The sequence below is a fragment of the Nocardioides caldifontis genome (assembly GCF_008087345.1).
Classification (GTDB): Bacteria; Actinomycetota; Actinomycetes; order Propionibacteriales; family Nocardioidaceae; genus Marmoricola_A; species Marmoricola_A caldifontis.
In genome coordinates, this window is record NZ_VHIB01000011.1 from 55,930 (window position 1) to 111,711 (window position 55,782).

At 72.0% G+C, this 55,782-nt stretch carries 56 protein-coding genes, 3 rRNA genes and 1 riboswitch (2 of these 60 cut by a window edge); of the genes, 11 read left to right on the forward strand and 48 right to left on the reverse strand.

All coding sequences use genetic code 11. The annotated features are described in order from the left end of the window. The 27 genes from FIP57_RS17445 to FIP57_RS17575 form a co-directional block, all read right to left on the reverse strand. Positions 1 to 636 carry the 5' end (the start) of a CTP synthase gene (locus tag FIP57_RS17445; protein ID WP_148574827.1) on the reverse strand. 1,074 nt of this gene lie to the left of the window's left edge, so 636 of the gene's 1,710 nt are visible here — the first part of the coding sequence; its start codon is at positions 634 to 636; its stop codon lies beyond the left edge, outside the window. A gap of 112 nt (positions 637 to 748) precedes the next feature. Further along, on the reverse strand, positions 749 to 1,681 hold the full coding sequence (locus tag FIP57_RS17450) for a copper transporter (RefSeq protein WP_162529852.1): 933 nt from the start codon (positions 1,679 to 1,681) through the stop codon (positions 749 to 751). After that, entirely contained in the window at positions 1,678 to 2,898 is a 1,221-nt protein-coding gene (gene steA / locus FIP57_RS17455) for a putative cytokinetic ring protein SteA (protein WP_148574829.1), read from the reverse strand. Before steA ends, FIP57_RS17450 begins: the two co-directional genes overlap by 4 nt. A 136-nt stretch (positions 2,899 to 3,034) precedes the next feature. Further along, positions 3,035 to 4,756 (reverse strand): DNA repair protein RecN, encoded by a 1,722-nt coding sequence (recN, locus tag FIP57_RS17460; protein ID WP_148574830.1) that lies wholly within the window; start codon positions 4,754 to 4,756, stop codon positions 3,035 to 3,037. 2 nt (positions 4,757 to 4,758) lie between these two features. Further along, entirely contained in the window at positions 4,759 to 5,742 is a 984-nt protein-coding gene (locus tag FIP57_RS17465) for an NAD kinase (RefSeq protein ID WP_203231327.1), read from the reverse strand. Continuing rightward, positions 5,739 to 6,578, reverse strand: coding sequence for a TlyA family RNA methyltransferase (locus tag FIP57_RS17470; RefSeq protein ID WP_148574831.1), 840 nt, complete (start codon positions 6,576 to 6,578; stop codon positions 5,739 to 5,741). Before FIP57_RS17470 ends, FIP57_RS17465 begins: the two co-directional genes overlap by 4 nt. Positions 6,579 to 6,584: 6 nt before the next feature. Further along, the gene (locus FIP57_RS17475; protein WP_203231328.1) at positions 6,585 to 6,806 is read right to left on the reverse strand and encodes a hypothetical protein; all 222 of its coding nucleotides are present in this window, start codon (positions 6,804 to 6,806) and stop codon (positions 6,585 to 6,587) included. A 64-nt stretch (positions 6,807 to 6,870) separates the two neighbouring features. Further along, positions 6,871 to 7,953 (reverse strand): HAD-IIA family hydrolase, encoded by a 1,083-nt coding sequence (locus FIP57_RS17480; protein ID WP_238993561.1) that lies wholly within the window; start codon positions 7,951 to 7,953, stop codon positions 6,871 to 6,873. Between the two features lie 54 nt (positions 7,954 to 8,007). Then, positions 8,008 to 8,403, reverse strand: coding sequence for a single-stranded DNA-binding protein (locus tag FIP57_RS17485; protein ID WP_148574832.1), 396 nt, complete (start codon positions 8,401 to 8,403; stop codon positions 8,008 to 8,010). Between the two features lie 111 nt (positions 8,404 to 8,514). Continuing rightward, complete coding sequence (locus FIP57_RS17490; RefSeq protein WP_148574833.1) at positions 8,515 to 9,429, reverse strand: tetratricopeptide repeat protein; 915 nt, start codon at positions 9,427 to 9,429, stop codon at positions 8,515 to 8,517. Between the two features lie 77 nt (positions 9,430 to 9,506). Further along, positions 9,507 to 9,623 (reverse strand): 5S ribosomal RNA (gene rrf, locus FIP57_RS17495). 86 nt (positions 9,624 to 9,709) lie between these two features. Further along, positions 9,710 to 12,811, reverse strand: a 23S ribosomal RNA gene (locus tag FIP57_RS17500). Between the two features lie 340 nt (positions 12,812 to 13,151). Then, positions 13,152 to 14,672, reverse strand: a 16S ribosomal RNA gene (locus tag FIP57_RS17505). The 16S, 23S and 5S rRNA genes sit together here, the layout of an rRNA operon. A gap of 511 nt (positions 14,673 to 15,183) precedes the next feature. Further along, a complete protein-coding gene (locus tag FIP57_RS17510) occupies positions 15,184 to 16,251 on the reverse strand; it encodes an alpha-hydroxy acid oxidase (protein WP_238993562.1) in 1,068 nt (355 codons plus the stop codon). A gap of 1 nt (position 16,252) precedes the next feature. Then, entirely contained in the window at positions 16,253 to 17,518 is a 1,266-nt protein-coding gene (gene tyrS, locus FIP57_RS17515; RefSeq protein ID WP_148574834.1) for a tyrosine--tRNA ligase, read from the reverse strand. Positions 17,519 to 17,574: 56 nt separating this feature from the next. Next, on the reverse strand, positions 17,575 to 18,192 hold the full coding sequence (locus tag FIP57_RS17520; protein ID WP_148574835.1) for a DNA-3-methyladenine glycosylase: 618 nt from the start codon (positions 18,190 to 18,192) through the stop codon (positions 17,575 to 17,577). Continuing rightward, positions 18,176 to 19,606, reverse strand: a complete 1,431-nt coding sequence (argH, locus tag FIP57_RS17525) for an argininosuccinate lyase (RefSeq protein ID WP_148574836.1) — start codon at positions 19,604 to 19,606, stop codon at positions 18,176 to 18,178. Before argH ends, FIP57_RS17520 begins: the two co-directional genes overlap by 17 nt. After that, entirely contained in the window at positions 19,606 to 21,039 is a 1,434-nt protein-coding gene (gene argG, locus FIP57_RS17530) for an argininosuccinate synthase (protein WP_148574837.1), read from the reverse strand. Before argG ends, argH begins: the two co-directional genes overlap by 1 nt. 45 nt (positions 21,040 to 21,084) lie before the next feature. After that, the gene (locus tag FIP57_RS17535) at positions 21,085 to 21,594 is read right to left on the reverse strand and encodes an arginine repressor (RefSeq protein WP_148574838.1); all 510 of its coding nucleotides are present in this window, start codon (positions 21,592 to 21,594) and stop codon (positions 21,085 to 21,087) included. A 7-nt stretch (positions 21,595 to 21,601) separates the two neighbouring features. Continuing rightward, positions 21,602 to 22,546 carry an ornithine carbamoyltransferase gene (argF, locus tag FIP57_RS17540; RefSeq protein WP_148574839.1) on the reverse strand — a complete coding sequence of 315 codons (945 nt, stop codon included), beginning with the start codon at positions 22,544 to 22,546 and terminating at the stop codon, positions 21,602 to 21,604. Then, complete coding sequence (locus FIP57_RS17545) at positions 22,543 to 23,682, reverse strand: acetylornithine transaminase (protein ID WP_203231339.1); 1,140 nt, start codon at positions 23,680 to 23,682, stop codon at positions 22,543 to 22,545. Before FIP57_RS17545 ends, argF begins: the two co-directional genes overlap by 4 nt. Positions 23,683 to 23,714: 32 nt before the next feature. Then, positions 23,715 to 24,590: an acetylglutamate kinase gene (argB, locus tag FIP57_RS17550; RefSeq protein ID WP_148574995.1), complete on the reverse strand. Its 876-nt coding sequence runs from the start codon at positions 24,588 to 24,590 to the stop codon at positions 23,715 to 23,717. 140 nt (positions 24,591 to 24,730) lie between these two features. Continuing rightward, the gene (gene argJ, locus FIP57_RS17555; RefSeq protein WP_148574841.1) at positions 24,731 to 25,882 is read right to left on the reverse strand and encodes a bifunctional glutamate N-acetyltransferase/amino-acid acetyltransferase ArgJ; all 1,152 of its coding nucleotides are present in this window, start codon (positions 25,880 to 25,882) and stop codon (positions 24,731 to 24,733) included. After that, on the reverse strand, positions 25,879 to 26,289 hold the full coding sequence (locus tag FIP57_RS17560) for an ACT domain-containing protein (RefSeq protein WP_162529853.1): 411 nt from the start codon (positions 26,287 to 26,289) through the stop codon (positions 25,879 to 25,881). Before FIP57_RS17560 ends, argJ begins: the two co-directional genes overlap by 4 nt. Then, positions 26,286 to 27,317, reverse strand: coding sequence for an N-acetyl-gamma-glutamyl-phosphate reductase (argC, locus tag FIP57_RS17565; protein WP_148574843.1), 1,032 nt, complete (start codon positions 27,315 to 27,317; stop codon positions 26,286 to 26,288). The genes FIP57_RS17560 and argC overlap by 4 nt, the downstream gene beginning before the upstream one ends. A gap of 43 nt (positions 27,318 to 27,360) precedes the next feature. Continuing rightward, positions 27,361 to 28,263: an alpha/beta hydrolase gene (locus FIP57_RS17570; RefSeq protein ID WP_148574844.1), complete on the reverse strand. Its 903-nt coding sequence runs from the start codon at positions 28,261 to 28,263 to the stop codon at positions 27,361 to 27,363. After that, entirely contained in the window at positions 28,260 to 28,625 is a 366-nt protein-coding gene (locus FIP57_RS17575) for a hypothetical protein (RefSeq protein WP_148574845.1), read from the reverse strand. The genes FIP57_RS17570 and FIP57_RS17575 overlap by 4 nt, the downstream gene beginning before the upstream one ends. 55 nt (positions 28,626 to 28,680) lie before the next feature. Between FIP57_RS17575 and FIP57_RS17580 the strand changes: the two genes are divergently transcribed. The 6 genes from FIP57_RS17580 to FIP57_RS17600 all read left to right on the forward strand — a co-directional run bounded on the left by FIP57_RS17580 (position 28,681) and on the right by FIP57_RS17600 (position 33,507). Continuing rightward, on the forward strand, positions 28,681 to 29,232 hold the full coding sequence (locus FIP57_RS17580) for a helix-turn-helix domain-containing protein (RefSeq protein ID WP_148574846.1): 552 nt from the start codon (positions 28,681 to 28,683) through the stop codon (positions 29,230 to 29,232). A gap of 8 nt (positions 29,233 to 29,240) precedes the next feature. After that, positions 29,241 to 29,549 (forward strand): maleylpyruvate isomerase N-terminal domain-containing protein, encoded by a 309-nt coding sequence (locus FIP57_RS24455; RefSeq protein WP_338039939.1) that lies wholly within the window; start codon positions 29,241 to 29,243, stop codon positions 29,547 to 29,549. Beyond that, positions 29,489 to 29,728 (forward strand): hypothetical protein, encoded by a 240-nt coding sequence (locus FIP57_RS24150; RefSeq protein ID WP_238993563.1) that lies wholly within the window; start codon positions 29,489 to 29,491, stop codon positions 29,726 to 29,728. The genes FIP57_RS24455 and FIP57_RS24150 overlap by 61 nt, the downstream gene beginning before the upstream one ends. Positions 29,729 to 29,874: 146 nt before the next feature. Then, complete coding sequence (locus FIP57_RS17590; RefSeq protein ID WP_148574847.1) at positions 29,875 to 30,564, forward strand: gluzincin family metallopeptidase; 690 nt, start codon at positions 29,875 to 29,877, stop codon at positions 30,562 to 30,564. Then, positions 30,530 to 31,966: a M1 family aminopeptidase gene (locus FIP57_RS17595; protein ID WP_148574848.1), complete on the forward strand. Its 1,437-nt coding sequence runs from the start codon at positions 30,530 to 30,532 to the stop codon at positions 31,964 to 31,966. Before FIP57_RS17590 ends, FIP57_RS17595 begins: the two co-directional genes overlap by 35 nt. Positions 31,967 to 32,031: 65 nt before the next feature. Then, a complete protein-coding gene (locus FIP57_RS17600; RefSeq protein ID WP_238993564.1) occupies positions 32,032 to 33,507 on the forward strand; it encodes a DNA polymerase domain-containing protein in 1,476 nt (491 codons plus the stop codon). 75 nt (positions 33,508 to 33,582) lie between these two features. Here the strand turns inward: FIP57_RS17600 and FIP57_RS17605 are convergent, their stop codons facing one another. From FIP57_RS17605 to FIP57_RS17650, 10 genes are all read right to left on the reverse strand, one after another. Continuing rightward, complete coding sequence (locus tag FIP57_RS17605; RefSeq protein WP_148574850.1) at positions 33,583 to 33,786, reverse strand: cold-shock protein; 204 nt, start codon at positions 33,784 to 33,786, stop codon at positions 33,583 to 33,585. Positions 33,787 to 33,994: 208 nt separating this feature from the next. Continuing rightward, the gene (locus FIP57_RS17610; RefSeq protein ID WP_238993565.1) at positions 33,995 to 34,600 is read right to left on the reverse strand and encodes a hypothetical protein; all 606 of its coding nucleotides are present in this window, start codon (positions 34,598 to 34,600) and stop codon (positions 33,995 to 33,997) included. 81 nt (positions 34,601 to 34,681) lie between these two features. Then, positions 34,682 to 37,162, reverse strand: coding sequence for a phenylalanine--tRNA ligase subunit beta (pheT, locus tag FIP57_RS17615; protein ID WP_148574852.1), 2,481 nt, complete (start codon positions 37,160 to 37,162; stop codon positions 34,682 to 34,684). After that, a complete protein-coding gene (gene pheS, locus FIP57_RS17620; protein WP_148574853.1) occupies positions 37,162 to 38,328 on the reverse strand; it encodes a phenylalanine--tRNA ligase subunit alpha in 1,167 nt (388 codons plus the stop codon). The genes pheT and pheS overlap by 1 nt, the downstream gene beginning before the upstream one ends. Positions 38,329 to 38,421: 93 nt before the next feature. Then, positions 38,422 to 39,510, reverse strand: a complete 1,089-nt coding sequence (locus FIP57_RS17625) for a sensor histidine kinase (RefSeq protein ID WP_148574854.1) — start codon at positions 39,508 to 39,510, stop codon at positions 38,422 to 38,424. A 122-nt stretch (positions 39,511 to 39,632) separates the two neighbouring features. Further along, on the reverse strand, positions 39,633 to 40,391 hold the full coding sequence (locus FIP57_RS17630) for a TrmH family RNA methyltransferase (protein ID WP_238993566.1): 759 nt from the start codon (positions 40,389 to 40,391) through the stop codon (positions 39,633 to 39,635). Positions 40,392 to 40,453: 62 nt separating this feature from the next. Continuing rightward, positions 40,454 to 40,843 carry a 50S ribosomal protein L20 gene (gene rplT, locus FIP57_RS17635; RefSeq protein WP_148574856.1) on the reverse strand — a complete coding sequence of 130 codons (390 nt, stop codon included), beginning with the start codon at positions 40,841 to 40,843 and terminating at the stop codon, positions 40,454 to 40,456. Between the two features lie 34 nt (positions 40,844 to 40,877). After that, the gene (gene rpmI / locus FIP57_RS17640; RefSeq protein ID WP_148574857.1) at positions 40,878 to 41,072 is read right to left on the reverse strand and encodes a 50S ribosomal protein L35; all 195 of its coding nucleotides are present in this window, start codon (positions 41,070 to 41,072) and stop codon (positions 40,878 to 40,880) included. Positions 41,073 to 41,167: 95 nt separating this feature from the next. Then, complete coding sequence (gene infC / locus FIP57_RS17645) at positions 41,168 to 41,941, reverse strand: translation initiation factor IF-3 (protein ID WP_148574996.1); 774 nt, start codon at positions 41,939 to 41,941, stop codon at positions 41,168 to 41,170. A 259-nt stretch (positions 41,942 to 42,200) separates the two neighbouring features. Next, positions 42,201 to 42,701, reverse strand: a complete 501-nt coding sequence (locus tag FIP57_RS17650) for an SseB family protein (RefSeq protein WP_148574858.1) — start codon at positions 42,699 to 42,701, stop codon at positions 42,201 to 42,203. Positions 42,702 to 42,743: 42 nt separating this feature from the next. Between FIP57_RS17650 and FIP57_RS17655 the strand changes: the two genes are divergently transcribed. Beyond that, positions 42,744 to 43,211, forward strand: a complete 468-nt coding sequence (locus FIP57_RS17655; RefSeq protein ID WP_148574859.1) for a cellulose synthase — start codon at positions 42,744 to 42,746, stop codon at positions 43,209 to 43,211. After that, positions 43,198 to 43,773 (forward strand): uridine kinase family protein, encoded by a 576-nt coding sequence (locus tag FIP57_RS17660; protein WP_238993568.1) that lies wholly within the window; start codon positions 43,198 to 43,200, stop codon positions 43,771 to 43,773. Before FIP57_RS17655 ends, FIP57_RS17660 begins: the two co-directional genes overlap by 14 nt. Positions 43,774 to 43,780: 7 nt before the next feature. Here FIP57_RS17660 and FIP57_RS17665 read toward each other — a convergent pair whose 3' ends face one another. The 9 genes from FIP57_RS17665 to rpe all read right to left on the reverse strand — a co-directional run bounded on the left by FIP57_RS17665 (position 43,781) and on the right by rpe (position 50,830). Then, positions 43,781 to 44,593, reverse strand: coding sequence for a hypothetical protein (locus tag FIP57_RS17665; RefSeq protein ID WP_148574860.1), 813 nt, complete (start codon positions 44,591 to 44,593; stop codon positions 43,781 to 43,783). Between the two features lie 52 nt (positions 44,594 to 44,645). Beyond that, on the reverse strand, positions 44,646 to 45,119 hold the full coding sequence (locus tag FIP57_RS17670) for a PH domain-containing protein (protein WP_148574861.1): 474 nt from the start codon (positions 45,117 to 45,119) through the stop codon (positions 44,646 to 44,648). After that, the gene (hisG, locus tag FIP57_RS17675) at positions 45,103 to 45,972 is read right to left on the reverse strand and encodes an ATP phosphoribosyltransferase (protein ID WP_148574862.1); all 870 of its coding nucleotides are present in this window, start codon (positions 45,970 to 45,972) and stop codon (positions 45,103 to 45,105) included. Before hisG ends, FIP57_RS17670 begins: the two co-directional genes overlap by 17 nt. A 16-nt stretch (positions 45,973 to 45,988) precedes the next feature. Beyond that, the gene (locus tag FIP57_RS17680) at positions 45,989 to 46,252 is read right to left on the reverse strand and encodes a phosphoribosyl-ATP diphosphatase (RefSeq protein ID WP_148574863.1); all 264 of its coding nucleotides are present in this window, start codon (positions 46,250 to 46,252) and stop codon (positions 45,989 to 45,991) included. Positions 46,253 to 46,361: 109 nt separating this feature from the next. Next, entirely contained in the window at positions 46,362 to 46,865 is a 504-nt protein-coding gene (gene ribH, locus FIP57_RS17685; RefSeq protein WP_148574864.1) for a 6,7-dimethyl-8-ribityllumazine synthase, read from the reverse strand. Then, positions 46,862 to 48,184: a bifunctional 3,4-dihydroxy-2-butanone-4-phosphate synthase/GTP cyclohydrolase II gene (locus tag FIP57_RS17690; protein WP_148574865.1), complete on the reverse strand. Its 1,323-nt coding sequence runs from the start codon at positions 48,182 to 48,184 to the stop codon at positions 46,862 to 46,864. Before FIP57_RS17690 ends, ribH begins: the two co-directional genes overlap by 4 nt. Beyond that, positions 48,181 to 48,816 (reverse strand): riboflavin synthase, encoded by a 636-nt coding sequence (locus FIP57_RS17695; protein WP_148574866.1) that lies wholly within the window; start codon positions 48,814 to 48,816, stop codon positions 48,181 to 48,183. The genes FIP57_RS17690 and FIP57_RS17695 overlap by 4 nt, the downstream gene beginning before the upstream one ends. After that, positions 48,816 to 49,859, reverse strand: coding sequence for a bifunctional diaminohydroxyphosphoribosylaminopyrimidine deaminase/5-amino-6-(5-phosphoribosylamino)uracil reductase RibD (gene ribD, locus FIP57_RS17700; RefSeq protein WP_148574998.1), 1,044 nt, complete (start codon positions 49,857 to 49,859; stop codon positions 48,816 to 48,818). Before ribD ends, FIP57_RS17695 begins: the two co-directional genes overlap by 1 nt. Before the next feature lie 136 nt (positions 49,860 to 49,995). Then, positions 49,996 to 50,126, reverse strand: a riboswitch (FMN riboswitch). 38 nt (positions 50,127 to 50,164) lie between these two features. Next, positions 50,165 to 50,830 (reverse strand): ribulose-phosphate 3-epimerase, encoded by a 666-nt coding sequence (gene rpe / locus FIP57_RS17705; RefSeq protein ID WP_148574867.1) that lies wholly within the window; start codon positions 50,828 to 50,830, stop codon positions 50,165 to 50,167. A 117-nt stretch (positions 50,831 to 50,947) separates the two neighbouring features. Between rpe and FIP57_RS17710 the strand changes: the two genes are divergently transcribed. The 3 genes from FIP57_RS17710 (at position 50,948) to FIP57_RS17720 (ending at position 53,584) form a co-directional block, all read left to right on the forward strand. Beyond that, positions 50,948 to 51,481 carry a hypothetical protein gene (locus tag FIP57_RS17710; RefSeq protein WP_148574868.1) on the forward strand — a complete coding sequence of 178 codons (534 nt, stop codon included), beginning with the start codon at positions 50,948 to 50,950 and terminating at the stop codon, positions 51,479 to 51,481. A gap of 76 nt (positions 51,482 to 51,557) precedes the next feature. Beyond that, positions 51,558 to 51,896, forward strand: a complete 339-nt coding sequence (locus tag FIP57_RS17715) for an ArsR/SmtB family transcription factor (protein ID WP_148574869.1) — start codon at positions 51,558 to 51,560, stop codon at positions 51,894 to 51,896. After that, entirely contained in the window at positions 51,893 to 53,584 is a 1,692-nt protein-coding gene (locus tag FIP57_RS17720; protein ID WP_238993570.1) for a SulP family inorganic anion transporter, read from the forward strand. The genes FIP57_RS17715 and FIP57_RS17720 overlap by 4 nt, the downstream gene beginning before the upstream one ends. Before the next feature lie 9 nt (positions 53,585 to 53,593). Here the strand turns inward: FIP57_RS17720 and FIP57_RS17725 are convergent, their stop codons facing one another. Both FIP57_RS17725 and fmt read right to left on the reverse strand, forming a co-directional pair. Then, positions 53,594 to 55,021, reverse strand: coding sequence for an RsmB/NOP family class I SAM-dependent RNA methyltransferase (locus tag FIP57_RS17725; protein WP_148574870.1), 1,428 nt, complete (start codon positions 55,019 to 55,021; stop codon positions 53,594 to 53,596). After that, a protein-coding gene (fmt, locus tag FIP57_RS17730) for a methionyl-tRNA formyltransferase (protein ID WP_148574871.1) crosses the window boundary here: on the reverse strand, positions 55,021 to 55,782 show its 3' portion. It continues 183 nt past the right edge of the window; the window shows 762 of its 945 coding nt (coding positions 184-945); its start codon lies beyond the right edge, outside the window; the stop codon is at positions 55,021 to 55,023. The genes FIP57_RS17725 and fmt overlap by 1 nt, the downstream gene beginning before the upstream one ends.

Here is a 55,782-nt window from a genome sequence, read left to right on the forward strand (position 1 = left end):
GATGCCGATGGAGCGGAGTGCGGCCACCGAGTGCTGGGTGGGCTTCGTCTTCAGCTCGCCCGACGGCCCGATGTACGGCACCAGCGAGACGTGCAGGAAGAAGCAGTTGTCGCGACCGACGTCGTGGCGCACCTGGCGCGCCGCCTCGAGGAACGGCAGCGACTCGATGTCGCCGACGGTGCCGCCGACCTCGGTGATGACCACGTCGACGTGCTCGCCGCCGGCATCGTCGGCCATCGCCCGGATCCGGTCCTTGATCTCGTTGGTGATGTGCGGGATCACCTGGACCGTGTCACCGAGATAGTCGCCGCGCCGCTCCTTGGCGATCACCTGCGAGTAGACCTGGCCGGTCGTCACGTTGGCGACGCCGGAGAGCTCGGTGTCCAGGAACCGCTCGTAGTGGCCGACGTCGAGGTCGGTCTCCGCACCGTCGTCGGTGACGAACACCTCGCCGTGCTGGAACGGGTTCATCGTCCCCGGGTCGACGTTGAGGTACGGGTCGAGCTTCTGCATCGTGACCCGCAGCCCCCGCGCCTTGAGGAGGTTGCCGAGGGAGGAGGCCGTCAGCCCCTTGCCCAGCGACGAGGCGACCCCGCCGGTGACGAAGACGTGCTTGGTGGGCTGGGCAGCGGCCAAGAGAACTCCCGTGGCGGTCGGTGTGCGGCGAGAGAGCTCGCCCGTCCACGGGGTTCTAGGCTAGCAACCCCGCCGGTGAAACGGTGAATCCACGCCGTCCGCGAGCGACGGATCACTCGCCGCCGGCCCCGGGCACCGCACCGTCGGCCGCGGCGCTACTGCCGTAGTGGCCGCTCCGACCGGCCCCCTCGCCCGCGAGCGCCATCGCGGAGACCACGGCGCCTCCGACCGTCCCGCCGACGTCCACGGTCGAGACCTGCGCGGCGGCGACCGGGTCGCGACGCAGCGCGCCGACCAACCCGTCCTCGCCCGCCGAGGCGAGCGGACCGGTGAGCACGACCCCGTCGCTGCGCGAGTCGATCGCGGTCAGCAGGGTGGCCAGGATCGTGCCGGCGCCCTGCCGCTCGTCCGCGCTGCCGTACGGCGGACCGCCGACGGCGAGGACGAGGCTCCCCCGCCGGTCGAGGTCGCCTTGCACCTCGGCGAGCTCGGCGGTGGCGAGCCCGGCCAGCACCGACTCCCCCGCCTCGTCCTGCGGCTGTCCGGCCGGCGTGGTGGTGGCGAGGGCGTGGGCGATCAGCAACCCCATCGCCTCGTAGCCGCTCGCGTCGCCGGGCACCTCGACCGCCCGGCCCGCCTGCTCGGCCATCTGGGCGGCGAGCTGCTCGACGAGCTGGCGTTCGCCGACGTCGAGGAGCTGCTGGTCGAGGACGGCCCGGGCCGTCACCGTCCCGCCGGCGCTGGTGACCGCGTCAGCCGCGTCGGTCACCGCGGCGTCGGTCGCGCCGGGCAGCAGGAGCAGGGTCACGGCGCGCCCCTGCAGAGCAGTCCCGAGAAGGGCACCGGTCGAGGCCCGTGCGTACTCGTCGTAGAAGGCCAGCCGGCTCTCCAGCTCGGAGACCTCCGACTCCGCGGCGCCGGACGGCTCGTCCCCGTCGCCGCCGTCGTCGTCGCGCTGCAGGGGGCCGCTGCCGACCGCGATGCCCACGGCGAGCGCGAGCAGCACCGCGAGCAGCGAGACGACGTGGTAGCGGAAGGAGATCACAGGAGCACTCCTGGGCTGCTGTCGACGGGACCGGTGACCGGCGCCGTCCGGACGGTGGTGCGGAGCTCGTCGAGCCAGTCCTCGCCGCGAGGCGTGGTGGCCACCGCGGCGAGCAGGGCCAGGAGCCCCGCGAGGAGCACGACCGCGAGCTGCCACAGCCGCACCCGCCCGGCGTACAGGGACGGCACGCTCCGCGCGTCGACCAGCCGGGGCCCGACGCGCAGCCGGGTGAGGAACGTGGAGGCGAGGCCGCCGTGGTGCCGGTCGAGGAACTCGTCGAGCGTCGCGTGCGTGCCGACGCTGACGATGAGCGAGGCGCCCTTGATGTCGGCGAGGAGCAGCGCGGCGTCCTCGGTCGTGCCCTCGGCGGCCATCGGCGCAACGCGGACGCCGAGCCGGTCGAGCTTCTCCGAACCCGGGGCCCGCCGCGAGGAGTCGGTGTGGAGGACGACCTCCCGCGCCTTCCTCAGGGCCTTCTCGGACACCGGCGGGTTGCCGTCGCCGCCGGAGATCCCCTGCTCGCCGATGACGAGCAGGTCGGGGCGCCACCCCACCTCGAGGAGGGCGTCGGCCCCGGCGTCGACCCCGACCAGCACCGGCTTCTGCTCCCGGACGAACTCCTTGATCCGGCGCAGCTCCTCGGCGTGGTCGAACGCGCGCACCACCACGACCGTCGGCTTCCCGTCCATGTCGGTGCGCAGGTCGGGGGTGCCGAGGCCGTGCAGGAGCAGGTCCTGGTCGCGGCGGAGGTACTCGGTCGTGTTGTGGGCGAACGACTGCAGCTGCGCGCTCAACCCCTCCCGAGCCGCGTCCATCTGTTCGCGCACGTCGTCGAGCGTCAGCAGCCGCCCCGAGAGGACGACCGTCGAGCCGACGTGCACCCTCCCGCCCACGATCCTCGCCCGGGCGCCGTCCTTGACCTTCGCCAACGCGTCGGCGCCGACCTGGTCCACCAGGACGACGCCGGCGGTGGCGAGCCGTTCGGGGCCGAGGTTCGGGAACCGGCCGGAGATGAACGGCGACGCGTTGACCACCGCCCTCACGCCGTGGTCGAGCAGCGCGTCCGCCGCCCGCCGGTCGAGGTCCAGGTGGTCGACGACGGCGATGTCACCGGGGCGAAGCGAGCGCAGGAGCGAGGCGAGCCGGCGGTCGACCCTCAGGGTGCCCTCGGCGACGGCCTCGCCCTCGTCCTCGGGGTGCCGGCGGGAGAACCTCATCCGGGTCGCCTCCTGCCCGGGCTGCGTCGGGACGGGTCCGCGGCTGGGTGGAAAGGCATGGCTGCGTCATGGTTGCACGGCCCGGCCGCGCGCGCCGCGGACCCGCTGCCGTCGGCGCGTCACGACCGGCGCCGCCTCACCGTCCGGCGCGCGCCGCCTCCAGGAGCTCCTCGGCGTGCGCCCGCGCGGTCTCCGACCCCTCGAGCCCGGCGAGCATCCGCGAGAGCTCCCGCACCCGCGCCTCGTCGTCGAGCAGGGTCAGCCCGGAGGTGGTGACGGTCCCGTCCTGGCTCTTCGCGACGACGACGTGCCGGTCGGCGAACGCCGCCACCTGGGGCAGGTGGGTCACCACCAGCACCTGGGAGCTCCGGGCGAGCGCGGCCAGCCGGCGTCCGACCTCGACGGCGGCCTTGCCGCCGACCCCGGCGTCGACCTCGTCGAAGACGAACGTCGGGACCGGGTCCGAGCCGGCGAGCGCCACCTCGAGCCCGAGCATCACGCGGGAGAGCTCGCCCCCGGACGCCCCTTTGTGCAGTGGCCGCGGCTCCGCGCCTACGTTGGCGGCGAGGAGCAGCTCCACCTCGTCGAACCCGGTCGAGGTCGCGCGGAGCCGACGCCCCTCGACCTCGATGCCGTCGGGGTCCTCCTGCTGGGAGACGACGACGCTGACCTGGGCGTGCGGCATCGCCAGCGCGTGCACCTCCTCGGTGATCGCGGCGCCCAGGCGGGCGGCGGCCTCGGTGCGCTCACGGGTGAGCGCAGCACCGGTGGCGGCGAGGGCCGCGAGGAGCTCCTCACGACGCTCGGTCAGCCCGGCGATCCGCCCGTCGGTGTCGTCGAGCTCGAGCAGCCTCCTCGACGAGCGCTCGGCCCAGGCGAGCACCTCGTCGAGGCTGTCGCCGTACTTCCGGGTGAGTGCGGTCAGCGCCGCCCGGCGCTCGGAGACGGCGGCGAGCCGGACCGGGTCGGTCTCGACCCCCGAGGCGTACGACGCCACGTCGGCGGCGAGGTCCGAGAGCACGTAGCTCACCTCGGCGAGCCGGTCGGCCAGCTCGGCGGCCTGCGGGTCGTGCTCGCGGACCCCGTCGAGCAGCCGGCGGGCGGCGCCGACCGCGCCGAGCGCGTCGGGACCGCCGTCATCGGAGGAGAGCACCGCCCGGGCCTGCTCGGCGGCGGTGCGCAGGGTGTCGGCGAACCCGAGGCGGCTCTCCTCGGCCGCCAGCTCGGCGTCCTCCCCCGGCGCGGGGGCGACCTTCTCGATCTCGTCGAGCCCGAACCGCAGCAGGTCGGCCTCCTGGGCCCGCTCGCGGACCGTGGCCCGCACGTCTGCCAGCTCGGCCTCGGTCGCCCGCAGCTCGGCGTGCTCGCGGCCGAAGCGCTCCCGCAGCTCGGCCGTCGCGGCGCCGGCGAACCGGTCCAGCGCGTCCCGCTGGGCTCCGGCGCGCAGCAGCCGGTGCTGGTCGGACTGGCCGTGCACCGCGACGAGGGTCTCGGCGAGCCGGCCCAGGGTCGCGGCCGGCACTCCGGCGCCGCCGGCGAACCCTCGCGAGCGGCCCTCCGCGCTGACCTGGCGGGCCAGCACCAGCCGGCCCTCCTCGACCTCGGCGCCGACCTGGTCGAGCACCTCGTGCACGGCGCGGAGCCCGTCGACGTGGACCACGCCCTCCACCCGCGCGCTCCGGGCACCCGTGCGCACCGCGCCGCTGTCCGCGCGGCCGCCCATCAGCAGCCCGAGCGCGGTCACGACCATCGTCTTGCCGGCCCCGGTCTCACCGGTGATGGCGGTGAACCCGGGTCCGAGCTCGAGCACGGACTCGTCGATGACGCCGAGCCCGGTGATGCGCAGCTCCTCGAGCATCCTCACCCTCCCCCGTCAGCCAGGTCGTCGCGCTGCGACGCGCTGAGCTTCTCGCGCCCGGCACGGCGCCGCTCCGCTCCCCCGCGCCACCCGGTGACCGGCAGCTCGAACTTGGCCACCAGCCGGTCGGTGAAGGGGGCCAGGTGAAGCCGCGCGAGCCGGACGGGGGCGTGGCCCCGCCGGACCTCGATGCGGGCGCCCGGCGGCAGGTCGACGGTGCGTCGGCCGTCGCACCAGAGCACCGCCGCGCCCTCGGTGTGGGCGATCACCTCGACCGCGAGGACCGAAGTGGGGGCGACCACCATGGGCCGGGCGAAGAGAGCGTGGGCCGAGAGCGGCACCAGGAGGAGCGCCTGCACCTGCGGCCACACGATCGGCCCGCCGGCCGAGAAGTTGTACGCCGTCGACCCGGTCGGCGTGGAGCAGACGACCCCGTCGCACCCCCACCGGGAGAGCGGCCGGCCGTCGACCTCGACGACCACCTCGATCATCCGCTCGCGGGCCGCCTTCTCGACGCTCGCCTCGTTGAGCGCCCAGGTGGAGCAGACCAGCTGGTTGTCGTTGTAGACCGAGACGTCGATCGTCAGCCGTTCCTCGGCCTCGTAGCGGCGGGCGATGATCGCGTCGATCGTGTGCTCGACGTCCTCCTGCTCGGCCTCGGCGAGGAACCCGACGTGACCGAGGTTGACCCCGAGCAGCGGGGTGCCGGACTCCCGGGCGAACTCCGCGGCGCGGAGGATCGTCCCGTCGCCACCGATCACCAGCACCAGCTCGCAGCCGGCCGAGGCGTCGTCGGACGGCTCGACGACCTCCACGCACGGGTCACCGACCTCGGCCGGCCGCACCTCGGCCGCGTCCTCGGCGAGCATCCGGACCACGATGCTCGAGGTGGTCAGCGCCGTGCAGAACTGCTGCGCCACCTCGACGGCCTTCTCCCGTCGGGTGTTCACGAGCAGGAAGACCCGCCGCTGGCCGTCGTCGATCACGGGTCCACCTTCTCACCGGCCACCCCCAGGACGTGGGGTCCACGCGCCACCTCCGCCTCGATCTCCTCGGCGGTCACCCGCGGAGCCCCCTCGGCGAGCCACAGGAAGAACTCCACGTTGCCGGACGGCCCCGGCAACGGGCTGGTCGTCACCGCCCGGGCGCCCCACCCTCGCTGCGCCGCGGCGTCCGCCACCCGCACCACGGCCTCGGCGCGCAGCGCCGGGTCGCGGACCACCCCGCCCTTGCCGACCCGGTCCTTGCCGACCTCGAACTGCGGCTTGACCATCGGCACCAGGTCGGCGCCGGGCGCGCAAGCCCCGAGGAGGGCGTCGAGCACCACCAGCAGCGAGATGAAGCTGAGGTCGCCGACGACGACGTCGACCGGCCCGCCGACGAGCTCCGGGGTCAGGTCACGGACGTTGGTGCGGTCGTGCACCCGGACGCGCGGGTCCTGCCGCAGCGACCAGGCCAGCTGGCCGTAGCCGACGTCCACCGCGACGACCTCCGCCGCCCCTGCCCGCAGCAGCACGTCGGTGAACCCGCCCGTCGACGCGCCTGCGTCCAGGCAGCGCCGCCCTTCGACGGTCAGTCCGGCGGGCTCGAAGGCGGCGAGCGCGCCGGCGAGCTTGTGGCCGCCGCGCGAGACGTAGTCGGGGCGGTCGGGGTCGCTGGTCACCACGATCGCCACGTCGGTGGTGACCCCGGTCGCGGGCTTCGCGGCCACGGTGCCGCCGACCTTGACCCGGCCGCCGGCGACCAGCTCCGCGGCATGGTCGCGCGAGCGGGCCAGCCCCCGGCGGACCAGCTCGGCGTCGAGGCGCAACCGGCGGGGCACGAGGGGTCAGGCAGGCTCGACCGGGCGGCTGAGGGCGTCCCGCAGCGAGGCGTGCGCCTGCTCGAGCACGGCCACGTGCTCGTCGACCGGGAGCTCGTCGAGCCCCTCCAGCGACCCCAGCGCGGCGTCGACCTGCTCGTGCCCGGTGCGGGGTGCGGCGAGCCCCGGTGCGACGTCAGGCGTGGTCACGCGGTCCACGGTCGGCTCTCGCTCCGGCTGCTCGCTCACGGCGTGCTCCTGCACCTCGGGTCGTGGTCGTCGTACGGGCCCGGCTGGCCGGGCGCGCTCCACGCTACTGCCTGCCCGCAGCCGGGACGGTGGGCGACCTGCCGGGAAGCTCCACCCCGGCCACGTCCACCGGCGTCCCGTTCGTGTCGAGGTGCTCCCAGCCGGCCGCTGCGGCCACCCGCCACCAGTCGTCGGCGTCCTGGCCGCGGGGCTCCGCGGGGAGCCGGTCGCCCTGGTCGGCGCGGAGCTCGAGCACCCCGTCGGTGACGGTGGCCCGCCACCGCCGACAGCTCCACCCTGCGGCCGTGCGGATGGGCCGCGGCTGCGGCTCGAGCAGCGCGGCGAGCGTGCCCGCGACGTACGACGGACGCCGTCCGGGCTCGGCGGTGACGAGCTGGGCGAGGTCGGTGACGCCGGTCATCACCAACAGGCTGTCATAGCCGGCCAGCCGCGCTCCCTCGATGTCGGTGTCCAGCCGGTCCCCGACCACGAGCGGTCGTTCGCCGCCGACCCGTCGCCGCGTCTCGTGGAAGAGCGGCGGCCGGGGCTTCCCGGCCACCACGGGCTCCACCTGCGCGTAGTCCGCGACGGCCTTGACCAGCACGCCGTTGCCGGGGCCGGGCCCGCGCGGAGTCGGCACGGTCATGTCGGTGTTCGAGACCACCCACGGTAGGCCTTCGCGCACGAGCATCGCGCCGTCCATGATCGTGCGCCACCGCAGGTCGGGGCCGTACCCGGACACCACCGCGACGGCCCCGTCGTCGATGGCCTGGGTGGGCCGCAGCCCGAGCTCCTCGAGCGCCTCGACGAGCCCGGCGCCGCCGATCACGAAGACCGCGGCGCCCGCGGGGACGCGCTCGGCCACGAGCCGGGCGGCCGCCTGCGCCGACGTCACGACGTCCTCCGGGGCCGCGCCGATGCCGAGCTCCTGCAGGTGCGCAGCCACCGCCGCCGGCGGCCGTGAGGCGTTGTTGGTCACGTAGGCGAGGTGCATCCCCCGCGCCGACGCGGCCGCGAGGTCACCGGGCGCATCAGGGACGGCGTGACGCCCGACGTACACCACCCCGTCCAGGTCGAGCATCGCGAGGTCGTAGGCGTCGCAGAGCGGCTCCGTGGACTCCTCGAGCTGCTCCGGTCCCGTGGCCATCGGCTGCCGCCCTCCCTCTCGCGCGGACCGGCCGTCGCCGAGCCCACGCGAACCCTAGCCACCACCCGGCGACGCCACCGGGGCCCTGCTCACCGTCCGGGCGGAGAGCACCTCCACCTCCAACCGCGTCGAGGTCGCCCCGCCACCGCGGTGGAACCGGCGGCGCAGCGCGCCCTCGACCTCGACCACGTCGCCGGCGCGCCACCCGGCCACCGTCCGCCGAGCCCGCCCACCCCACACCGAGCAGTCGACCCAGTCGTGGGTCTGGCGGGAGCCGCTGGTCATCGGCGTCGACCCGCGCAGCAGCGACAGCCGCACCGACACGATCGTCGTGCCGCTGGGCAGCTCACGCTCCTCTGCCCCGGTCGAGACGCGGCCCCGGAGCCGGACCACGTTCCTCGAGGTCGCGTCCGCACCCGCGGCAGCCTCGTCCTTGATCTTCCTTCCCATCGGTCACCTCCTCGCCCCAGCCTCGCGGCGGGTGCGCCCTCGTGCCCCATGGGGTGATGCCGGCCGTGGACGACGCGCCGGGTCGTCACGCTGTGGAGGCGGAGCGGCCTGCTACTCCTCCGGGGAGGAGCCGGTCCCTTCGAGCTCCTCGATCCGCTCCGCAGCGTCGGTGATCTGACGGCTGTCGATCCCGGCGGTGCGGTGGAACCACTCGATGGCGTCGTCCCGCCGTCCGGCCTTGAGGAGCAGGTCCGCGTAGGCGTACCGCAGCCTCACCACCCAGTCCTCCCGCGCGATCGACTTCAGCGGGGCGTTCTCGAGCGTGCGGAGCGCGCCGTCGACCTCGCCGAGGTCGTACCGCGCACCCGCCTCCACGATCGTCATCTCGATCCGCTGGTCGTCCGGCAGCTTCTCGACGGACGGGCTCTTCGCCAGCTCGAGGCTCCGCTCGGGGCGACCGAGCGCACGCTCGCAGTCAGCCATCACGGGCAGGTAGTCGATGGCGCCGTTCATCCGCTTGGCGGCACGGAACTCCGAGAGCGCCTCCGCGAAGTGCCCAGCCGCATAGGCCGCCTCACCCGTCGCCTCGCGCACCACCGCGACGCGCGCCGCACGAGCGCGCGCCGCAAGGGTGTGCTGGTACGCAGTCTCGGGGTCGGTGTCCATCAGCTGGCCGGCCGCGACGAGGTGGCGCGCCACCCGAGCGGCAAGCTTGTCCGGCAGCCCGCGCAGCTGCGCAAGGACGTTGCGGTCGAGCTCCTGCCCGGTGATCTCCTCCGGCAGCTCCGGCCCGTCGTACCGAGCTTGCTCGGCGGTCCGCTCGGCGCGATCGCGCGGCGGACGCCCTTGGTCGCGACGCTGGTCGCGACGCTCGCCACCACGACGCTCGCCTCCACGCCGCTCGCCGCCCCGACGGTCGCCTCCGCGCCGCCCGCCGGCGCCCGACGCGCTCGTGGCAGGGCGTCCCCGGGAATCGCCGGGCTTCCGCTGGCCGCGGCCACCGGTGCCGCGCGGTTCGTCGGTCATGAGTTCGCTCCTCGAGCTGCGAGATCGGGATGAAAAAAGCGTAGAGGCCACCCGAAGGTGGCCTCTACGAAAAGAATGTCCGGCGACGTCCTACTCTCCCACAACCTCTCGGTTGCAGTACCATCGGCGCTGAAAGGCTTAACTTCCGGGTTCGGAATGGAGCCGGGTGTTTCCCTTTCGCTATGGCCGCCGAAACTCTGTTGAGTTATGGGTGGGACCAGGAACCTGGTCACCGACCGTGACTCAGGAACCACACAGTGGACGCGCAACATCTTGAGAGTAAGACAAGCCCTCGGCCTATTAGTACCGGTCGGCTCCGTGTATTACTACCTTCGACCTCCGGCCTATCAACCCAGTCGTCTACTGGGGGCCTTACCCGGTTACCCGGTGGGAAACCTCATCTTGAAACGTGCTTCCCGCTTAGATGCTTTCAGCGGTTATCACTTCCGAACGTAGCTAACCAGCCGTGCTCTTGGCAGAACAACTGGCACACCAGAGGTTCGTCCATCCCGGTCCTCTCGTACTAGGGACAGCCTTTCTCAAGTTTCCTACGCGCACGGCGGATAGGGACCGAACTGTCTCACGACGTTCTAAACCCAGCTCGCGTGCCGCTTTAATGGGCGAACAGCCCAACCCTTGGGACCTACTCCAGCCCCAGGATGCGACGAGCCGACATCGAGGTGCCAAACCATCCCGTCGATATGGACTCTTGGGGAAGATCAGCCTGTTATCCCCGGGGTACCTTTTATCCGTTGAGCGACGCCGCTTCCACATGCCAGCGCCGGATCACTAGTTCCGACTTTCGTCCCTGCTCGAGTTGTCACTCTCACAGTCAAGCTCCCTTGTGCACTTACACTCGAAACCTGATTGCCAACCAGGCTGAGGGAACCTTTGAGCGCCTCCGTTACATTTTAGGAGGCAACCGCCCCAGTTAAACTACCCACCAGGCACTGTCCCTGATCCGGATTACGGACCTAGGTTAGATATCTAGTACGACCAGAGTGGTATTTCAACGTTGGCTCCACACGAACTGGCGTCCGTGCTTCAAAGCCTCCCACCTATCCTACACAAGCCGAACCAAACACCAATACCAAGCTATAGTAAAGGTCCCGGGGTCTTTCCGTCCTGCCGCGCGTAACGAGCATCTTTACTCGTAGTGCAATTTCGCCGAGTCCACGGTTGAGACAGCGCCCAAGTCGTTACTCCATTCGTGCAGGTCGGAACTTACCCGACAAGGAATTTCGCTACCTTAGGATGGTTATAGTTACCACCGCCGTTTACTGGGGCTTAAGTTCTGGGCTTCGCTCCGAAGAGCTAACCCGTCCCCTTAACCTTCCAGCACCGGGCAGGAGTCAGTCCGTATACATCGTCTTGCGACTTCGCACGGACCTGTGTTTTTAGTAAACAGTCGCTTGGGCCTGGTCTCTGCGGCCATCACCGCTTTGAGGAGCGTGCCCTCTCACGGATCCGGCCCCCCTTCTCCCGAAGTTACGGGGGCATTTTGCCGAGTTCCTTAACCATGGTTCACTCGATCGCCTTGGTATTCTCTACCTGATCACCTGAGTCGGTTTGGGGTACGGGCGGCTCATAGCTCGCTAGAGGTTTTTCTCGACAGCATAGGATCACCCACTTCGTCCATAAGGACTCCGCGTCGTGTCTCAGGCCTGTGAGGTGCGGATTTGCCTACACCTCGCCCTACGCACTTGCCCGTGGACAACCATCGCCACGGTTGGGCTGCCTTCCTGCGTCACCCCATCGCTTGACTACTACTGACTTGGGTCGTGTGCTCCACCGACGGTCTCCCGAAGGAGTCCCGCGGCTTCGGACACTTAGCATCATCAGGTTCGTCATGGGCGCTATTTCGCCGGTACGGGAATATCAACCCGTTGTCCATCGACTACGCCTGTCGGCCTCGCCTTAGGTCCCGACTTACCCAGGGCAGATTAGCTTGACCCTGGAACCCTTGATCATTCGGCGGAAGAGTTTCTCACTCTTCATTCGCTACTCATGCCTGCATTCTCACTCGTATGGCGTCCACGGCTGGATCACTCCGCCGCTTCACTCGCCATACGACGCTCCCCTACCCATCCATGCTCCTGGACCACGAAGGCCTGGATACGTGCATGAATGCCATAGCTTCGGCGGATGACTTGAGCCCCGCTAAATTGTCGGCGCGGAATCACTTGACCAGTGAGCTATTACGCACTCTTTCAAGGGTGGCTGCTTCTAAGCCAACCTCCTGGTTGTCTGTGCGACTCCACATCCTTTTCCACTTAGTCACCGCTTAGGGGCCTTAGCTGATGGTCTGGGCTGTTTCCCTCTCGACTACGGAGCTTATCCCCCGCAGTCTCACTGCTGCACTCTTACTTACCGGCATTCGGAGTTTGGTTGACGTCAGTAACCTTGTGGGGCCCATCGGCCATCCAGTGCTCTACCTCCGGCAAGAAACATGCAACGCTGCACCTAAATGCATTTCGGGGAGAACCAGCTATCACGGAGTTTGATTGGCCTTTCACCCCTATCCACAGGTCATCCCCCAGGTTTTCAACCCTGGTGGGTTCGGTCCTCCACGCGGTCTTACCCGCGCTTCAACCTGCCCATGGATAGATCACTCCGCTTCGGGTCTTGGTCGTGCGACTGGATCGCCCTATTCGGACTCGCTTTCGCTACGGCTGCCCCACACGGGTTAACCTCGCCACACAACGCAAACTCGCAGGCTCATTCTTCAAAAGGCACGCCGTCACAAGTCCGAAGACTCGCTCCGACGGATTGTAGGCACATGGTTTCAGGTACTATTTCACTCCCCGCCAGGGGTACTTTTCACCTTTCCCTCACGGTACTTGTCCGCTATCGGTCACCAAGGAGTATTTAGGCTTAGCGGGTGGTCCCGCCAGATTCACACGGAATTTCAGGGGTTCCGTGTTACTTGGGGTGACGTCGCAGAGCCATCGTCTTACGTGTACGGGGGTATCACCCTCTACGCCGGGATTTTCCAATCCGCTTCGACTTCAACGATGGTTTCTTACTCTGTGCCGGTCCGGCAGAACTGGCTCGACGGCCCCACAACCCCTCAGTAGCAACGCCTGCCGGCTATCACACTACTGAGGTTTGGCCTCTTCCGATTTCGCTCGCCACTACTCTCGGAATCACTGTTGTTTTCTCTTCCTGTGGGTACTGAGATGTTTCACTTCCCCACGTTCCCTCCAACTGCCCTATGTGTTCAGGCAGAGGTAACTGGACATGACTCCAGCTGGGTTTCCCCATTCGGAAATCCCCGGATCACAGCTCGGTTGCCAACTTCCCGGGGCTTATCGCAGGCTCCTACGTCCTTCATCGGCTCTTGGTGCCAAGGCATCCACCATGTGCCCTTAGTAGCTTGTCATTTACTACTAAAGATGCTCGCGTCCACTGTGTAGTTCTCAAGTAACGGGCGGTTCCACCATCGAACCCGCGCTTGCCACCCTCGTCGAGTGGTAGTTCGCGGTGATGATGACCCGGAGGAGATCGATTGCTCGATCCCTCAGGACCCAACAGTGTGCCTGACTGCCCACCGTGTTCCTCGAGGTTCCACTCCGGCCACCGAGGTGGCTGGTTGTACTGACGAGGCGTCAGGTGTGCGGCCAAATAGTCGACGTTCCACTAGTGAGCATTGCCGGCCATGGAACGTTCGTCCATGAAACCGGCGGCTTGGAAGAGCTCGAGGCTCTCCAGTTGCTCCTTAGAAAGGAGGTGATCCAGCCGCACCTTCCGGTACGGCTACCTTGTTACGACTTCGTCCCAATCGCCAGCCCCACCTTCGACGGCTCCCTCCACAAGGGTTGGGCCACCGGCTTCGGGTGTTGCCGACTTTCGTGACGTGACGGGCGGTGTGTACAAGGCCCGGGAACGTATTCACCGCAGCGTTGCTGATCTGCGATTACTAGCGACTCCGACTTCATGGGGTCGAGTTGCAGACCCCAATCCGAACTGAGACCGGCTTTTTGGGATTCGCTCCACCTTGCGGTTTCGCAGCCCTTTGTACCGGCCATTGTAGCATGCGTGAAGCCCTGGACATAAGGGGCATGATGACTTGACGTCATCCCCACCTTCCTCCGAGTTGACCCCGGCAGTCTCTTATGAGTCCCCACCATTACGTGCTGGCAACATAAGACGAGGGTTGCGCTCGTTGCGGGACTTAACCCAACATCTCACGACACGAGCTGACGACAGCCATGCACCACCTGTATACGAGTGTCCAAAGAGACCTCTATCTCTAGAGGCTTCTCGTATATGTCAAACCCAGGTAAGGTTCTTCGCGTTGCATCGAATTAATCCGCATGCTCCGCCGCTTGTGCGGGCCCCCGTCAATTCCTTTGAGTTTTAGCCTTGCGGCCGTACTCCCCAGGCGGGGCGCTTAATGCGTTAGCTGCGGCACGGAACTCGTGGAATGAGTCCCACACCTAGCGCCCAACGTTTACGGTGTGGACTACCAGGGTATCTAATCCTGTTCGCTCCCCACACTTTCGCTCCTCAGCGTCAGGTAATGCCCAGAGAACCGCCTTCGCCACCGGTGTTCCTCCTGATATCTGCGCATTTCACCGCTACACCAGGAATTCCATTCTCCCCTGCATACCTCTAGTCTGCCCGTATCGGAAGCAGGCTCAGGGTTAAGCCCTGAGTTTTCACTCCCGACGCGACAGACCGCCTACGAGCCCTTTACGCCCAATAATTCCGGACAACGCTCGCACCCTACGTATTACCGCGGCTGCTGGCACGTAGTTGGCCGGTGCTTCTTCTGCAGGTACCGTCACTTTCGCTTCGTCCCTGCTGAAAGAGGTTTACAACCCGAAGGCCGTCATCCCTCACGCGGCGTTGCTGGATCAGGCTTTCGCCCATTGTCCAATATTCCCCACTGCTGCCTCCCGTAGGAGTCTGGGCCGTGTCTCAGTCCCAGTGTGGCCGGTCACCCTCTCAGGCCGGCTACCCGTCGAAGCCTTGGTGGGCCGTTACCCCACCAACAAGCTGATAGGCCGCGAGCTCATCCATCACCGCCTGAACTTTCCACCACCATCAGATGCCTGAGGTGGTCGTATCCGGTATTAGCTCCGGTTTCCCGGGGTTATCCCGATGTGATGGGTAGATTGCTCACGTGTTACTCACCCGTTCGCCGCTCGTGTACCCCCGAAGGGGCCTTACCGCTCGACTTGCATGTGTTAAGCACGCCGCCAGCGTTCGTCCTGAGCCAGGATCAAACTCTCCGTTGAAATCTTTTGATGGTCGGTCCGAGGACCGTTCATCGACTCTTTGGAGTATCCCGGCAAGAGTGGTCCCCAGGAATCAGGGACCGGTTCTTACCAAAGGAACCGTCTACAAGCATCGAGAAACCAGTTGCCTGGATCTCGCAGCCTGTCGACGGGGCGTTACAAATTAATTCGTCGACTTTTGGCACACTGTTGAGTTCTCAAGGATCAAGCGCGCACCGTGCTCGGCCTTTCGGCTTTGCCCCGGGGCAACCTGGTCAAACTTACCGGGCCGTTCTGACCGAGTCAAATCGGCGGTTCTGCCCGGCCCCCGACGCATCTGTACCGCCGACTTGAGCTGGACTTCGCTTGCGCGCGCCCATCCCGCCTCGGCTGAGGTAGAGAAGAGTTGGGGTTCCGCCTTGGGGCCGGCCGCCCGACCTCTGAGGGTCTTGCGTCCCGCCGCTCCCTGGCGACAGGTGAAACATTACGGGGCCTGTCCAAGCACCGTCAAATCGGGGGTGCGTGCCCTGGGTCACAGCCGGTCCAGGCCGGGTCCGCGACCGTGGAGGAGGTCGCGGCCGACTCCCTCCGGCGCCACGTGGCCACTGAGCCGCAGCGCCTCCTCGAGCTCGCCCGCCAGGTCACCGAGGAGCCGTGCGACACCGGTGCGGCCGTCGGCGGCGAGGGCGTAGAGCGCCGGCCGTCCGAGGAAGACCGCACGCGCGCCCAGGGCGGCCGCGGCGAGTGCGTGCACCCCGCGGCGCACTCCTCCGTCCACGTAGACCTCGACCTCGTCGCCGACCTCGGCGCTCACCTCGCCCAGCGCCTCCGCGGAGGAGACGACCTGGTCGAGCTGGCGCCCCCCGTGGTTCGACACCCACACCGCCGCGGCACCGGCGTCCACGCAACGACGTGCGTCCGCCGGGTGGAGCACGCCCTTGACCACGACCGGCAACCCGAAGGTGTCGACCAGCCAGGTGATGTCCTGCGGCCCGAGGTCACGGGCCTTCTCGAGCCGTGACGGGTCGCTGCCCGGGTCGGGCTCGGGAAAGTTCGCGCGCAGCCACCCCGGTTCCACGGCGTCCCAGACCGTGCGCTCCCCCAGCTCCTTCGCCGCCACCACCGGGGTGTCTGCGGTGAGCACCAGGGCACGGGCTCCCGCAGCGACTGCGCGCTCGACGACTGGGGCCGTGGACGGCCGGTCGGCGGTGACGTACATCTGCAGCCACCAGGCCGCCCCGGTCTCCGAGAGCGCCTCGAAGGGGGTCCCGGAGTTGCTCGAGACCACGAGGAGCCCGCCCGCGTCGGCGACTCCCGCCGCCATCTCGGCCTCGCCGCCGGGGTGCGCGGCGCGCTGGAGCGTGGTGGGCGCGATCCCGAACGGCGAGCGCACCTCGGTGCCGAGCAGCGTCGTCCTCAGCTCCACCCGGGTGACGTCCCTGAGCACACGGGGGACGAAGCGGATCGCGTCCCAGGCGCCGGTCGCCTCCCCGGTGCTGATCGACCGGCCGGCGCCCGTCGCGACGTAGCGGTGCACCTCCTCGGGCAGCACCCGCCGGGCCGCCTCCTCCAGGGTGTCGGCGTACCGCAGGGGCCGCACCTCACACGACCCGGACACCGGCGAAGCTCTTCTTCCCGCGCCGCAGCACCAGCCAACCCCCGATCAGGTCCTCCGCCGTCGGCCGCTGCTCGGGGTCGGTCACCCGTTCGTTGTTGAGGTAGGCACCGCCCTCGGAGACCGTCCGCCGTGCAGCGTTTCGGCTCTCCGAGAGCCCGGCCTGCACGAGGAGCTCGACGATCGTGGGCAGCCCGTCGGCGGCAGGCACGGCGGCGGCGCCCGCCTCGGCGAGCGCGGCGCCCAAGGTATCCGGGTGCAGCGAGCGCAGGTCCCCACCACCGAACAGCGCGGCAGAGGCGGCCTTGATCCGCTCGGTCTCCTCCGTGCCGTGCACCAACGAGGTGACGTGCTCCGCCAACGCCTTCTGACCGGCGCGCAGGAACGGCTTCTCCTCGGTCTGCCTCTCGAGCTCGAGGATCTCCTCCCGCTCGAGGAAGGTGAACACCCGCAGGAGCTCGCCCACCTTCACGTCCTCGACGTTGAGCCAGAACTGGTAGAAGGCGTACGGCGACAGCATCTCCGGGTCGAGCCAGAGCGCCCCGCCCTCGGTCTTGCCGTACTTGGTCCCGTCGGCCTTGGTCATCAACGGAGTGGCGAACGCGTGCGCCCTACCGCCGGTCACGCGGCGGATGAGCTCGACGCCGCCGGTGAGGTTGCCCCACTGGTCGCTGCCGCCGAACTGGAGGTGGACGCCGTGCTGGCGGTAGAGCTCCAGGAAGTCCAGCGACTGCAGCAGCACGTAGGCGAACTCCGTGAAGCTGATGCCGCTGTCCAGCCGGGTGCGCACCACGTCGCGGGCGAGCATCCGGTTGACCGGGAAGTGCTTCCCGATGTCGCGCAGGAAGTCGATCGTCGAGAGGCTCTGCGTCCAGTCGTAGTTGTTGACCATGGTGGCGGCGTTGTCGCCGTCGAACGACAGGAACGGCTCGAGCTGCCCGCGCACCTTCTCGACCCACTCGTGCACCGTCTCGACCGGGTTCATCGTCCGCTCGCCGGACTCCTTGGGGTCGCCGATGAGCCCGGTGGCGCCGCCCACGAGGAGGTAGGGCACGTGGCCGGCCTCCTGCAAGCGGCGTGCGGTCAGCACTTGCACGAGGTGGCCCATGTGCAGGCTGGGCGCCGTGGGGTCGAAGCCGACGTAGTACTTCACCGGACCCTCGGCCATCTCGGCGCGCAGGGCGTCGAGGTCGGTCGAGTGCGCGATCAGCCCGCGCCACTCGAGCTCGTCGAGGATGTCCTTGGTGGCCACGTGTGCTCCTTCCGTGCGTGTGCCGTGGTGTGGCTGTGCGTCCCGTCGGGACCGGCTCAAGCCTGCCGCATCGCTCCACGCTTGCGGACGACGGCCGGGCGGTACGCCGAGACGGTGGGCTCGTCCACGAGCCAGAACCGCCAGGGGTTGTCGGCCGCGAGGCGCAGCCCGACCCGCGGACCGGTCGCCACCTGCGCCGCGGCGACGGCAGGGCCGAGCTCCAACGTCAGCTCGCCGGAGCCGAGGTCGGCGCCGTTGTGGGTGAGGTCGATGGCGAGTGCCTGGCAGAGCCGGGCGGGCCCGCGCGCCAGGTCACGGTCGGTGGACCGTCCGCGGCGCGACCGGGCGAGCTCGACGCCCTCGACCACCTCGCCGGCCCGGAGCAGCACCGCCGCCGCAACACCGTCCTCGCCGACGACGACGTTGCAGCAGTGGTGCATCCCGTAGGTGAAGTACACGTAGAGGTGGCCCGCAGGTCCGAACATCACGCTGTTGCGCGGGGTAGGGCCGCGATGCGCGTGGGAGCCCGGGTCGTCGGCGCCGGCGTACGCCTCGACCTCGGTGAGCCGCACGGCGACGGTGCCCTCCTCGGTGCGGTGCCGCAGCACGGCGCCGAGCAGCCGGGGCGCGACCTCGAGCGCAGGGCGCGCCAGCTCGTCAGCCGAGCCAGCCACGGTGCCCGTCAGCGACTGCGCGGGCCTCGGCGAGCTGCTCGGCCACCCGGGCGGGCGCCGTGCCGCCACGGCCGTCGCGGCTGGCGACCGAGCCCTCGACGGTCAGCACCTCGCGCACGCGGGGCGTCAGCCGTGGGTCGATCGACGCGAAGTCCTCGTCGGTGAGCTCGTCGAGGTCGATGCCCCGCTCCTCGCAGACCCGCACGCACGCACCGGCGACCTCGTGCGCCACCCGGAACGGGACGCCCTCGCGGACCAGCCACTCGGCGACGTCGGTGGCGAGCGAGAACCCTTGAGGGGCGAGCTCCGCCATCCGCGCCGTGTCGAACGTCAGCGTCGCCACCTGGCCGGTGAACGCGGGCAGGAGCACCTCGAGCGTGTCGACCGAGTCGAACACCGGCTCCTTGTCCTCCTGGAGGTCGCGGTTGTAGGCGAGGGGCAGGGCCTTCAACGTGGTCATCAGCCCGGCCAGGTTTCCCACCACGCGTCCCGCCTTGCCGCGGGCCAGCTCGGCGATGTCGGGGTTCTTCTTCTGGGGCATGATGCTCGACCCGGTCGAGTAGCCGTCGTGCAGCGTGACGAAGCCGAACTCGCGCGTGGCCCAGAGGATCACCTCCTCGGCCTGCCGGGAGACGTCGACCCCGATCTGGGCGAGGACGAAGGCGAGCTCGGTGACGAAGTCGCGCGACGCGGTGCCGTCGATGGAGTTCGCGGTCGAGCCGGTGAAGCCCAGGTCACGTGCCACCGCCTCCGGGTCGAGCCCGAGGCTCGAGCCGGCCAGGGCGCCCGACCCGTAGGGCGAGTCGGCGGCCACCCGGGCGTCCCAGTCACGGATCCGCCCGACGTCGCGCAGCAGCGGCCAGGCGTGAGCGAGCAGGTGGTGGGACAGCAGGATGGGCTGCGCGTGCTGGAGGTGCGTGCGGCCGGGCATCACGGCGCCGAGGTGCGCCTCGGCCTGGTCGGCGAGCGCGTCGACCAGGTCGAGCACCAGGCCGGCGATCGTCCGTGCGTGGTCGCGCAGGTAGACCTTGAAGAGCGTGGCGATCTGGTCGTTGCGGCTCCGTCCGGCCCTGAGCTTGCCGCCCAGCTCGGGACCGAGGAGCTCGACGAGCCCGCGTTCCAGTGCCCCGTGGACGTCCTCGTCCGACGGCTCCGCGACGAACGCGCCGGCAGCCACCCTCCGGTCGAGCTCGTCGATGCCCTCGAGGAGCCGGGCGAGCTCGTCGTCTGTCAGCAGCCCGGCGCCGCGGAGCACGCGTGCGTGGGCGCGTGACCCCGCCATGTCGTACGACGCCAGCCGCCAGTCGAAGTGCGTCGACCTCGAGAGCGCCTCGAGCGCAGGGCTGGGACCTCCGGCGAACCGGCCGCCCCAGAGCTTGCCCGTGTTGGTGGATCCCGTCGTGGACTCGGCCATCAGTCGTTGCCCGCCTCCATCGCGGCGTGGTCGAGGGCGCCCTCGTCGCCCTCCCCCGCCACCTGCGGGTTCTCCGCGATGCGGTCCCCGCCACCGGCCTCGATGGCTCCGAACAGCGTCCCGTTCTCCACCAGCACCTGACCCTCGTCGAAGGGCTGGCCGGCGTAGAGCTCGAGCTTCGTCCGTGAGTCGGCGATGTCGAGGTTGCGCATCGTCAGCTGGCCGATGCGGTCGACCGGACCGAACGCGGCGTGCTCGGTGCGCTCCATCGAGAGCTTGTCGGGGTGGTAGGAGAACGCAGGCCCCTCGGTGGCGAGGATCGAGTAGTCCTCACCACGCCGCAGCCGCAGCGTCACCTCACCGGTGACGAGGGAGGCGACCCAGCGCTGCAAGGACTCGCGGAGCATCAGCGCCTGCGGGTCGAGCCAGCGGCCCTGGTAGAGCAGGACGCCGAGCCGCCGCCCCTCTGCGTGGTAGGTCGCGATGGTGTCCTCGTTGTGGATCGCGTTGAGCAGCCGCTCGTACGCGATCCACAGCAGCGCCATCCCGGGCGCCTCGTAGATCCCCCGGGACTTCGCCTCGATGATCCGGTTCTCGATCTGGTCGGACATGCCGAGGCCGTGGCGACCGCCGATGGCGTTGACCGTGCGGACGAGCTCCACCGCGTCGGTGTACTCCGTGCCGTTGACCGCCACGGGCCGGCCGCGCTCGAACCGGATCGTCACGTCCTCGGGCTCGATGTCGACCGAGGGGTCCCAGAACTTGACGCCCATGATCGGCTCCACGGTCTCGAGCGAGACGTCGAGGTGCTCGAGCGTCTTCGCCTCGTGGGTCGCGCCCCAGATGTTGGCGTCGGTGGAGTAGGCCTTCTCCTGGCTGTCCCGGTAGGGCAGCCCCCGCTCGGTCAGCCACTGGCTCATCTCGGTCCGGCCGCCGAGCTCGGTGACGAAGTCGGCGTCCAGCCAGGGCTTGTAGATGCGCAGCACCGGGTTGGCGAGCAGGCCGTAGCGGTAGAACCGCTCGATGTCGTTTCCCTTGAAGGTCGACCCGTCGCCCCAGATGTCGACACCGTCCTCGTGCATGGCCTGCACGAGCAGAGTCCCGGTCACCGCACGACCCAGCGGGGTGGTGTTGAAGTAGGCACGGCCGCCGGACCGGATGTGGAACGCCCCGCACGCGATCGCCGCGAGCCCCTCCTCGACCAGGGGCGCCCTGCAGTCGACGGCCCGGGAGATCTCGGCCCCGTAGGCGAGGGCGCGGTCCGGGACACCGGCGATGTCGGGCTCGTCGTACTGCCCGAGGTCGGCGGTGTAGGTGCACGGGATCGCGCCCTTCTCACGCATCCAGGCGACCGCGACGGAGGTGTCGAGCCCGCCGGAGAACGCGATGCCGACGCGCTCGCCCACCGGGAGGGAGGTGAGGACCTTGCTCACGAGTGTCGTTCCTCGGTTTCTTGTCGAAGTGGAGTGAAGTAGTCGTCAGGGGTGCTCGGCCAGCGCCAGCAGCCGCTGGGCCAGCGGGTCACCGCCGGCCGGGTCGCGGGTGATCACCAGCACCGTGTCGTCACCTGCGATCGTGCCCAGCACGGGCAAGAGCTCGGTGCGGTCCATGGCCGAGGCGAGGAACTGCGCGGCTCCGGGAGGGGTGCGCAGCACCACCAGGTTCGCCGAGGCCTCCGCGGAGACCAGGAGCTCGTTGAGCAGCCGCGAGAGCCGGTGCTCGGCCGCGCCGTTCTCCGGTGCGGGCCGGGGGGTACGGTCGCCGCCCTCGGCGGGCACCGCGTAGACGAGCGCACCGGAGGTGGACCGCACCTTCACGGCCCCGAGCTCGACGAGGTCGCGCGAGAGCGTGGCCTGGGTGACGTGCAGCCCTTCCTTGGCGAGCAGCTCGGCGAGCTCGGGCTGGGACCGCACCGGGTGACGGGTCAGCAGCTCGGCGATGCGTTGCTGGCGCGCGCCCTTGGTGGCCGGGACCGCGGCGCCGTTCATCGTCGTCTCACGGTCGGTCCCCCCGGTTCTCCGGGTGCTCGAGGAGCCAGGCGAGCAGCGCCTTCTGGGCGTGCAGCCGGTTCTCCGCCTCGTCGAAGACGACGCTCTGCGGCCCGTCGATGACGTCGGCGGCGATCTCCTTGCCGCGGTAGGCGGGGAGGCAGTGCAGGACGACCGCGTCGTCCTTTGCGTGCGACAGCAGGGCGTTGTCCAGGGAGTACGGGCGGAAGGGTGCCTCGCGCTCCGCGGCCTCGTCCTCCTTGCCCATGGAGACCCAGGTGTCGGTGGACACGACGTCGACCCCCGTGACGGCCTCGACCGGGTCCTCGACGACACGGGCGGAGCCGCCGGTGCTCGCCGCGATCTCCTCGGCGCGGGCCAGGACGGCGGGATCGGGGCGGTACCCCTCCGGCCCCGACACCACGACGTGCATGCCTGCCGTGGCGCCGGCCAGCAGGTAGGAGTGCGCCATGTTGCAGGCGGCGTCGCCGAGGAAGGTCAGCCGCTGACCGGCCAGGGTCCCCCGATGCTCGCGCACCGTCAGCAGGTCGGCGAGGAGCTGGCAGGGGTGGAACTCGTCGGTGAGGGCGTTCACGACGGGCACCCCGGCGTGCCCGGCCATCGTCTCGATGCGGTCCTGGCCGTAGGTCCGCCAGACGATGGCGGCGACCTGCCGGCCGAGCACCCGCGCGGTGTCCTCGACGGACTCGCGCGTGCCGATCTGCGCGAGCTTGCCGTCGACCACCATCGGCATGCCACCCAGCTCGGCGACACCGGCGGTGAAGGACACCTGGGTGCGCAGCGTGGGCTTGTCGAAGATCAGCGCGACGGCCTTCGCGCCGCCGAAGGGCTGCTTGTGGCCGCGGTCGGCCTTCAGCCGGGAGGCGAGCTCGAGGACCTCGTGCTGCTCCGAGGGGCTGAGGTCGTCGTCGCGAAGGAAGTGCCGGGTCATGCGTCCTCCCCTTCCGACCAGGCGGCGTCGAGGATGGCGGGCCATGCCGCCAGCAGCTCGTCGGCCTGGTCGTCGGTCAGCACCAGCGGCGGGGCCAGCCGGATGCGGTCGGGCGTGCAGTCGTTGAGGATGAAGCCACGGGCGAGCCCCGCGGCGGCGACAGCCTTGGCGCGCGGCTCGGTGAGCGTGAGGCCGATCAGGAGCCCGCGCCCCCGGACCTCGCCCACGTGGCGGTGCGCGAGCCCCTGCACGAGCCGCTCCCCCACCTTCGTCACGTGGTCGAGGAGACCGTCCTGCTCGATCGTCCGCAGCACGGCGAGCGCGGCCGCGGCGGCGACCGGGTTGCCCCCGAAGGTCGTGCCGTGGTTGCCGGGGGTCAGCAGCTCGCCGGCCGCCCCCACGCCGATGCAGGCGCCGACCGGGATGCCGCCGCCGAGCCCCTTGGCGACGGTCACGACGTCGGGCACCACGCCGCTGGCCGTGTGCGCGAACCACGCCCCGGTGCGGCCCATGCCGGTCTGCACCTCGTCCAACCAGAGCAGGGCGCCGCGCTCCTGGGTGACCCGGCGGGCCTCTGCCAGGTAGTCGTCAGGCGGGACGTTGACACCGGCCTCACCCTGGAGCGGTTCGAGCACCACGGCGGCGGTCTCGTCGGTCACCGCCTCCGCAAGGGCGGCGGCGTCGCCGTACGGGACGAAGGTGACGTGCCCGGGCAGCGGTTCGAACGGCTCGCGGTAGGCAGCCTTGCTGGTCAGGGCCAGCGCGCCCATCGTGCGGCCGTGGAACGAGTCCGAGGTCGACACGAGGTGGGTGCGGCCGGTCTTGCGGGTCAGCTTGAGGGCCGCCTCGTTGGCCTCGGTCCCGGAGCTGGTGAAGAACACCTTCCCGGGGTGACCGAGGAGCGCCAGGAGCCGCTCGGCGAGGGCCACCTGCGGCTCGGTGGCGAAGAAGTTCGACACGTGGCCCAGCGTGCGCAGCTGCATGGTCACGGCCTCGACCAGGGCCGGGTGCCCGTGGCCGAGCGCGTTGACCGCGATGCCCCCGAGCAGGTCGAGGTAGCGGTTGCCGTGCTCGTCCCAGACGTAGCACCCCTCCCCCCTGGTCAGGGCGAGCCGGGGCGCTCCGAAGGTGTTCATGAGCGAGTGCGGGTAGCGGCTGGACAGGTCGTTCACTTCGCGGCCCCCGGCTTCCCGCTGGTGCTGTAGAGCGCCGTGCGGATCTTGGTCGGCACCCCCGGCAGGACCTGGGTGCCGACACCCTCGTCGGTGAAGATCTCCAGGAGCACCGCGTGCGGCTCGCGCCCGTCGATGACGGTGGCCCGCGGGACGCCGCTGGTCACGGCGTGCAAGCAGGCGCCCATCTTCGGCACCATCCCGCTCGCCAGCGTCGGCATCAGCTCGGCGAGCGCCTCCGGGCTGATCTCGCCGATGACGTCGTCGGAGCCCGGCCAGTCGCGGTAGAGCCCCTCGACGTCGGTGAGCACCAGCAGCTTCTCCGCCTGGAGCGCGACCGCGAGCGCGGCGGCCGCGGTGTCGGCGTTGACGTTGTGGGCGACGCCGTCGGCGTCCGGCGCGACCGACGAGATGACCGGGACCCGGCCGGCCTCGACGAGGTCCAGCACCGCCTCCGGTCGTACGCCGGTCACCTCGCCGACCAGCCCGAGGTCCACCTCCTCGCCGTCGACGACGGTGTTCGTGCGGGTGGCGGTGAAGAGCCCCGCGTCCTCGCCCGAGAGCCCGACGGCGAGGGGGCCGTGCTCGTTGATGAGCCCGACGAGCTCGCGCTGCACCTTGCCGACGAGCACCATCCGGACGACGTCCATCGCCTCCTCGGTGGTGACCCGGAGCCCGCCGCGGAACTCCGACTCGATCCCGAGCCGGTCGAGCATCTGCGAGATCTGCGGGCCGCCGCCGTGGACGACCACCGGCTTGAACCCTGCGTAGCGCAGGAACGCGATGTCCTGCGCGAAGGCACGCTTCAGGTTGTCGTCGGTCATCGCGTTGCCGCCGTACTTCACCACGATGATGCGGCCGTGGTACCTCATCAGCCACGGCAGCGCGTCGGCGAGGATCGCGGCCTTGTCGGTGGCCTGGCGCCAGCGGGCGTCGACGTCGCTCGGCGCGGTCCCGTCCGCTGCGGGCTCCACGGGGGAGGTCACTGGTTCGGTCACTGGTCTCCCCTGGCTCAGCTGCTGTAGGCGGAGTTCTCGTGCACGTAGGCGTGCGTGAGGTCGTTGGTCCAGACCGTGGCCCGTTCGGTGCCGGCCTTGAGGTCAATGGTGACGCTGACCTCGCGCGGCGAGAGGTCCACCTTGTCCGCCGGCTCGTGCGGCGCGGACCCGCGGCAGACCCACACGCCGTTCATCGCCACGTCGAGGTCAGCCGGGTCGAACTGTGCCTTGGTCGTGCCCACGCTGGCGAGCACCCGCCCCCAGTTGGGGTCCTTGCCGAAGACGGCGGCCTTGAAGAGGTTGCTGCGCGCGACGCTGCGCCCCACCTCGACGGCCTCGTCCTCGGTGGCCGCGCCGACGACGGTGATCGTGATCTCGTGGTCGGCGCCCTCGGCGTCGGCGAGCAGCTGCATCGCGAGGTCGGAGCAGGCCTGGGTGAGCGCCTCGGTGAAGTCCGCCGGGCTGGGCGTGATGCCGCTGGCGCCGCTCGCCAGGAGGCTCACGGTGTCGTTGGTGGACATGCACCCGTCGGAGTCGAGCCGGTCGAAGGTGCGCCGGGTCGCGGACCGGAGCGCGGTGTCCAGGACGTCGGAGGAGACCACGGCGTCGGTGGTGAGGACGACCAGCATGGTGGCGAGCTGCGGCGCGAGCATCCCGGCGCCCTTCGCCATGCCTCCGATCGACCAGCCCCCGCCGTCGACGATCACCTGCTTCGTCACGGTGTCCGTCGTCATGATCGCGCGGGCGGCGTCCTCGCCCCCGTCGGTGCTGAGCGCCGCCGCTGCGGCGTCGACACCGCCGAGGAGGGCCTCACGGGAGCTCACCAGCCCGATGAGCCCGGTGGAGCAGACGACGACGTCGATCGCGCCGATGCCCAGCCGGTCGGCCACCCGCTCGGCGACCGCGTGGGTGGTGGCGAACCCCTCGGGGCCCGTGTAGCAGTTGGCGCCCCCGGAGTTCAGCACGACGGCCCGGACGACACCGTCCTTGACGGCCTGCTCGCTCCAGAGCACGGGGTTGGCCTTGCAGCGGTTGGCGGTGAACAGCGTGGCGGAGTCGTGGCGGGGGCCGTCGTTGACGACCAGCGCGAGATCCGGCGAACCGGAGCTCTTGAGTCCGGCGACGACGCCGGCTCCCCGGAAGCCCTGTGGGTGGGTGACGCTCATTCTTGTCCTTCTGACTCGATCGTGGCGGCGGAACGGATCTCGGTCCCTCGTCGTCGCCACTCCTCCGCCGCCCGATCGGCGTCGCCGGCGGGCACGAGGATCCAGTCGGTGTCGAACGTCGCCACCGTGAACACCGGGATCGCAGCCTCCGCCAGCGGCGCCAGCAGCTCGTGCAGCACGCCTGTCAGCGCCAGGTCGAGCGGTCCCTCGACGGCGAACGCCGTCCACGGGCCGTGGGCCTTCGCCTTGCGGGGCACGCCGGCAGCGCCGCAGACCACCGAGGTCTCGGCAGCCGTCGCGGTGACCGAGAGCAGGGTTCCCGAGCTCGCCCAGTCGGGGACGTCGGCCCCCGGGCCGAGACGTACGACGGTCAGCGGCTCGTCGTACCGGAGCAGGACCCGGCTCACGGGGCGAGCCCCACGGTGGTGAGCCCGGTCGTCTCGGGGAGACCGAGGGCGATGTTCATGCACTGCACCGCGGCGCCGGCGGTTCCCTTGGCGAGGTTGTCGACGGCACCGACGACCACGAGCCGGCCCGCGGCCTCGTCGACGGCGACCTGGAGGTGCACGGAGTTGGAGCCGAGGACCGACTGGGTCTGGGGCCAGCTGCCTTCCGGGAGCAGGTGGACGAACGGCTCGTCGGCATAGGCGGCGGCGTACGCCTCGCGCGCCTCGCCGGCCGTCACCGTGGTCGGTGCGCTGCAGGTGGCGAGGATCCCCCGGCTCATCGGGACCAGCACGGGCGTGAAGCTGACCCGTACCTCGCGGTCGTCGGCGGAGACGGCGCTGAGGTTCTGCACGATCTCCGGCGTGTGCCGGTGGACCCCGCCGACGCCGTACGCACTGGCGTTCCCCATCACCTCGCTGCCGAGCAGGTGGGGCTTGACGGCCTTGCCGGCACCGCTCGTGCCGCTCGCCGCCACCACCACCACCCCGGAGGGGTCGACGAGACCGGCGGCGACCGCCGGGGCCATCGCGAGCGTCGAGACCGTCGGGTAGCAGCCGGGGACGGCGACGCGACGCGTGCCGCGGAGGGCGTCACGGGCGCCCGGGAGCTCCGGGAGGCCGTAGGGCCAGGACCCGGCGTGCGGGCTGCCGTAGAACTGCTCCCACTGCGACGCGTCGGTGAGCCGGAAGTCGGCACCGCAGTCGACGACCAGGCTCTCGTCGCCGAGCTGCTCGGCGACGGCTCCTGACTGGCCGTGCGGCAGCGCGAGGAACACCACGTCGTGGCCGCCGAGCATCCCGGCGCTCGTCTCCTCGAGGACGCGGTCGGCGAGGGGCAGCAGGTGGGGCTGGAGCGTGCCGAGCCGCTGGCCCGCGTTGGCGCCGGCGGTCAGGGCGCCGACCTCGACCTGGGGGTGCGCGAGCAGCAGGCGCAGGAGCTCGCCGCCTGCGTAGCCACTGGCTCCGGCGACCGCGACGGTGTGACCCATGTGCATGACCATACATCACCGTGCATGGTCGTGCAGATCAGGGTCAGGTTCGGTCGCGCACCCACGAGGTCACGAGCTCGAGCAGCTCTCGATCGACGGGTTGCGTGGCCTCACGACGGTAGTGGCGCAGGTCAGCCTTCCGCGGCTGGCGCCGGAGCGTGTGGGTGAGGTCGGGGACGAGCCTCGTGGTGACCGGACCCGCAGCTGCTTCCTCGACCAGGAGGAGCTCGTCGGGCGGCACCTGGAGGTCCTTGCCCCCGCTGACCGCGAGCACCGGGACGCGCGTGCGACGGAGAGCCTCGGCGGGCTCGTAGGCCATGAACTCACGGAACCACCGCGCGTTGTGGCGCACCAGGTCGACCCGGACCACGTCACCCGTGGAGCCCTTCAACCGCTCCCGGTTCTTCGCGATGCGCTCGGCCGGATCGACGCGCAGGAGGCGCATGACGGCGCGGAGCGGGGCCGGCATCATCGGCAGCAGCTGCTCGGCCTGCCAGCGGAGCACCTCCTCGCCGTTCCGCGCGGAGCCGGCCAGCAGGACCAGCCCGGCGAGCTCGGGGCGGCGGGCGGCCAGCGCGGTCGCGAGCACGGCCCCCTCGCTGTGCCCGACGACGAACAGCGGCAGCCCGGAGCCCACCGCCGCCGCGAGGTGGTCGAGCGCTGCCTCCGCGTCGTCCACGTTGTCCACGAGGCCCGCACTGCGCCAGTCGCCCGGACTACCGCCCACGCCCCGCTTGTCGAAACGGAGCGTGGTGATCCCCGCGTCATGAAAGGCCTCGGCCAGCTGGCGCGTGACGCCGAGCCGCATCCTGCGGTGGTCGGAGTTCCGGTCGACGGGTCCCGAACCGGGGAGCACGAGCGCGGCGCCGACGGCGTCGGCCGGCTCGAGCACGGTGCCGGCCAGGAGCTGGCTCCCCTGCCGGAAGGCGACCTCGACGGTGCTCACTGCAGGCGGGGGGCAGCCGAGCTGCGGCTCAGCCGGGCCGCCAGCTCATGAGCGTCGGCGTGGCTGACCAGGAGCTCGGCGTACCGCTGCCCTTCGAGCCCGACGCGCAGCGTCGGCACCCCGGCCCGGACCACGACCATGGCGGGGCCGCCCCGCCGCCGCCAGGTCCCGATCTTCGTCCGGCCAGGCAGGGCGAGCCCCGGTGCGCGCAACCCGCGCACCGCCTTGATCCCGTCGTCCTCCACGGTCACCGACGTGACGGCGCCCAGCGGGACGACGAGGTCGCGGAGGAGGCCGGCCACCTTCTCGCCGAGCGAGAGCCGGACGGTGAGGGCTTCGGAGGTGAGGTCGACGTGAGCCATGCGGCTATTGTTCTCACTCTTGATAACAAAGTCAAACCCGCGAATACTGGCTCCCATGCCAGCCCCGGAGCTCCTCCTCCACCCCGTCCGGATGCGGATCGTCCAGGCCTTCCTCGGACGCGAGTCGCTCACCACGGGCGCGCTCCGGCTGGAGCTCGACGACGTTCCGGTCGCCACGTTGTACCGCCACGTCAGCGCGCTGCTCGACGGCGGCGTGCTCGAGGTCGTCGACGAACGCCGTGTGCGCGGCGCCGTGGAGCGGACCCTGGTGCTCCACGTGAGCCGGGCGCACGTGGACGCGGAGAGCGCCCGCACCATGACGAGGGAGGACCACCGGCACGCGTTCTCGACCTTCGTGGCCGGGCTGCTCGGCTCCTTCGACCGCTACCTCGACGGCGACGACCTCGACCTCGGACGCGACCTCGTCGGCTACCGGCAGACCGCGCTGCACCTGACCGACGAGGAGACCCACGAGCTGCTGGAGGAGCTGCGGGCGGTCGTGCTGGCCCGCGCGGCGAACCGCCCGGCCCCGGGACGGCGGCGTCGGCTGCTCGCGACCGTGCTGGTTCCTGCCGAGGACCGCGGACCGTCGGAAGGCTCTGGTTGACCCTCCTCATGACTCCGCGGGACCGCCCCCACCACCCCGGCTTCCTGGCCGCGCTCGAGCGCGAGTCCGCACGGTTCCTCTCCGTCCTCCGCGACGCCGATCCCGATGCCCGGGTGCCGTCCTGCCCCGGCTGGGAAGCCGCCGACCCGCTCTGGCACCTCACCGGTGTGCAGTGGTTCTGGGGTTCGATCGTCGAGGAGCGGCGTCACGGCTGCTACGGGCGTTGTCCGAGGCCGATTCTGCGACGGGCGTCTACATGTGGGCCGAGGACAGGACCGTCGGCTACATCCGCCGGAGGCAGGCGCACGAGGCGCTGATCCACCGGCTCGACGCGGAGCTGACCGCCGGCACGGTGACCGCGCTCGACCCCACGCTCGCCTCGGACGGCGTGGACGAGGCCCTCGACGTCATGTTCGGCGGCTGCCCGCCCTGGGGCTCCTTCGAGCCGGCGACCTCGACGCCTGGTTGTGGCACCGGGGTGACGCCGATGCCCTGAGGGTCGAGGGCGACCGGGCCGCCTTCGACCGGCTCGTCGCGGTGCTCGCGCAGCCGATCCACTGACGGGGGTCCCGGGCCCTCAGCCCCTTGCCGGGGTGCAGCACGCGGCGAAACGTGCTCATCACCTCTCGGATCGGAGCCGTCATGGACCGACGCTTCCTGCAGACCTTCTTCCTCGCCGGCGTGCTGACCCTCGGACTCGCCGTCCCCGGCCCGGTCCTGGGCGCCTCGGTCGCGGCCTCCCGACCGGGGGCCCCCGGGATCGGCGACCCCTACTTCCCCACTGCCGGCAACGGCGGGTACGACGTCCGGCACTATGGGCTCCGGCTCCGCTACGTGCCCCGTACCGACCGGTTGTCGGGATCCGCGCGGATCGAGGCGCGCGCCACCCAGCCGCTCAGCAGCTTCCACCTCGACCTCCACCGGCTGCACGTGAGGACGATCCGTGTCGACGGCCGCCGGGCGTCGTACACCCGCAACGGCGACGAGCTCGTCGTCGTCCCCGCCCGACGGGTGCGGGACGGCGAGCGGTTCACGACGGTCGTCCGCTACGCGGGCACGCCGAGCCCCCTCCCCTCGGGGCCCGGGTTCCTCGCCACGAAAGACGGCGCGCTCGTGATCGGACAGCCCGAATCGGCCACGACCTGGTTCCCCGCCAACGACCACCCGAGCGACCGGGCGAGCTTCTCGTTCCGCGTCCGGGTGCCGCGGGGCTGGCGAGGTCGTGGCGAACGGGGCTCTGGTGGGCCGCCGCACGCAGGGACGCTGGACGACGTGGCACTGGGAGGCACGCACTCCCATGGCGCCGTACCTCGCGACGCTGGGGATCGGTGAGTGGGAGATGCGGAGGTACCGGCGGAACGGCATCGCGTTCCACGACGCCGTCGACCCGGCCCTGCTCCGGCACGTCCGCCCACGGTCGGGCCGGAACATGCTGGTGTCGCAGAAGGCGACCTCGGCGTACCGCCGGCTCGCGCGGGTGATCGCGGTCCCGGCGCGCGGTGGGAACCTGTCCTTCTGGCTCAACCGCGACCTGGAGCCCGGCTGGGACTGGTTCTTCGTCGAGGCACGCCCGGTCGGCTCCCGCCGCTGGACGACGTTGCCGGACCAGAGGGGCCACACCCGCCGCGAGACCGCGCCCGCCTGCCCCGGCGTGCTCGGCCTCCACCCGTTCCTCGCCCGCTACCAGACGGACCGAGGGGACGGCACCTGCACCGCCTCCGGGTCCACCGGTGAGTGGCACGCGGCGACGGGCCGTGGCCGCGGCTACCAGAAGTGGTCGATCGACCTCGACCGGTACGCCGGCAGGCGGGTGCTCGTCTCCCTCAGCTACGTCACCGACGACGTGTTCGACTTCCCCGGCGCGTACGTCGACGACGTCACCGGTCCGCGTGGCCGCGGCACCACCTCCTTCGAGCGCGACGGCGACCGATGGGACGGATGGGAGCTGCGTCAACCACCCAAGGGCTCGCCGACCACGGACCGCTCCTGGGCCATCGGGGACCGGCATCGCCAGCCACCGACGTTCGGTGAGATCGCGCTCGGGTCGCTGCGGCGGCAGCCGGAGATCCTGCGGTTCCTCTCCCGCCGGTTCGGGCCGTACCCCTTCGGTCAGTCGGGCGCGATCGTCGACGACGCCCGGCTCGGCTTCGCGCTCGAGACCCAGACGCGACCGGTCTACGCCTCCGACTTCTTCACCGACCGCGTCAACGGTGACGCCGTCGTGGTCCACGAGCTCGCACACCAGTGGTACGGCGACAGCCTCACGGTCCGTCGGTGGCGACACATCTGGCTCAACGAGGGGTTCGCCACCTACGCCGAGTGGTTGTGGAGCGCGAGAGAAGGTCGGGAGACCCCGCGGCAGCTCTTCGAGGGCTACTACGCGGGCATCCCCGCCGACTCCCCGTTCTGGGACGTCACGATCGGGGATCCCGGTCCGGACGCCCTGCTCGACGTCGCGGTCTACTACCGCGGGGCGATGACCCTCCAGGTCCTGCGGAACCGCATCGGGAACGACGACTTCTTCCGGCTCCTCCGCCGTTGGGCACGGCAGAACCGCCACGACGTGGTGACCACGAGCCGGTTCGTGGCCATGGCCGAGCAGATCTCCGGCCGCCAGCTGGACCGCCTGTTCGAGCGGTGGTTGTTCACGCCTGGCCGCCCGGCGGTCCCCGGACTGCCGGGCGCGACGGTGGACAGCGAACCGCCGCCCTTGCTCGGACGGCTGCTCCGGTGACCCCGCTGCGTGAGCGCCCGCGTCCCGGGTAGGGACCGGGAGTGCCGGACGAACCACGTTTCGTGGTGCAGCTGCACCGCGCGAGCAGCACCCACTTCGACCTCCGCCTCGAGGTCGACGGGGTGCTGGTCAGCTGGGCGGTGCCGAAGGGGCCGACCCTCGACCCGACGAAGCGGCGCACGGCCTTCCACGTGGAGGACCACCCGATCGAGTACTTCCACTTCGAAGGGGTGATCCCGAAGGGCTCCTACGGCGCCGGGGACGTGACGGTGTGGGACACCGGGACGTGGAAGCTGCGGCGCGGCGACGACGCCCGGACCGCTGTCGAAGCCGGCGACCTGCACGTCGAGCTCAGCGGGGAGAAGCTGCGCGGCCGGTTCGCGTTGGTCCGCCGCGGCGAGAAGGGTGACCGCGAGCAGTGGCTGCTGGTGCACAAGCGCGACGAGGACGCCGTCGAGGGGTGGGAGCCGCACGACCATCCGCGCTCGGTGCTGACCGGACGGACCAACGACGAGGTCGCCGCCGACGCCGACCACGTGTGGCTCTCCGGTGCCGAGGCCGCCAGCGCCGAGGTGGTCGTCGCGCCGCGCGAGCAGGAGGTGGAAGAAGCGCTCGCTGCGCTCGACGAGCTGGGCCGACAGGGCACCTGGCACCTGTTCGGGCGCGAGCTCAAGGTCACCAACCTCGACAAGGAGCTCTTCCCGGGACGCGACGGCGAGCCACCGGTCACCAAGCGCGAGCTGCTGCGCTACACCGCGGCGGTCTCGCCCACGGCCGTGCCCTACCTCGCGGGCCGGGCGCTCAACCTCCGCCGCCACCCGAACGGCGCGCAGACCAAGGGGTTCTGGCACAAGCAGCGGCCCGTCCACGCACCGCCCTTCGTGGGCTCGTGGGGCAACCCGGAGGCCGACGAGGGCGAGACCTCGACCTACGCGGTCGTCGACGAGGCGGCGGCCTTGGTGTGGGTGTCCCAGTTCGGCGCCCTGGAGTGGCACCCCTGGACCTCCCGGACGGACCGCCCGCACCAGCCGACGTACGCACTCGTCGACCTCGACCCCGGTGAGCGCACGAGCTGGGGCGACGTGCTGGTGCTCGCCCGGCTGCACCGCACGGCCCTGGAGCACGTCGGGGTCGAGGGGTTCCCGAAGGTCACCGGACGCCGCGGGCTGCAGATCTGGATCCCGGTGCGGCGCGGGCCGACGTTCGACGAGACCCGCGGCTGGGTCGAGACGCTGTCGAAGACGGTCGGCGCCGTCGTCCCGGAGCTGGTGAGCTGGAAGTGGGAGGTGAAGGCGCGCGGCGGGAAGGCCCGGCTCGACTACACGCAGAACGCGATCAACCGGACGCTGGTGGCGCCCTACAGCCCGCGGGCCGCACCCGGCGCCCCGGTGTCGGCTCCGATCTCGTGGGACGAGCTCGACGACCCGGCCCTTCGGCCCGACGGTTTCACGATCCGCACGGTCCTCGAGCGGATCCGCGAGCGCGGAGACCTGTTCCGTGGTGCGCTCACGACCTCGCAGAGGCTGCCGACGCTCGGCTGAGAGACACCCGGACGCGCCGACGGCGGCCACGATGCGTGATCGTGGCCGCCGTCGGCGGTGGTGCGCTGCCGGGCCTTACTGGCCGCGGACGTTCTCCGCCTGCAGCCCCTTGGGGCCCTGGGCGACCTCGAACTCCACGCGCTGGTCCTCGCGGAGCGACTTGAAGCCGGTGCCGGCGATCGCCGTGTGGTGGACGAACACGTCGGAGCCACCGTCGTCCTGGGCGATGAAGCCGAAGCCCTTGTCGTCGTTGAACCACTTCACGGTGCCGTGAGCCATCTGGTGTACCTCTTCGATCTCTCGACGTGGCGGACAACCTTTGCCCGCCACGGAGCTGAAAACATCTGCACTGCGCCTGATGTCCAGCTGACCGAAGACCAAGTACCTGCGAATGAGCCGACGGCCCGGAGGCCGCCGAGGGGCAACACAAGACCCCTTCAACATGGTCGACGTTAGCAGAGGACGGCAAGCCCCGTGGGCGCCGCGCTCAGGACGTCACCACCGTCGTCGTCACCTCGGTCACCTGCGGGCGGCGCGGGGTCGACGAGAACCCGAACCGGCACGGCGGGTCCACCGGCGCCAGCGACCCGAGCTCCTGCCCCTCCAGCCGTCCGCCGGCGGCGGTCACGCGGTGGGCGTCGGTCGCGCCGTAGTACTCCCGCCTCCCCTGCCCCGCCGACCCCTTCGTCCGTACGCCGCGCAGCAGCAGCCGGGCCACGGGGTCGGTCAGGGTCGACCACGCCGTGCTGGTCGCGACCCGTCGCGGGACGAGCCGCAGCAGCCACCCGAGCGGCGTGCGGTCACCGGACTCGACCTCGAGCCGCAGCGACGGGGACCTGACGCACCACGTCCGGCCGGTGCGGTCGACGGTGAGCGGTTCGATGCGCACCTCGTCGAAGGTGTACGTCGACGCGACGAACCCGGCCACCTCCTCGGACGGCGCCAGCAGGATCCGGTGGCCGTCGGCGCGCTCCACCATGACGTCGGAGAACGACCCCAGCGGCGAACGCTCCCAGTGGCCGACGACGAGCCGCACCCCCGACGTCGTACCGACCCCGACGATCTGCCCCTCGAACCGTCGGCGTCGCGTCACGACCCGGACCGTACCCACCCTCATCCGGTGCAGAACTGCTCCGGATCGGCCCGGGAACAGCCCATCTGCACCGGATCAGGGTCAGCCGCGCAGGACCGCGCCGTGCCGCTCGGCGGCGAGCGCCACCGCGCCCTCCCGGGCGGCGGTGATCTCCTCGTCGTTGAGGGTTCGGTCGGGGGCCCGGAACCGGAGCGCGAAGGCGAGCGACTTCTTCCCGCCGCCGACCTGCGCGCCGGTGTAGAGGTCGAAGAGCCGCACCGACTCCAGCAGCTCGCCGGCCCCCTCGCGGAGCGTGGCCGCGAGCTCCCCGGCCGGGAGGGCGGCGTCGACGACCAGCGCGACGTCCTCCTTCGCGACGGGGAACGACGACACGACCGGGCCCGACGGCGGTGCCGCGCGCTCGAGCAGGAGGTCGAGGTCGATCTCGGCGGCCGCGGCGCGGGCGGGGAGGCCGAAGGCCGTGCAGACCTTGGGGTGCAGCTCGCCGGCGTGGCCGAGCGACACGTCACCGACCAGGAGCTCGGCGCACCGGCCGGGGTGCCACGGCGCGACGCTGGCCGAGCGGACCTCGACCTCGACGCCGAGCACCTGCGCCACGTCGCGGACGGCCTGGATGGCGTCGCTCCACGTCGCCGCGCGGCCGGGGCCCCACCAGCCGGTGCGCTCGCGCTCGCCGGTGAGCACGACCGCGAGGTGGAGCGGCTGGTCGGGGAGCGCCTTCTGCAGGTCGTCCCACTCCCCCGGGGTCGGTCGGCGGTCGACCGGCAGGATCGGGGCCGCGACGGTCCCGCGCGGCAGCGTCACCGTGGCGGTCTCGAAGAGCGCGACGTCCGGCTGGCCGCGACCGGCGTTGCGGGCGGCGGTCTCCAGCAGCCCGGGCAGCAGCGTCGTGGTCATGTACGGCTGCTCGTTGCTGAGCGCGTTGGCGATCCGCATCGTGTTGCGGCGCTCGTCGTCCTCGTCGAGCCCGAGCGCGTCGAGGGCCGCGGGCCCGGTGAACGGGAAGCTCACGACCTCCACGAAGCCGGCCCCGGCGAGCGCACGACCCACCCGCCGGCGCAGCGACTGAGCCGGCGTCAGCCCGCGCCCGGCGGGGGCAGCCGGGAGCACCGACGGCACCTTGTCGTAGCCGACGATGCGGGCGACCTCCTCGACCAGGTCGAACGGGTCGTTGAGGTCAGGGCGCCAGGACGGGACGACGGCGGTCAGCGAGCCGCCGTCCACGGTCACCCCGCAGCCGACCGACTCGAGGTTCGCGACGGCGGTGTGGGCCGGGATCTCCATGCCGGTCACCCGGGCCGGGAGCCCGGTCGGGATGGTGATCGAACGCGGCTCCGGTGCTGCCCCCACCTTGGTGACGCCGTCGGTGACGGTGCCGCCGCCGTGGGCGACGAGGAGCTCCGCGACACGGTCGGCGGCCGCCTCCGGCAGCAGCGGGTCCACGCCCCGCTCGAACCGCTTGGACGCCTCCGAGGGCAGCTTGTGGCGGCGCTGGGTGCGGAAGATCGACACCGGGTCGAAGTGCGCAGCCTCGATCACCACGTGGCTGGTGGTCGCCGACAGCTCGGTGGTCTCGCCGCCCATCACACCGGCGAGCCCGATCGGGCCGCTGTCGTCGGTGATCAGCAGGTCCTCCGCGGAGAGCGTGCGCTCGACGCCGTCGAGGGTGGTCAGCCGCTCGCCCTCCACGGCCCGCCGGACCCGGATCGGGCCCGAGAGCCGGTCGCCGTCGTAGCCGTGGATCGGCTGGCCGAGCTCGAGCATGACGTAGTTGGTGACGTCCACCGCGAGCGAGATCGGCCGCATCCCGGCCTGCTGCAGCCGCTGCGCCATCCACCGCGGCGTCGGGGCGGACGGGTCGAAGCCCGTGACGGTCCGGGTGACGAACACGGGGCAGCCGTCGGGGGCGTCCACGACGACCGGGTAGCCGGTGCCGTTCGGCTCCGGGGTGGCGCGCAGCGCCGGGTCCTGGAAGGGCACGCCGAACCCGAGCGCCGCCTCGCGGGCGATGCCGCGCAGCGAGAGGGCGTACGCGCGGTCGGGGTTGATCTCGAGATCGATCACCTCCTCGTCGAGCCCGAGGTAGCCGAACGCGTCGTCACCCGGCTGCCCGGCGTCGGCGGGCAGCACCATGATCCCGTCGTGGTCGTCGCCGATCCCGAGCTCGCGGGCCGAGCAGATCATCCCGGCCGAGACGTGGCCGTAGGTCTTCCGCGCCGAGATCGCGAAGCCGCCGGGCAGGACGCCACCGGGGAGCACGACGACCACGAGGTCACCCTCGGCGAAGTTGTGGGCGCCGCAGACGATGCCCTGCGGCTCGCCGGTGCCGTTGGCGTCGCCGACGTCGACCTGGCACCAGCGGATGATCTTGCCGTTCTTCTGCGGCTCCTCGGCGAGCGAGAGCACCCTGCCGAGGACGAGGGGACCTTGGATGTCCCCGCCGGCCCGCTCGACGGCCTCGAGCTTGAGCCCGAGCATCGTCAGCCGGTCGGTGAGCTTCTCCGTGGTCACGTCCGCGGGGAGCTCGACGAGCTCACGGATCCAGGACACAGGGGCGCGCATCAGATCTCCGTCCCGAAGGCGCCGACGAAGCGGACGTCGCCCTCGAACAGGTCACGCAGGTCCTCGACCCCGTGACGGAACATCAGGGTGCGGTCGATGCCCATGCCGAACGCGAAGCCGGTGTAGCGCTCCGGGTCGACGCCGCAGGCGACCAGCACGCGGGGGTTCACGACGCCGCAGCCACCCCACTCGATCCACCCCTCGCCCTTGCACGTGCGGCAGCTTCCATGGGCCGAGCTCGTCGGCTCCGCCGCCGTGCTGCCGGACGCGCCGACGGACGTGCCGACGGCCGGGTCGAGCCCCGTGCCGCGGCAGACGAAGCAGACCAGGTCGACCTCGGCGCTCGGCTCGGTGAACGGGAAGTACGACGGGCGGAACCTGGTGGTGATCCCCTCACCGAACATCGACGACGCGAAGTGGTCGAGGCTCCCCTTGAGGTGGGCCATCGTGATCCCCTCGTCCACCACGAGCCCCTCGACCTGGTGGAAGACGGGGCTGTGCGTCGCGTCGTACTCGTCGGTGCGGAACACCCGGCCGGGGCACACGACGTACACCGGCGGCTTGCGGGTCAGCAGCGTCCGCGCCTGGACCGGCGAGGTGTGGGTGCGCAGGACGATGGCATTCTCCGGCGGCTCCATCCAGAAGGTGTCCTGCATGGTGCGGGCGGGGTGGTCGGCGCCCAGGTTGAGCGCGTCGAAGTTGAGCCACTCGGCCTCGACGACCGGGCCCTCCGCGATCTCCCACCCCATCGCGACGAAGACGTCCCCGATGCGCTCCGACAGCGTCGTCAGCGGGTGCCGCGCCCCGGCCGGGTAGCGGTCCCACGGCAACGTGACGTCGACCGCCTCCTCGACGAGGATCCGCTCCTCGTGCTCGGCCTCGAGGACCGCCTGGCGGGCGGCGAGCGCCTTGCTGACCGCCCCGCGGGCCTGCCCGACCCGCTGCCCGGCCTCCTTGCGCGCCTGCGGCGGCAGGGCGCCGATCTCGCGGTTCGCCAGCGCCAGGGCCGACCGGTCACCCGCGTGCTCGGTGCGGACGCGCTTGAGCTCCTCCAACGTGCCGGCCGACTCGATGGCCGCCAGCGCGGCGTCCCGTGCCGCCTCGACCTCGTCGGCCTTGAGCGGGGTGACCTCGACCGGGTCGTAGTCGGTGTTGGGGCCGGACATCGCTGCCTTCCGTCTGCGGGAACGGCACCCGCACGGACGCACGGGTGCCACCGGTCAGTCTAGGAACCGGCCTCGAGGCGCCGCGAACCAGTATCAGTCGAGCGAGAACACCGGCCAGAGCACCTCGATGCGCGCCCCGCCACCCTCGGCGTCGCGGATCGTGATGCGGCCGCCATGGGCGACGACGAGGCCGTGGGCGATGTACATCCCCAGCCCTGACCCGCCGGTGGAGCCGTGCTTCCAGAACTTCGTGAAGACGCGGCTCCGGATCGACGGCGCGATCCCCTCCCCCTCGTCCTCGACGACCACCCGCACGAGGTCGACCCCGTCGCGGAACGCCGGGTCGAGGAGGACCCGGACCTGCCCCTCGCCGTGGCGCACGGCGTTCTCGACGAGGTTGGTGAGCACCTGCGCGAACCGGTCCGGATCGGCGAGGACCTGGGGCAGCGGGTCGGAGGCACGGAGCAAGATCTCGCGACCGGTCCCGGCGCGCACCGAGGAGATCACCCGCTCCGTGGCCGCATGCACGTCCACCCCCCGCGGGTGCAGCGACAGCCGGCCGGTGTCGATCCGGGCCACCTCGAGCAGCTCGGCGATGAGCCGGGTCAGCCGGTCGGTGTCGGCGTGGACCGACTCCATGATCAGCCGCTTCTGCTCGTCGGTGAACTTGTCCCAACGCGCCAGCAGCGTCGCGGTGAACCCCTTGACCCCGGTCAACGGCGAGCGCAGCTCGTGCGCGACGGTGGCCACGAGGTCCGACCGCTCACGGTCGAGCACCTGCCGGGAGCGCGCCGAGCGCAGCGAGACCGCGACCCGCTCGACCGGGTGGTCCGGTCCGGACCGGACCATCCGCGTGGTGATCAGCAGCTCGGTGCCGTCGGAGAGCCGCCAGGCCTGCTCGGCCTGCATCTTCCGGATCCGCAGCCCGGTGTACGGCGCGGTGACGGTGAACCAGTCGCGGCCGTCAAGGTCCTGGAGGTTGACCGCCTCCCACAACGGCCGTCCGACGAGCTGGTCGGAGTCGAGCAGCCGGTGCGCCATGTCGTTGGCGTGGGTGACCGTGCCGGTGGCGTCGGCGACGAGCACCCCGTCGGCCAGCGAGTCCAGGAGCGCACCGAGCGGCACCTCCTGCGGCGCGTGCGCCCCGGGCGGCTCGGTCCGGCCGCTGGTCTCCCCCGTCATGGGGCCGAGGATAGGCGGATCCGGGGCTCTGCGGACCCAGGCTGGACCGGTGCCGCACCGACGTGGGCTCGTCGCCTGCCTCCTGGCGGGCGGGGTCGGGCTGGCGCGTGGTGCGCTGAGCGTCAGCGACGGTGGGCGCGGGCGCTGGCATAGAGGCAGACGGCGGCGGCGGTCGCGAGGTTCAGGCTCTCCGCCCGGCCGTGGATCGGGATCCGCACGCGATGGTCGGCGAGACCGGCCAGCTCCGGGGACAGCCCGTGGGCCTCGTTGCCGAAGAGCCACGCGGTCGGAGACGCCAGCACCCCGGAGTCGGCGGCGTCGTCGAGGTCGAGCTCCCCGCCGCCGGCCGTGGCGAGCACCGTGAGACCGGCCGCCCGCAACCGGCGTACGGCGGTGGCGGCGTCGCGCTCGACCGCCACCGGGAGGTGGAACAGCGAGCCCGCCGAGGCCCGGACTGCCTTGCCGTTGTGGGGGTCGACGGTGTCACCGGCCAGCACCACCGCGCCCGCCCCCGCCGCGTCGGCGCAGCGGATCACCGTGCCGGCGTTGCCGGGGTCGCGGATGTCCGCGCAGACCGCGACCAGCCGGGGGTGCACCGCGAGCGCGTCGTCGAGCGCAACGTCGACGAGCCGGCAGACCGCGACCACGCCCTGCGGGTGGACGGTGTCGGAGAGCGCCGCGAGGGCGGCCTCGTCGGCGAGCAGCCAGGGCATGTCGCCGGCGGCCGCGCGGAGCTCTTCGTGGCGGCCCGGCAGGGCGAACACCTCGCGGACCAGCCCTGGCACCGTCAGCGCCTCACGGACCGCCTGCGGTCCCTCGGCGAGGAAGAGGCCGTGCTCGGCCCGGGACGTGCGACGGGCGAGCCTCCTCGCCGCCCGCACCCGGCCGCTCTTCGTGGAGAGGACCGGGGCGTCGGCAGGGAGACCCGCCCGTGGGTGCTCGGTCAGGCCGAGGCCTGCGCCGGGGCGTTGACGTCCGCGGGGAGGTTCGCCTTGGCGAGCTCCACGAGGGCGGCGAACGCCGGCGCGTCGTTGACGGCGAGGTCCGCGAGGATCTTGCGGTCGACCTCGACACCGGCGGCCTTCAGCCCCTGGATGAACCGGTTGTAGGTCATCCCCTGCTGGCGGGCCGCGGCGTTGATCCGCTGGATCCAGAGCTTGCGGAAGTCACCCTTGCGAGCCTTGCGGTCCCGGTAGCTGTAGACCAGCGAGTGGGTGACCTGCTCCTTGGCCTTGCGGTAGAGCCGCGAGCGCTGGCCACGGTAGCCGGAGGCCTGCTCGAGGACGACCCGACGCTTCTTGTGGGCGTTGACCGCCCGCTTCACGCGTGCCACGTGTTACTCCTTGGGAAATCGAGGGGGTGCGGGGTCAGCGACCCAGCAGCTTGCGGACGGCCTTGGTGTCGTTCTTCGAGACCTCGGTGGTGCCCGACATCCGCCGGGTCATGGTCGAGGGCTTCTTCTCGAGGTTGTGGCGCAGCCCGGTCTTCTGGCGGCGCAGCTTGCCCGAGCCGGTGACCCGGAACCGCTTGCTCGCACCGGAGTGCGTCTTGTTCTTCGGCATCTCATCCGTCCTTTGCTACTTCGGTCGACCGCCCGCGGGGGCGTGCGGTCCTTCGCCGCGGACCCGTGGTCCGTGGCCGGGGGCAACCCCGTTGGTCACATGTCTGCGTCGACGTTCTCCGACCGGCGCTTCGGCCGCTCCGGCTTCGGGGCGGCGGCCGCCGCCGCAGCCCGCTCCTTGTGCTCCGTGCGCTCGGCCTCGTGCTCGGCCTCGCGGGCCGCCGCCCGCTCCGCCTTGGCGGCCTTGACCTCGGCCTTCGCCTCGGCCTTCTTCTTGTGGGGCCCGAGCACCATGATCATGTTGCGGCCGTCCTGCTTCGGCGAGGACTCGACGAAGCCGAGGTCCTGCACGTCATGGGCGAGCCGCTCCAGCAGCCGGAAGCCGAGCTCCGGGCGGTGCTGCTCACGACCACGGAACATGATCGTGATCTTCACCTTGTCGCCCTGCTTCAGGAACCGCACGACGTGACCCTTCTTGGTCTCGTAGTCGTGCGCGTCGATCTTCGGCCGGAGCTTCATCTCCTTGATGATCACGTTGGTCTGGTTGCGGCGCGCCTCACGGGCCTTCTGGGCGTTCTCGTACTTGAACTTCCCGTAGTCCATGAGCTTGCAGACCGGCGGACGGGCCATCGGGGCGACCTCGACCAGGTCGAGGTCGGCCTCCTGGGCCAGTCGCAGGGCATCTTCGATGCGGACGATGCCGACGGTCTCGCCGTTGGGGCCGACGAGCCGGACCTCGGGCACCCGGATCCGGTCGTTGATGCGCAGCTCGTTGCTGATGGGTCCTCCTGGGTTCTGTCTTCGGGGATCGACCCCGGACGGGAGCCGGAAAAACGAAACGGTCTCCGCGTCGTCGACAGCGGAGACCAGTCCACGTGGTGCCCTGGCGGACGGGTCGCCCCGCCTCGTCGCCTCGGCACCACATCCTCGAGCGGTCGGCCCTCGCGGACCTGCCCTCTCGTGACCGGGACCCGACGGCCTGGTTCGGCCGTTGCGGGTGGGAGACTCGCTCCGCTTGTCGGACCTGCTGCGACGTCTCACGACGGCACGACAGATCGGTCAAGGACCAGGATAGCAACTCACCCCAGCCCGACGCACATCCGGCGCCTGCCCACTGACCGTCCGGGGATCAGCCCTCCCGAGCCTGCACCCACCCGTGGCGGCCGCCGAGGTCGGTCAGGGTGAACCCGTCGGCCAGGGCCCGCAGGTCCTCCCCCTCGACGACGAACCGCACCGGGCCGGCGACGTCCACCACGAGGGCCTCCGCGCCGTCGTGGACCGCGGCGCGGGCCGCGTCGGCCGCCCGCACCGGCACCGGGCGGGCGCCCGGGTCCCAGGCGACCAGCGGCGCCGAGCCGGTGAAGGCCAGCAGCGCCATCCGCCCGTCGCGGCCGCGCATCAGCACGGTCGCCATGTCGGAGCTCTTGTCGTGGGCCAGGCCGGCCTCGTCGTGCTCGACCTCGCCGAGCACGGCGACGACCGGCACCAGCAGGCGGGCGTGCTGGAGCACGGTGAGCGTCGCCGGGTGGAGCCCCTGAGGGTCGGCGGCGTAGCGGTGGAGCGCCTCGGCCACCTCCGCCGGGACCGATCCGTCGTCGCCGGCGAACCCGGGGTCAGGGATGGTGCGCACCGCACCATGCTCCCAGCGACCCGACGCGCCTAGGCTGGCGGGGTGGACGGCTTCGACAACGCGACGTGGCAGGCCCTCGGGCTGACCCTGACGATCGCCGGGCTGGCGGTCTCGGCCCTGGTCTGGGCGCGGCGCGGCCCGGTCAGCGGGCTGCGCGGGGTCGCCTGGAGCCTGCTCCCCCTGGCAGCCGGGCTGACCGGGGTGCTGCGGCTCGGATGGGAGGTCACCGACTCGGTGGTCACCTGGGCAGGCCGGCTCGTCTTCTCCCCCGTCGTGTGGCTGGGGCTCGTGGTCGCGGCCCTCTCGGCGGTCCTCTTCGTCGTGACCGGGTTCGCGAAGCGCCGCCAGCGCGGTGCCGGTGGCCCCGGTGGCGACGAGCCCGCAGCGGTGACCTCGCGGGGTCGGCCGGCAGCAGCGGACGCGGCCGGGCCGAAGCGCCCCGCCGAGCCCGCGGTGGACCCGGACCTCGCCGACATCGAGGAGCTGCTCCGCCGCCGTGGCATCAGCTGAGCCGCCCTCCTCCGTGGAGGAGCAGCTCCTGGAGCTGCTGCTCGAGCGGGCCCCGACGCTGGGCACCACCCGCCTGCTCGTGATCGACGGGCCCTCCGGCTCCGGCAAGACCACCCTCCGCGACCGGGTGGTCGCGACCGCCGAGGCGCGCGGCACCGGTGTGGCGGTGGTGCACATGGACGACCTGTACGGCGGTTGGGACGGCCTGCGCCCCTCGGGGCACCGGCTCCGTGAGCAGCTCCTCGAGCCGCTCTCGCAGGGGCGCCCCGGCCACCACCGGCGCTACGACTGGCTCCGCGGCGAGCACGCCGAGGAGCTCACGGTCCCGGTGACCGACGTGCTGGTCGTCGAGGGCGTCGGCTCGTGGCGTCGTGCGCACGCCGACCGGGTGACCGTCCTGGTGTGGGTCGAGGCGCCCCGCGACGTACGGCTGGAGCGGGTGCTGCGCCGGGATGGTCCGGAGATCGAGCCGGAGCTCCGGCGGTGGCAGCCCCAGGAGGACGCGCTGCACGCCGAGGAGGGCACGCGCGAGCACGCCGACCTGGTCGTGCTGGTCCCGTGACGTCGAGTCACTCGCAGCCGAGCTGGGCGCGGGGCCACTGCTCGACGTCCGTCGTGCCGTCCGACCCGGCCGTGCCGACGTAGACGCTCTTGCGGTCGGCGGCGAGCCACAGCCGGTCGCCCTCGCGACGGAAGCCGGTGTCCACGGCGTCGGCGGGGAGCTCGGTGTGCGGCCGGAACGGCCCGGTGGCGTACTCGCGCAGCTCCGGCTGGAGGCCGCGGACGTAGGTCCGGCCCCGCAGGTCGAGGAAGGTCATCGACTGCCAGTCGCAGTGCTCCGGGCCGCGCCACGCGCCCAGCCGGGTGGTCGGCACCGGCCGGCCCTCCTCGTCGGTCCACACCTGCAGCCCGATCGACTCGGTGTACGAGCGGGGCAGCTCGACCGGGTCGCAGACCGCCCACGACTCGACGTGCCACCCGTCGCCGCCCGCACCCTCGGTGGCCGGGCCGTCACGCACGACGACGGCCTCCTTGACCTCGCCCTCGACCTCGAGGACGAAGAGCACCCGGTCGCCCTCCTCGGCGGCGCGGCGCAGCCCCTCGCGGGGCCCGTTGTAGAGCCACTCGCTCGCGGCCACGTCCAGCGCCTCCTCCGGGGTGTCCGCCGTCGCCCCCTCGCCGTACACCTCGCCGTCGTGGAACCCGCCGCTCCCCCAGGTGTCGCACTCGACGACGTCGCCGGCAGCGCCCGCCTCGGGGTGGGTGGCCCCGTTCCTGGAGACGTGCAGCGGCCCGTCGTGGCCGGACGCGGGCGCCTGCTCCGCCGAAGGCTCGGTCGCGCTGCCGCAACCGCCGACCAGCAGCACGGCGGAGAGCAGCACGACCGGGGTCCTCATGGTGGTGGGACGCCGCGCGGCCACGGATGGTTCCGGCTCAGTGCTGCGGGTGGGCGGCGTGCGCGTCGATCAGCGCCCGGAGCTCCCGCACGTGGCGACGGGCCCGCTGGCCGTCGGAGCCCTGGATCCCCATCGCCGCACGCCCCAGCCCGCTGGAGAGCTCCAGCACCGCCCACGGGTCGCCCGGGCGCATCGTGACGCCCACGACGTCGTCCCAGCGGTAGTGCCGGGTGCGGTAGCCGTTCACGACCGTCAGCCCCGACTCGTCGGCGTCGACCCGGCACCGCGACATGGCGTGCGCCACCACGACCGCGCAGAGCAGCATGAACCCGACCGTCAGCCGCTGGGAGAGCGTGAAGGAGTCCTGCGCCCGCTCCGGCAGCGCGAACCAGACCGCGACGACGATGACCAGGAGCGCCGCGCCGAACGCCACGGAGGCGACCCGCACCCCCCAGGGGCGGAACCGTGCCGGGAGGGCGGGCGCCGGGGCGGGCTCAGAGCCGGCAGGCATGGATGTCCGTGGTGAGGATGCCGCGCGCGCCGACCTCGTAGAGCGCGTCCATCACCCGCTGCGCCTCGAGCCGCGGCACCATCGAGCGGACTGCGACCCACCCCTCGCGGTGGAGCGGGGAGACCGTGGGGCTCTCGATGCCGGGGGTCAGGGCGACGGCGGCCTCGACGTGGGCCTCCGGGATGTCGTAGTCCATCATCACGTAGGAGCGGGCCACCAGGACGCCCTGCAGCCGCCGCAGGAAGACGGTCAGCCCGGGGTGGTCGCCGACACCGGCACGGTTGATCAGCACCGCCTCGGACTCCATGATCACCGGGCCCACGACCTCCAGACCTGCCTGGCGCAACGTGCTCCCGGTCTCCACGACGTCCGCGACGACGTCGGCGACGCCGAGCTGGATGCTGGTCTCGACGGCCCCGTCGAGCCGGATCACCGACGCCTCGATGGCGCGCTCCTCGAGGAACCGCTTCAGGATCCCGTCGTACGACGTGGCGATGCGCTTGCCCCGGAGGTCCTCAGCCGCGGTGAGCACCCCGGGGCGGGCCGCGAAGCGGAACGAGGAGCGGCCGAAGCCGAGCGTGAGCGACTCCTCGGCCTTCGCGCCGGAGTCGAGGAGGAGGTCGCGCCCGGTGATCCCGACGTCGAGGGTGCCCTCGCCGACGTAGAGGGCGATGTCGCGCGGGCGCAGGTAGAAGAACTCGACGCCGTTGGCCGGGTCGGTCAGCGAGAGCTGCTTGGAGTCGTTGCGCTGGGCGTAGCCGGCCTCGCGGAGGATCTCGGCGGCGGCCTGGCTCAGCGCCCCCTTGTTGGGGACGGCGACGCGCAGGTTGGGGGTGTCGGGAGCGAGGCTCATCGGCAGGCCTTCGGGGTCACAGGTGGGCGTAGACGTCGTCGAGCGTGAGGCCCGTCGCGAGCATGAGGACCTGGGCGTGGTAGAGCAGCTGGCTCAGCTCCTCCGCCGCGCGCTCCTTGCCCTCGTGCTCGGCCGCCATCCAGGACTCGGCGGCCTCCTCGACGAGCTTCTTGCCGATGGCATGGACGCCGGCGTCGAGGGCTCGCACGGTGCCCGAGCCCTCCGGCCGGGTCGTCGCCTTCTCGCTGAGCTCGGTCCAGAGCTCGTCGAACGTCTTCATCGGTGTCGCCGCGCTTCCTGTCCCCCGCGCCCCTGGCACGGGTCCGTGGTGCGGCGCGCTCGGGCGCGCCGGGCCGCCGTACAGCCTACGGGCCGAGGTCGCGGCCCGATCACTCCGTCTCGTAGCGGCGCCGGATCCTGCGCAGCGCGGTGGCCGTGACGAGGGCGGCGGCGGCCGCCTCGTAGCCCTTGTCCTCCCGCGAGCCCTCGAGCCCGGCGCGGTCCAGCGCCTGCTCCTCGGTGTCGCAGGTGAGCAGCCCGAAGCCGATCGCGACACCGTGGTCGAGCGCGACCCGGTTGAGCCCGTCGGTCGCCGAGCTGCAGACGTACTCGAAGTGCGGGGTGCCGCCACGGATGACCACGCCGAGCGCGACGACGGCCTCGTAGCCCTTCTCGGCCAGCGCCGCGGCGACCACCGGCAGCTCGAACGACCCCGGCACGCGGACCACCCCGGGCGCCTCGACCTTGAAGTCGGTCATCGCCCGCATCGCGCCCGCGATGAGCCCGTCCATGACCTGGTCGTGCCAGCTCGCCGCGACCACGGCGACGCGGACGTCGTGGCAGTCGAGCGGCTGGCTCTGGTAGTGCGTGGTCGGGGATCCCTCTCCGCTCACGGCTGCTCCTCTCGCACGGTGGTGATGGCGTCGTTCGAGACCTCGGTGAGCACCTGGCGGGAGCCGAGCAGCGCGAGGTCGGGCAGGTCGTGGCCCATCCGGTCGCGCTTGGTGCGCAGGTAGGCGAGGTTGTGGTCGTTGGGGTGGGGCGTCAGTGGGACCCGCTCGACCACGGGGACCCCGTAGCCCTCCACCCCCTGCGTCTTCGCCGGGTTGTTCGTCATCAGCCGCACCGCACGGACCCCGAGGTTCTTGAGGATCTGCGTCGCTGCGCCGTAGTGGCGGGCGTCCGCGGGGAGCCCGAGGTCGAGGTTGGCGTCGACGGTGTCCCGCCCGCCGTCCTGGAGCTGGTAGGCCTGCAGCTTCGCCAACAGCCCGATCCCCCGGCCCTCGTGGCCGCGGAGGTAGATGACGACGCCGCGTCCCTCGGCGACGATGCGCTCCATCGCCTCCTCGAGCTGGGGGCCGCAGTCGCACCGGCTGCTGCCGAAGACGTCGCCCGTCAGGCACTCCGAGTGCACGCGGGTGAGCACCGGCTCCTCGGTGGTGAGGGTCGCCGGGTCGCCGTACACCAGGGCGACGTGCTCGGAGTCGTCGATCGCGATCCGGTAGCCGACCGCGGTGAAGTCGCCGAACCTCGTGGGCAGCCGTGTCTCGGCGACCCGCTCGACGTGGGACTCGGTGCGCCGGCGGTGGTGGACCATCTGGTCGATCGAGATCATCCGCAGCCCGTGCTCGTCGGCGAAGTCGCGCAGCTGCTGGCCGCGTTTCATCGTGCCGTCGTCGTTGACCACCTCGACGAGCACGCCGACCGGCGTCAGCCCCGCCATCCGGGCCAGGTCGACCGCGGCCTCGGTGTGGCCGCGCCGGGCCAGCACGCCGCCGTCGCGGTAGCGCAGGGGGAAGACGTGGCCGGGCCGGGTGATCTCCCACGGCTCGGTCGCGGAGTCGGCGAGCACCTTGACGGTGCGGGCGCGGTCCGCGGCGCTGATACCGGTGGTGACGCCGTCGCGGGCGTCCACCGAGATGGTGTACGCCGTCCGCATCCGGTCCTTGTTGTGCGGCGTCATCAGGGGGATCTCGAGCCGGTCGAGCATGGTGCCAGGCATCGGGACGCAGATGACCCCGGAGCTGTGCCTGATCGTGAACGCCATCAGCTCCGGTGTCGCCTTCGACGCGGCGAAGATGATGTCGCCCTCGTTCTCACGGTCCTCGTCGTCGACGACCACCACCGCCTTGCCGGCGGCGATGTCGGCGATCGCGTCCTCGACGCGGTCGAGTCGGATCCCGTCGTGCTGCGTGCCGCTCTCCGGGCTCATGGGCGTGCCTCCTGCTCCTCCGGGGTCGTGCCCCCGGCCCTGTGCTCGAGCATCCGCTCGACGTACTTCGCGACCACGTCCACCTCGAGGTTGACGGGCTCCCCCGGCTGCTTCGTCCCGAGCGTGGTGCGGGACAGCGTCTCGGGGATGAGCGAGACCGTGAACGTGCCGGCCTCGTCGTCGACGGTGACGACGGTCAGCGAGACCCCGTCGACGGTGATCGACCCCTTCGCCACCAGGTAGCGGGCCAGCGACCTCGGCAGCTCGACGGTCACCAGCTCCCAGTGCTCGCTGGGCTCACGGGCCACCACCCGTCCCGTGGCGTCGACGTGGCCCTGGACGAGGTGGCCGCCGAGCCGGGTCCCGGCGGTGACCGCCCGCTCGAGGTTCACGGGGCTGCCGGGGGCCAGCGCGCCGAGAGAGGTCTTGTCAAGGGTCTCCTGCATGACGTCGGCGGTGAAGGTGTCGCCGTCGCGCTCGGCGACCGTCAGGCAGCAGCCGTTGACGGCGATCGAGTCGCCGGTGCGGGCGTCGGACACGGCGAGCGGGCCCAGAACGGTGAGCCGGACGGCGTCGCCCTGCGGCTCGAGCCGCTCGACGGTGCCGAGCTCCTCCACGATCCCGGTGAACATCAGCGCTCCCCTTCTCCTGCGGCCCGCGGTGTCCGCGGTGTCCGCGGTGTCATCGTCAGCCGCACGTTGCGGTCCGGTCCGAGCCCGACGACCTCGACGTCCTCGACGTCGAGGTGCAGCGCCTCGGTGATGGTGGTGACCGGCAGCCCCTCCACGGCGTGGGTGCCGCCGCCGACGAGCATCGGCGCGACGTAGGCGACGACCTCGTCGACGAGCCCGGCGCCGAGGAACGCCGCCGCGAGGTGCGGGCCGCCCTCGAGGAAGACGTGCACCCGTCCGCGGGAGCGCAGCCCGGCCAGCGCCTCGTGGGGGTCCCGAGTTCGCAGGTGCACCGTCTCGGCGTGGTCGTCGCGGACGCGCGCACCGGCCGGGACGTCGCGGAGCCCCATCACGGCACGGAGCGGCTGGCGCTCGCGCGGCAGCGGCACGTCCACCTCGTCACGGACGGTGAGCTGCGGGTCGTCGACGAGCACCGTGCCGGTGCCCGCCAGGACGACGTCGCACTCGCCGCGCAGCCGGTGGGTGTCGCGTCGCGCCGCCTCGTTGCTGATCCACCGGCTCGTCCCGTCGGCGGCCGCGCTGCGCCCGTCGAGCGAGGTGGCGAGCTTCCAGGTGACGAACGGGCGGCCGTGCTCGACGCCGAACGTCCAGGCCCGGTTGACCGCACGGGCCTCGTCGACCAGGAGGCCGCCCGCGACGTCGACGCCGCCGTCCCGCAGGGTGGCGGCCCCGCCGGCCGCCTGCTCGAACGGGTCGTCCTGGGCGTAGACCACCCGGGAGACGCCGGCCTCGAGCAGCGCCCGGGAGCACGGCCCGGTCCGCCCGGTGTGGTCGCACGGCTCGAGGGTCACGACAGCGGTCAGCCCGGTCGCGGGACCGCCGAGCGCGCGCAGCGCCTCGACCTCGGCGTGCGGCTGGCCGGCGCCGCGGTGGAACCCCTCGGCGACCTCGGTGCCGTCGGCGTCCAGCAGCACGCAGCCCACGCGGGGGTTCGGCCCCAGCGGTACGCCGGGGGTGCGCGCGATGGTGAGGGCGCGGCGCATCGCCCGCTCCTCCGCGGGGCTGAACACCGGCACTCCTGGCACCGCCTCCACCTGCTGACCTCCTCCGGCTCGGGGGTCCGGGGAGGGGGGAGGCGTCGTGCGCCCGGCGGCCGGTCGGGACCGCGCCGCCGAGGCATCGCGTGCGCTTCCCATCCGGACTCTGACCGTCGGTCCAGGAATTCCACCTGGTCAACCGGACGCTGGCTTGCGACCGGGTCGCGGACTCTCACCGCCGGCTCGGAATTTCACCGACCCCAGAACACGCGAGCTTCGAAACTCGTGGGAAGAGTCTGGCACAGCTCCGGTCAGGAGGCGCGGGAGGCCTCCGCCTTCTCACGGAGCGAGTCGATCATCGCCACCGGGTCGTCCGCCCCGAAGACCGCCGAACCGGCCACGAAGGTGTCCGCACCTGCCTCCGCGCAGCGCTCGACGGTCTCCAGCGAGACCCCACCGTCGACCTGCAGCCAGAGCTCCAGTCCGTGCTTGTCGAGCAGCTGCCGCGCCCGGCGCACCTTCGGCAGGCAGAGGTCGAGGAACTTCTGGCCGCCGAACCCGGGCTCGACGGTCATCACCAGCAGCATGTCGAGCTCGGGGAGCAGCTCCTCGTAGGGCTCGACGGGGGTCGCGGGGCGCAGCGCCATCCCGGCCCGCGCGCCGAGGGCGCGCAGCTCGCGGGCGAGCCGCACGGGTGCGGTGGCGGCCTCGACGTGGAAGGTCACCGAGCCCGCGCCCGCCTCGACGTACGCCGGGGCCCAGCGGTCCGGGTCCTCGATCATCAGGTGGAGGTCCATCGGGACCTCGGCCACCTTGCCCAGTGCCTCGACCACCGGGACCCCGAGGGTCAGGTTGGGCACGAAGTGGTTGTCCATGACGTCGACGTGCAACCAGTCGGCGTTGGGGATCCGCGCGACCTCCTCCCCGAGTCGGGCGAAGTCGGCGGCGAGCAGGCTCGGGGCGATGCGGATTCCCATGGCGTCCGCATCGTAGTGCCGCTCCCTGCGCGCCCCGGGCCGGCCCGGGGTTGCCGGGCTCGGCGACGGGGTATCCGATCGGCGAACAGGTACGTCCCGTCACCCCTGGGAGGGCTCATGGACACCTCGACCATCGTGTGGATCGTCGTCGCGGTCCTCGTCGTTCTCGCGCTGCTGGCGCTGCTCGCCGTCGCGATGCGGAAGTCGAAGGCGAAGAAGGCCGAGCGAGACCGCGCCCGGGCCCAGGAGCTGCGGCACGAGGCCGCCACGAAGGCCTCCGGCGTCGCCCACGCGGACGTCCGGGCCAAGGAGGCCGAGGCGAGGGCCGCCCGGCTGCGGATGGAGTCCGAGCGCGCTGAGCACGACGCCCAGGAGGCGCGCCAGGGCGCCCAGGTCGAGCAGGCGAAGTACGAGGACCGGCTCCGCGAGGCTGACCGGCTCGACCCGGACGTGAACCACAAGGCGAAGGGGTACACCCCCGGCGCCGGCCACCACGCCGAGCCTGGCACCGCACACACCGAGCCCGGCACCACCGGCAGCACCCGGGTCACCGGGACCGGGACCACCGGGACCGGGACCACCGACCGCGCGGTGGCCGACGGCTCGACCACCGACGACGGGACCCAGGCGCCGGGCAGCACCCCGCGCTGAGGTTCCGCGCGAGAAGGCCCGCCTCATGGCCTAGACTGGCGACTTGCAAACTTCTTCAAGTCGTCAGTGAGGTCGCGTGGTCGTCCCGCTCTACCAGGCCAAGGCCGAGTTCTTCCGCACCCTCGGCCACCCGGCCCGCATCCGGGTGCTGGAGCTGCTCGCCGAGCAGGACCGCGCGGTCCACGAGCTCCGCGCGGCGATCGACGTCGAGGCCTCGAACCTCTCCCAGCAGCTGGGGGTGCTGCGGCTCGCCGGGCTGGTGACCCAGCGGCGTGAGCACGGTGAGGTGATCTACACGCTCGCGCTCCCGGAGGTCCGCGACCTGCTCCTGGCCGCCCGCCGGATCCTCGAGACCAAGAGCTCCGGACAGGGCGGGCTCGTCGACGAGCTCTCCCGCACCGGCGAGCCGAGGTGACCGCGGCGCCCCAGGGCGTGAGGAGCACCACGTCGGTCGGCAGCCGGCTCAGGGCGGTGCTCCCCCGTCGCGAGGACTACCGCGCGATGACCTCGGCCCCCGGACGGGACCTGGTCGCCGGGGTGACCGTCGGCGTCGTCGCGCTCCCGCTGGCGCTGGCGTTCGGGATCTCCAGCGGCATGGGCGCCGCCGCGGGGCTGGTCACCGCCATCGTCGCCGGCGCGCTCGCCGCGCTGTTCGGCGGCAGCAACCTGCAGGTCTCCGGCCCGACGGGCGCGATGACGGTCGTCCTGGTGCCGATCGTGGCGCTGCACGGGGCGGGTGGGGTGCTCGTCGTCGGGCTGATGGCCGGCGCGCTGCTGGTGGTCGCCGCACTCGCGGGGCTCGGGAAGTACGTCCGCCTCGTGCCCCTGCCCGTCATCGAGGGGTTCACCCTGGGCATCGCGGTGATCATCGCGCTCCAGCAGCTGCCGTCCGCGCTCGGCGTAGCGGGCGAGGGCGAGGCCGTCGTGGCCGTCACCGCGGACGCCGTGGCCACCTGGCTCGCCGACCCACGGTGGACCGCCCCGCTGGTGGCGACCGCCGTGGCCGCGACCGTCCTCGTCGTCGGCCGGCTCCGCCCCTCCGTGCCCGGCGCGCTCGTCGCCGTCGTGGGCGCCACCGTGGCCACCGCGGCCGCCGGGCTCCCGCTGGCCACCATCGGCGCGCTGCCGTCGGGGCTCCCCGCCCCCTCGCTGCCCGAGCTCGACTGGGAGCAGCTCCGGGTCCTCGCTCCCCCGGCGCTCGCCGTCGCCGCACTCGCCGCGCTGGAGAGCCTGCTCTCGGCGACCGTCGCCGACGCGATGAGCGTGTCGGAGCGCCACGACCCTGACCGCGAGCTGTTCGGCCAGGGCGTCGCGAACCTCGTGACGCCGTTGTTCGGCGGCGTCCCGGCCACGGCGGCCATCGCCCGCACGGCCGTCAACGTGCGGACCGGGGCGCGTTCGAGGCTGGCGTCGCTGACCCATGCGGCCGTGCTGCTCGTCGTCGTGCTGGCCCTCGCACCGGTGGTCGCGGAGGTGCCGCTCGCCGCCCTGGCCGGGGTCCTCGTCGCCACTGCGGCGCGGATGGTCGAGGGGTCGAGCCTGCGCGCACTGTGGCGCTCCTCCCGCTCGGACGCCGCGGTGCTCACGATCACCTTCTGCGCCACCGTCCTGCTCGACCTCGCGACCGCGGTCGTCCTCGGCATCCTGCTGGCCGGCGCGCTGGCACTACGGCAGCTCGCCCGGACCGCCGAGCTCCAGCCGGTGGCGACGGAGCCGGCCGACATGGGCCGCCACGACGCCGAGGAGCAGGCGCTGCTCCACGAGCGCATCGTCGCCTACCGGCTCGAGGGGCCGCTGTTCTTCCTCGGCGCCCACGACGCGCTTCTCGAGCTCACGGCGGCCAGCGACATCCGGGTCGTGGTGCTGCGGATGTCGCGCGTGACGACCCTGGACTCGACGGCGGCGGCCCTCCTCGCCGACACCATCAGGAGCCTCGAGGGGCGCGGCATCGACGTGCTCGTCTCCGGGCTCCCCGGCCGGTTCCGGCGGGTCCTCGAGCGCACCGGGCTGCTCTCCCACCTGGAGTCCCGTGGCCACCTGTTCGCCGGCACCCCGGACGCCGTCGCGCACGCGCGCCGCCACGCCCGTCACCTCGCGGGGTGAGCCGGTGGCTCAACGCCGGCGGAGCAGCGCGAGGAACATCGCGTCGGTGCCGTGGCGGTGCGGCCAGAGCTGGAGGGTCCCCGGGACCGGGCCGGCGGCGTCGCCCACCTCGGGCAGCAGCCCGCCGGCGTCCTCCATCGTGACGTCCTGCCGCTCGTCGAGGAGCCGCCGGACGACGTCCCCGGTCTCCTGCACGACCGGTGAGCAGGTCGCGTAGAGCACCACCCCTCCCGGGCGCACGGAGTCGACAGCCGAACGAACGAGCGCGTCCTGGAGCGCGACGAGGCCGGGCAGGTCCTCGGGCCGCCGGCGCCACCGGGACTCGGGGCGCCGGCGCAGCGCGCCGAGCCCGCTGCACGGGGCGTCGACGAGGACGCGGTCGAAGCTCCCCGGCGGCCAGGCCGGCACCGTGCCGTCGGCGGTCACGACGTCGACGGCCGCCTCCGGCACCGCCCTGGCCGCACCGACGACCAGCCCGGCGCGGTGCGGCTGCCGCTCCACGGCGAGCAGGTGGCCGCCCCGGCCGGCGGCGACCGCGGCCAGCAGCGCCGCCTTCCCACCGGGACCGGCGCACAGGTCGAGCCACTGCTGGTCCGGCCCGTCCACCTCGGCCCGGGTGAGTGCGAGCGCGACCAGCTGCGACCCCTCGTCCTGCACCCCGGCGCGCGCTTCCTGCACGGCGGGCAGGGCACCGGGGTCACCGCCGGGGAGGACGACCGCCCAGGGCGAGTACGTCGCCGCCGCCGCGCCGGCGGCCAGGAGCTCGTCGGTCGTGGCCAGTCCGGGCCGGGCCACGAGGGTGACCCGGGGCGGGTCGTTGTCGTTCGCGAGCAGCGTCTCCAGCTCGGCGGAGCGGTCGCCCAGCGCCTCGGCGAGCGCGTCGACGGCCCAGCGCGGGTGGGAGTGCGCGACCGCCGCGAACCCGTGCGGGTCGTGCGCCGGGTCGGGCGCGACGGCGCGGACCCAGGCGTCGAGCGGCTGCTCCCCGACCCGCCGCAGCACGGCGTTCACCAGCCCCGACGGGCCCTGGCCGACGGTGGCCCGGACCAGCTCGACGGAGGTGGCGACCGCGGCGTGCGCGGGCACCCGCATGGCCAGCAGCTGGTGGGCCCCGAGCCGGAGCACGTCGAGGACAGCGGGCTGGAGCTTGGTGACCGGCCGGCGCGCGCAGGCGGCGATGACGGCGTCGTAGGTGCCCTGCCGGCGCAGGGTCCCGGACACGAGCTCGGTGGTGAACGCCGCGTCCCGCCCGGTGAGGCCGTGCGCCTCGAGCCGCGCCGGGAGCAGCAAGTTCGCATAGGCGTCCTGCTCGGCGACCGCGCGCAGGACCTCGAGCGCCGCGAGCCGGGGCGGGTCGGCCTTCACCCGGGGGCGTGGCGGCCGCCCGCCGGCGCGCCGGCGGCGGTCGCGTGCGGGTCGGGACCGCGGGTCGGCCATCAGCCGTCCGCCGCGTCCATACCGAACCGCGCGCCACTCGCGACGCGGACGCCGCGGGCCCAGTCGGCGGCACCCATCTGCTTCTTGCCGGACGGCTTGACGTCACCGAGCCGCACCGGGTCGGTGGCGGTGCCCACGTGCACGGCGTCCTTGGCGACCGCGAGCTCCCCCGGGGCGATCCGAGGCCCCGCCGGGTCGGGACGGACCGGGAGGAGCTTGAACCGCTCGCCCTCGAACGTCGTCCACGCCCCCGGCGCCGGGGTGCAGGCCCGGACCCGACGGTCGACCGCCATCGCCGGCTCGGTCCAGCGCACCTCGGCCTCCTCGACGAGCACCTTGGGTGCGAACGACACGCCCTCCGGCGGCTGCGGCCGCGCCTCCAGCGCGCCGTCCTCGATGCCGTCGAGAGTCGCGACGAGGAGCGGCGCGCCCGCGTCGGCGAGCCTGGCCAGCAGGTCGCCGGCGGTGTCGGTCGGCCGGACCCGCTCGGTCACCACGCCGTACGTCGGACCGGCGTCGAGCTCGCGCACGATCCGAAACGTCGTGGCACCCGTGACCTCGTCGCCCGCCCAGACCGCCCGCTGGACCGGAGCCGCACCGCGCCAGGCCGGGAGCAGCGAGAAGTGCAGGTTGACCCAGCCGTGCGGGGGGATGTCGAGGGCCGACTGCGGGAGCAGCGCTCCGTAGGCGACGACCGGGCAGCAGTCGGGCTCCAGGGCGCGGAGCTCCTCCTGGAACTCGGGCTCCTTCGGGTGCGCGGG

Excerpts from the sequence above, each read along its gene's own strand:
- FIP57_RS17695 (WP_148574866.1), bottom strand. The coding sequence starts at position 48,816 with ATGTTCACCGGGATCGTGGAGGAGCTCGGCACCGTCGAGCGGCTCGAG.
- hisG (WP_148574862.1), bottom strand. The coding sequence starts at position 45,972 with ATGAGCCTCGCTCCCGACACCCCCAACCTGCGCGTCGCCGTCCCCAAC.
- FIP57_RS17535 (WP_148574838.1), bottom strand. The coding sequence starts at position 21,594 with ATGAACGGCGCCGCGGTCCCGGCCACCAAGGGCGCGCGCCAGCAACGC.
- FIP57_RS17545 (WP_203231339.1), bottom strand. The coding sequence starts at position 23,682 with ATGAACACCTTCGGAGCGCCCCGGCTCGCCCTGACCAGGGGGGAGGGG.
- argF (WP_148574839.1), bottom strand. The coding sequence starts at position 22,546 with ATGACCCGGCACTTCCTTCGCGACGACGACCTCAGCCCCTCGGAGCAG.
- ribD (WP_148574998.1), bottom strand. The coding sequence starts at position 49,859 with ATGCGCCGCGCCCTCACCATCGCGCGCACCCCCGGCGTACCGCTGGGG.
- FIP57_RS17595 (WP_148574848.1), top strand. The coding sequence starts at position 30,530 with ATGGCGCCGTACCTCGCGACGCTGGGGATCGGTGAGTGGGAGATGCGG.
- pheT (WP_148574852.1), bottom strand. The coding sequence starts at position 37,162 with ATGCGCGCCCCTGTGTCCTGGATCCGTGAGCTCGTCGAGCTCCCCGCG.
- FIP57_RS17485 (WP_148574832.1), bottom strand. The coding sequence starts at position 8,403 with ATGGGAAGGAAGATCAAGGACGAGGCTGCCGCGGGTGCGGACGCGACC.
- FIP57_RS17490 (WP_148574833.1), bottom strand. The coding sequence starts at position 9,429 with ATGACCGACGAACCGCGCGGCACCGGTGGCCGCGGCCAGCGGAAGCCC.
- FIP57_RS17580 (WP_148574846.1), top strand. The coding sequence starts at position 28,681 with ATGCCAGCCCCGGAGCTCCTCCTCCACCCCGTCCGGATGCGGATCGTC.
- FIP57_RS17710 (WP_148574868.1), top strand. The coding sequence starts at position 50,948 with ATGGACACCTCGACCATCGTGTGGATCGTCGTCGCGGTCCTCGTCGTT.
- FIP57_RS17670 (WP_148574861.1), bottom strand. The coding sequence starts at position 45,119 with ATGCCTGCCGGCTCTGAGCCCGCCCCGGCGCCCGCCCTCCCGGCACGG.
- rpmI (WP_148574857.1), bottom strand. The coding sequence starts at position 41,072 with ATGCCGAAGAACAAGACGCACTCCGGTGCGAGCAAGCGGTTCCGGGTC.
- argB (WP_148574995.1), bottom strand. The coding sequence starts at position 24,590 with ATGAGGTACCACGGCCGCATCATCGTGGTGAAGTACGGCGGCAACGCG.
- FIP57_RS17575 (WP_148574845.1), bottom strand. The coding sequence starts at position 28,625 with ATGGCTCACGTCGACCTCACCTCCGAAGCCCTCACCGTCCGGCTCTCG.
- FIP57_RS17480 (WP_238993561.1), bottom strand. The coding sequence starts at position 7,953 with ATGGCCACGGGACCGGAGCAGCTCGAGGAGTCCACGGAGCCGCTCTGC.
- FIP57_RS17625 (WP_148574854.1), bottom strand. The coding sequence starts at position 39,510 with ATGACGGGGGAGACCAGCGGCCGGACCGAGCCGCCCGGGGCGCACGCG.
- argH (WP_148574836.1), bottom strand. The coding sequence starts at position 19,606 with ATGGCCGAGTCCACGACGGGATCCACCAACACGGGCAAGCTCTGGGGC.
- FIP57_RS17690 (WP_148574865.1), bottom strand. The coding sequence starts at position 48,184 with ATGAGCCCGGAGAGCGGCACGCAGCACGACGGGATCCGACTCGACCGC.
- pheS (WP_148574853.1), bottom strand. The coding sequence starts at position 38,328 with ATGTCCGGCCCCAACACCGACTACGACCCGGTCGAGGTCACCCCGCTC.
- FIP57_RS17590 (WP_148574847.1), top strand. The coding sequence starts at position 29,875 with ATGGACCGACGCTTCCTGCAGACCTTCTTCCTCGCCGGCGTGCTGACC.
- FIP57_RS17725 (WP_148574870.1), bottom strand. The coding sequence starts at position 55,021 with ATGGCCGACCCGCGGTCCCGACCCGCACGCGACCGCCGCCGGCGCGCC.
- FIP57_RS17680 (WP_148574863.1), bottom strand. The coding sequence starts at position 46,252 with ATGAAGACGTTCGACGAGCTCTGGACCGAGCTCAGCGAGAAGGCGACG.
- FIP57_RS24455 (WP_338039939.1), top strand. The coding sequence starts at position 29,241 with ATGACTCCGCGGGACCGCCCCCACCACCCCGGCTTCCTGGCCGCGCTC.
- argC (WP_148574843.1), bottom strand. The coding sequence starts at position 27,317 with ATGGGTCACACCGTCGCGGTCGCCGGAGCCAGTGGCTACGCAGGCGGC.
- argJ (WP_148574841.1), bottom strand. The coding sequence starts at position 25,882 with ATGAGCGTCACCCACCCACAGGGCTTCCGGGGAGCCGGCGTCGTCGCC.
- FIP57_RS17605 (WP_148574850.1), bottom strand. The coding sequence starts at position 33,786 with ATGGCTCACGGCACCGTGAAGTGGTTCAACGACGACAAGGGCTTCGGC.
- rpe (WP_148574867.1), bottom strand. The coding sequence starts at position 50,830 with ATGGGAATCCGCATCGCCCCGAGCCTGCTCGCCGCCGACTTCGCCCGA.
- recN (WP_148574830.1), bottom strand. The coding sequence starts at position 4,756 with ATGCTCGAGGAGCTGCGCATCACCGGGCTCGGCGTCATCGACGAGTCC.
- steA (WP_148574829.1), bottom strand. The coding sequence starts at position 2,898 with ATGAGGTTCTCCCGCCGGCACCCCGAGGACGAGGGCGAGGCCGTCGCC.
- FIP57_RS24150 (WP_238993563.1), top strand. The coding sequence starts at position 29,489 with ATGTGGGCCGAGGACAGGACCGTCGGCTACATCCGCCGGAGGCAGGCG.